Origin of the sequence: Bradyrhizobium sp. A11 (genome assembly GCF_042077125.1) — a bacterium.
Lineage (GTDB): Bacteria > Pseudomonadota > Alphaproteobacteria > Rhizobiales > Xanthobacteraceae > Bradyrhizobium > Bradyrhizobium japonicum_B.
Genome location: NZ_CP149509.1, coordinates 57,672 through 113,882, shown reverse-complemented (window position 1 = coordinate 113,882; position 56,211 = coordinate 57,672). Strand labels below are relative to the sequence as shown.

Annotated in this window: 53 protein-coding genes, 2 tRNA genes and 2 pseudogenes (2 of these 57 running past the window's edge); 30 read left to right on the top strand and 27 right to left on the bottom strand. The window is 65.2% G+C overall.

Annotation, left to right across the window (positions count from 1 at the left end; all coding sequences use genetic code 11):
• The 4 genes from addB to WI560_RS00555 all read left to right on the top strand — a co-directional run.
• Window positions 1-872, top strand: partial view of a double-strand break repair protein AddB gene (gene addB, locus WI560_RS00570; RefSeq protein ID WP_375306473.1) — the end only. It extends 2,275 nt beyond the left edge of the window; the window shows 872 of its 3,147 coding nt (coding positions 2,276-3,147); its start codon lies off the left edge, out of view; it ends in the stop codon at window positions 870-872.
• Window positions 866-4,375: a double-strand break repair helicase AddA gene (gene addA / locus WI560_RS00565; RefSeq protein WP_375306472.1), complete on the top strand. Its 3,510-nt coding sequence runs from the start codon at window positions 866-868 to the stop codon at window positions 4,373-4,375. The genes addB and addA overlap by 7 nt, the downstream gene beginning before the upstream one ends.
• 69 nt (window positions 4,376-4,444) lie before the next feature.
• Entirely contained in the window at window positions 4,445-4,765 is a 321-nt protein-coding gene (gene trxA, locus WI560_RS00560) for a thioredoxin (protein ID WP_007598398.1), read from the top strand.
• Window positions 4,766-4,911: 146 nt separating this feature from the next.
• The gene (locus WI560_RS00555; RefSeq protein ID WP_375308968.1) at window positions 4,912-5,919 is read left to right on the top strand and encodes an ATP-dependent DNA ligase; all 1,008 of its coding nucleotides are present in this window, start codon (window positions 4,912-4,914) and stop codon (window positions 5,917-5,919) included.
• Window positions 5,920-5,947: 28 nt separating this feature from the next.
• On the opposite strand, the gene WI560_RS00550 is transcribed toward WI560_RS00555, so the two are convergent.
• The 12 genes from WI560_RS00550 to aroA all read right to left on the bottom strand — a co-directional run bounded on the left by WI560_RS00550 (window position 5,948) and on the right by aroA (window position 18,299).
• Complete coding sequence (locus WI560_RS00550) at window positions 5,948-6,688, bottom strand: metallophosphoesterase family protein (protein WP_375306471.1); 741 nt, start codon at window positions 6,686-6,688, stop codon at window positions 5,948-5,950.
• A 128-nt stretch (window positions 6,689-6,816) separates the two neighbouring features.
• A complete protein-coding gene (locus tag WI560_RS00545) occupies window positions 6,817-8,160 on the bottom strand; it encodes a bifunctional folylpolyglutamate synthase/dihydrofolate synthase (protein WP_375306470.1) in 1,344 nt (447 codons plus the stop codon).
• Entirely contained in the window at window positions 8,157-9,098 is a 942-nt protein-coding gene (gene accD / locus WI560_RS00540; protein ID WP_375306469.1) for an acetyl-CoA carboxylase, carboxyltransferase subunit beta, read from the bottom strand. The genes WI560_RS00545 and accD overlap by 4 nt, the downstream gene beginning before the upstream one ends.
• A gap of 172 nt (window positions 9,099-9,270) precedes the next feature.
• Complete coding sequence (gene trpA / locus WI560_RS00535) at window positions 9,271-10,107, bottom strand: tryptophan synthase subunit alpha (protein ID WP_375306468.1); 837 nt, start codon at window positions 10,105-10,107, stop codon at window positions 9,271-9,273.
• Entirely contained in the window at window positions 10,104-11,318 is a 1,215-nt protein-coding gene (trpB, locus tag WI560_RS00530; protein WP_375306467.1) for a tryptophan synthase subunit beta, read from the bottom strand. Before trpB ends, trpA begins: the two co-directional genes overlap by 4 nt.
• Entirely contained in the window at window positions 11,315-11,989 is a 675-nt protein-coding gene (locus WI560_RS00525; RefSeq protein ID WP_375306466.1) for a phosphoribosylanthranilate isomerase, read from the bottom strand. The genes trpB and WI560_RS00525 overlap by 4 nt, the downstream gene beginning before the upstream one ends.
• A gap of 67 nt (window positions 11,990-12,056) precedes the next feature.
• Window positions 12,057-12,449 (bottom strand): lipopolysaccharide assembly protein LapA domain-containing protein, encoded by a 393-nt coding sequence (locus WI560_RS00520; protein ID WP_375306465.1) that lies wholly within the window; start codon window positions 12,447-12,449, stop codon window positions 12,057-12,059.
• A 69-nt stretch (window positions 12,450-12,518) separates the two neighbouring features.
• Window positions 12,519-12,824, bottom strand: a complete 306-nt coding sequence (locus WI560_RS00515) for an integration host factor subunit beta (protein WP_008539997.1) — start codon at window positions 12,822-12,824, stop codon at window positions 12,519-12,521.
• A 171-nt stretch (window positions 12,825-12,995) separates the two neighbouring features.
• A complete protein-coding gene (sppA, locus tag WI560_RS00510) occupies window positions 12,996-13,976 on the bottom strand; it encodes a signal peptide peptidase SppA (RefSeq protein ID WP_375306464.1) in 981 nt (326 codons plus the stop codon).
• A 376-nt stretch (window positions 13,977-14,352) separates the two neighbouring features.
• Complete coding sequence (rpsA, locus tag WI560_RS00505; RefSeq protein ID WP_257179029.1) at window positions 14,353-16,059, bottom strand: 30S ribosomal protein S1; 1,707 nt, start codon at window positions 16,057-16,059, stop codon at window positions 14,353-14,355.
• Between the two features lie 267 nt (window positions 16,060-16,326).
• The gene (gene cmk, locus WI560_RS00500; RefSeq protein WP_126256969.1) at window positions 16,327-16,965 is read right to left on the bottom strand and encodes a (d)CMP kinase; all 639 of its coding nucleotides are present in this window, start codon (window positions 16,963-16,965) and stop codon (window positions 16,327-16,329) included.
• Window positions 16,962-18,299 (bottom strand): 3-phosphoshikimate 1-carboxyvinyltransferase, encoded by a 1,338-nt coding sequence (gene aroA, locus WI560_RS00495; RefSeq protein WP_375306463.1) that lies wholly within the window; start codon window positions 18,297-18,299, stop codon window positions 16,962-16,964. The genes cmk and aroA overlap by 4 nt, the downstream gene beginning before the upstream one ends.
• Window positions 18,300-18,459: 160 nt before the next feature.
• Between aroA and WI560_RS00490 the strand changes: the two genes are divergently transcribed.
• The 3 genes from WI560_RS00490 to WI560_RS00480 all read left to right on the top strand — a co-directional run bounded on the left by WI560_RS00490 (window position 18,460) and on the right by WI560_RS00480 (window position 19,715).
• Window positions 18,460-18,867 (top strand): TIGR02300 family protein, encoded by a 408-nt coding sequence (locus WI560_RS00490; protein ID WP_375306462.1) that lies wholly within the window; start codon window positions 18,460-18,462, stop codon window positions 18,865-18,867.
• A gap of 94 nt (window positions 18,868-18,961) precedes the next feature.
• Window positions 18,962-19,037, top strand: a tRNA-Ala gene (locus WI560_RS00485).
• 435 nt (window positions 19,038-19,472) lie between these two features.
• On the top strand, window positions 19,473-19,715 hold the full coding sequence (locus WI560_RS00480) for a GIY-YIG nuclease family protein (RefSeq protein ID WP_375306461.1): 243 nt from the start codon (window positions 19,473-19,475) through the stop codon (window positions 19,713-19,715).
• Between the two features lie 6 nt (window positions 19,716-19,721).
• Here the strand turns inward: WI560_RS00480 and WI560_RS00475 are convergent, their stop codons facing one another.
• Complete coding sequence (locus WI560_RS00475; RefSeq protein ID WP_375306460.1) at window positions 19,722-20,183, bottom strand: MarR family winged helix-turn-helix transcriptional regulator; 462 nt, start codon at window positions 20,181-20,183, stop codon at window positions 19,722-19,724.
• Window positions 20,184-20,333: 150 nt separating this feature from the next.
• Between WI560_RS00475 and WI560_RS00470 the strand changes: the two genes are divergently transcribed.
• The 11 genes and pseudogenes from WI560_RS00470 (at window position 20,334) to WI560_RS00420 (ending at window position 32,468) form a co-directional block, all read left to right on the top strand.
• Window positions 20,334-20,759 carry an organic hydroperoxide resistance protein gene (locus WI560_RS00470; RefSeq protein ID WP_257197312.1) on the top strand — a complete coding sequence of 142 codons (426 nt, stop codon included), beginning with the start codon at window positions 20,334-20,336 and terminating at the stop codon, window positions 20,757-20,759.
• A gap of 185 nt (window positions 20,760-20,944) precedes the next feature.
• Complete coding sequence (locus tag WI560_RS00465) at window positions 20,945-22,150, top strand: CaiB/BaiF CoA transferase family protein (RefSeq protein WP_375306459.1); 1,206 nt, start codon at window positions 20,945-20,947, stop codon at window positions 22,148-22,150.
• Between the two features lie 290 nt (window positions 22,151-22,440).
• Window positions 22,441-23,757, top strand: coding sequence for a sn-glycerol-3-phosphate ABC transporter substrate-binding protein UgpB (gene ugpB, locus WI560_RS00460; protein ID WP_375306458.1), 1,317 nt, complete (start codon window positions 22,441-22,443; stop codon window positions 23,755-23,757).
• A 47-nt stretch (window positions 23,758-23,804) separates the two neighbouring features.
• Window positions 23,805-24,686, top strand: coding sequence for a sn-glycerol-3-phosphate ABC transporter permease UgpA (ugpA, locus tag WI560_RS00455; protein WP_257179037.1), 882 nt, complete (start codon window positions 23,805-23,807; stop codon window positions 24,684-24,686).
• A 1-nt stretch (window position 24,687) separates the two neighbouring features.
• Window positions 24,688-25,535 (top strand): annotated as a pseudogene (gene ugpE, locus WI560_RS00450) (sn-glycerol-3-phosphate ABC transporter permease UgpE).
• A gap of 14 nt (window positions 25,536-25,549) precedes the next feature.
• Entirely contained in the window at window positions 25,550-26,638 is a 1,089-nt protein-coding gene (locus tag WI560_RS00445) for a sn-glycerol-3-phosphate import ATP-binding protein UgpC (RefSeq protein ID WP_375306457.1), read from the top strand.
• A 389-nt stretch (window positions 26,639-27,027) separates the two neighbouring features.
• Window positions 27,028-27,453, top strand: coding sequence for an Hsp20 family protein (locus WI560_RS00440; protein WP_028133593.1), 426 nt, complete (start codon window positions 27,028-27,030; stop codon window positions 27,451-27,453).
• Between the two features lie 50 nt (window positions 27,454-27,503).
• A complete protein-coding gene (locus WI560_RS00435; RefSeq protein WP_011083553.1) occupies window positions 27,504-27,776 on the top strand; it encodes a DUF1150 domain-containing protein in 273 nt (90 codons plus the stop codon).
• 437 nt (window positions 27,777-28,213) lie between these two features.
• Window positions 28,214-28,855 carry a TetR/AcrR family transcriptional regulator gene (locus WI560_RS00430; RefSeq protein WP_375306456.1) on the top strand — a complete coding sequence of 214 codons (642 nt, stop codon included), beginning with the start codon at window positions 28,214-28,216 and terminating at the stop codon, window positions 28,853-28,855.
• Window positions 28,852-31,539, top strand: a complete 2,688-nt coding sequence (locus WI560_RS00425; RefSeq protein WP_375306455.1) for a molybdopterin-dependent oxidoreductase — start codon at window positions 28,852-28,854, stop codon at window positions 31,537-31,539. The genes WI560_RS00430 and WI560_RS00425 overlap by 4 nt, the downstream gene beginning before the upstream one ends.
• A complete protein-coding gene (locus WI560_RS00420; protein WP_375306454.1) occupies window positions 31,536-32,468 on the top strand; it encodes an FAD binding domain-containing protein in 933 nt (310 codons plus the stop codon). Before WI560_RS00425 ends, WI560_RS00420 begins: the two co-directional genes overlap by 4 nt.
• Window positions 32,469-32,720: 252 nt before the next feature.
• Here WI560_RS00420 and ptsN read toward each other — a convergent pair whose 3' ends face one another.
• The 7 genes and pseudogenes from ptsN to WI560_RS00385 all read right to left on the bottom strand — a co-directional run bounded on the left by ptsN (window position 32,721) and on the right by WI560_RS00385 (window position 39,449).
• On the bottom strand, window positions 32,721-33,182 hold the full coding sequence (gene ptsN, locus WI560_RS00415) for a PTS IIA-like nitrogen regulatory protein PtsN (RefSeq protein WP_008141251.1): 462 nt from the start codon (window positions 33,180-33,182) through the stop codon (window positions 32,721-32,723).
• A 217-nt stretch (window positions 33,183-33,399) separates the two neighbouring features.
• Window positions 33,400-34,017, bottom strand: coding sequence for a ribosome hibernation-promoting factor, HPF/YfiA family (gene hpf / locus WI560_RS00410; RefSeq protein ID WP_257179043.1), 618 nt, complete (start codon window positions 34,015-34,017; stop codon window positions 33,400-33,402).
• 195 nt (window positions 34,018-34,212) lie between these two features.
• Window positions 34,213-35,856 (bottom strand): RNA polymerase factor sigma-54, encoded by a 1,644-nt coding sequence (gene rpoN, locus WI560_RS00405; RefSeq protein WP_375306453.1) that lies wholly within the window; start codon window positions 35,854-35,856, stop codon window positions 34,213-34,215.
• A 90-nt stretch (window positions 35,857-35,946) separates the two neighbouring features.
• The gene (lptB, locus tag WI560_RS00400; RefSeq protein WP_375308967.1) at window positions 35,947-36,963 is read right to left on the bottom strand and encodes an LPS export ABC transporter ATP-binding protein; all 1,017 of its coding nucleotides are present in this window, start codon (window positions 36,961-36,963) and stop codon (window positions 35,947-35,949) included.
• Window positions 36,964-37,377: 414 nt separating this feature from the next.
• Window positions 37,378-37,707, bottom strand: a pseudogene (locus tag WI560_RS00395) (LptA/OstA family protein); the annotation flags it as partial.
• Window positions 37,708-37,907: 200 nt separating this feature from the next.
• Window positions 37,908-38,636 (bottom strand): LPS export ABC transporter periplasmic protein LptC, encoded by a 729-nt coding sequence (lptC, locus tag WI560_RS00390; RefSeq protein ID WP_257179047.1) that lies wholly within the window; start codon window positions 38,634-38,636, stop codon window positions 37,908-37,910.
• A 198-nt stretch (window positions 38,637-38,834) separates the two neighbouring features.
• Complete coding sequence (locus tag WI560_RS00385) at window positions 38,835-39,449, bottom strand: ribonuclease D (protein ID WP_375306452.1); 615 nt, start codon at window positions 39,447-39,449, stop codon at window positions 38,835-38,837.
• A 262-nt stretch (window positions 39,450-39,711) separates the two neighbouring features.
• Here WI560_RS00385 and WI560_RS00380 point away from each other — a divergent pair, with 262 nt between their 5' ends.
• Entirely contained in the window at window positions 39,712-40,983 is a 1,272-nt protein-coding gene (locus WI560_RS00380) for an MFS transporter (RefSeq protein ID WP_375306451.1), read from the top strand.
• 172 nt (window positions 40,984-41,155) lie between these two features.
• A complete protein-coding gene (locus WI560_RS00375) occupies window positions 41,156-41,617 on the top strand; it encodes a DUF1311 domain-containing protein (RefSeq protein ID WP_375306450.1) in 462 nt (153 codons plus the stop codon).
• Window positions 41,618-41,905: 288 nt separating this feature from the next.
• On the opposite strand, the gene WI560_RS00370 is transcribed toward WI560_RS00375, so the two are convergent.
• Window positions 41,906-41,992: transfer RNA gene (locus tag WI560_RS00370), tRNA-Leu, on the bottom strand.
• 151 nt (window positions 41,993-42,143) lie between these two features.
• Between WI560_RS00370 and WI560_RS00365 the strand changes: the two genes are divergently transcribed.
• Window positions 42,144-43,109 (top strand): complex I NDUFA9 subunit family protein, encoded by a 966-nt coding sequence (locus WI560_RS00365; RefSeq protein WP_375306449.1) that lies wholly within the window; start codon window positions 42,144-42,146, stop codon window positions 43,107-43,109.
• 75 nt (window positions 43,110-43,184) lie between these two features.
• Here the strand turns inward: WI560_RS00365 and WI560_RS00360 are convergent, their stop codons facing one another.
• Window positions 43,185-43,991, bottom strand: a complete 807-nt coding sequence (locus WI560_RS00360; RefSeq protein WP_375306448.1) for an undecaprenyl-diphosphate phosphatase — start codon at window positions 43,989-43,991, stop codon at window positions 43,185-43,187.
• A 169-nt stretch (window positions 43,992-44,160) separates the two neighbouring features.
• Here WI560_RS00360 and WI560_RS00355 point away from each other — a divergent pair, with 169 nt between their 5' ends.
• The 3 genes from WI560_RS00355 (at window position 44,161) to WI560_RS00345 (ending at window position 46,932) form a co-directional block, all read left to right on the top strand.
• Window positions 44,161-44,853, top strand: a complete 693-nt coding sequence (locus WI560_RS00355) for a glutathione S-transferase family protein (RefSeq protein ID WP_375306447.1) — start codon at window positions 44,161-44,163, stop codon at window positions 44,851-44,853.
• Entirely contained in the window at window positions 44,802-45,989 is a 1,188-nt protein-coding gene (gene queG, locus WI560_RS00350; protein WP_375306446.1) for a tRNA epoxyqueuosine(34) reductase QueG, read from the top strand. The genes WI560_RS00355 and queG overlap by 52 nt, the downstream gene beginning before the upstream one ends.
• 145 nt (window positions 45,990-46,134) lie before the next feature.
• A complete protein-coding gene (locus WI560_RS00345) occupies window positions 46,135-46,932 on the top strand; it encodes an acyl-CoA thioesterase domain-containing protein (protein WP_375306445.1) in 798 nt (265 codons plus the stop codon).
• A gap of 150 nt (window positions 46,933-47,082) precedes the next feature.
• Here the strand turns inward: WI560_RS00345 and WI560_RS00340 are convergent, their stop codons facing one another.
• Window positions 47,083-47,553, bottom strand: a complete 471-nt coding sequence (locus tag WI560_RS00340; RefSeq protein WP_375306444.1) for a nuclear transport factor 2 family protein — start codon at window positions 47,551-47,553, stop codon at window positions 47,083-47,085.
• Between the two features lie 213 nt (window positions 47,554-47,766).
• Complete coding sequence (locus tag WI560_RS00335; protein WP_375306443.1) at window positions 47,767-48,579, bottom strand: alpha/beta hydrolase; 813 nt, start codon at window positions 48,577-48,579, stop codon at window positions 47,767-47,769.
• Window positions 48,580-48,828: 249 nt separating this feature from the next.
• On the opposite strand from WI560_RS00335, the gene infC reads away from it, so the two are divergent.
• Window positions 48,829-49,368: a translation initiation factor IF-3 gene (gene infC, locus WI560_RS00330; protein ID WP_080672213.1), complete on the top strand. Its 540-nt coding sequence runs from the start codon at window positions 48,829-48,831 to the stop codon at window positions 49,366-49,368.
• 155 nt (window positions 49,369-49,523) lie between these two features.
• Here the strand turns inward: infC and WI560_RS00325 are convergent, their stop codons facing one another.
• The gene (locus tag WI560_RS00325) at window positions 49,524-49,928 is read right to left on the bottom strand and encodes a hypothetical protein (RefSeq protein WP_375306442.1); all 405 of its coding nucleotides are present in this window, start codon (window positions 49,926-49,928) and stop codon (window positions 49,524-49,526) included.
• Window positions 49,929-50,199: 271 nt separating this feature from the next.
• Between WI560_RS00325 and rpmI the strand changes: the two genes are divergently transcribed.
• Window positions 50,200-50,400 carry a 50S ribosomal protein L35 gene (rpmI, locus tag WI560_RS00320; protein ID WP_008539890.1) on the top strand — a complete coding sequence of 67 codons (201 nt, stop codon included), beginning with the start codon at window positions 50,200-50,202 and terminating at the stop codon, window positions 50,398-50,400.
• A gap of 81 nt (window positions 50,401-50,481) precedes the next feature.
• Window positions 50,482-50,841, top strand: coding sequence for a 50S ribosomal protein L20 (gene rplT / locus WI560_RS00315; RefSeq protein ID WP_028133567.1), 360 nt, complete (start codon window positions 50,482-50,484; stop codon window positions 50,839-50,841).
• A gap of 8 nt (window positions 50,842-50,849) precedes the next feature.
• Here the strand turns inward: rplT and WI560_RS00310 are convergent, their stop codons facing one another.
• On the bottom strand, window positions 50,850-51,263 hold the full coding sequence (locus WI560_RS00310; RefSeq protein ID WP_375306441.1) for a hypothetical protein: 414 nt from the start codon (window positions 51,261-51,263) through the stop codon (window positions 50,850-50,852).
• Window positions 51,264-51,415: 152 nt separating this feature from the next.
• Between WI560_RS00310 and pheS the strand changes: the two genes are divergently transcribed.
• From pheS to WI560_RS00295, 3 genes are read left to right on the top strand one after another with little or no spacing between them, the layout of a single operon-like run.
• Window positions 51,416-52,498: a phenylalanine--tRNA ligase subunit alpha gene (gene pheS / locus WI560_RS00305; RefSeq protein WP_257179064.1), complete on the top strand. Its 1,083-nt coding sequence runs from the start codon at window positions 51,416-51,418 to the stop codon at window positions 52,496-52,498.
• Entirely contained in the window at window positions 52,495-54,903 is a 2,409-nt protein-coding gene (pheT, locus tag WI560_RS00300; protein ID WP_375306440.1) for a phenylalanine--tRNA ligase subunit beta, read from the top strand. The genes pheS and pheT overlap by 4 nt, the downstream gene beginning before the upstream one ends.
• A 54-nt stretch (window positions 54,904-54,957) precedes the next feature.
• Window positions 54,958-55,728, top strand: a complete 771-nt coding sequence (locus tag WI560_RS00295) for a sulfite exporter TauE/SafE family protein (RefSeq protein WP_375306439.1) — start codon at window positions 54,958-54,960, stop codon at window positions 55,726-55,728.
• A 178-nt stretch (window positions 55,729-55,906) separates the two neighbouring features.
• On the opposite strand, the gene WI560_RS00290 is transcribed toward WI560_RS00295, so the two are convergent.
• Window positions 55,907-56,211, bottom strand: the 3' portion of a protein-coding gene (locus WI560_RS00290) for a flavin monoamine oxidase family protein (RefSeq protein WP_375306438.1). The gene runs 1,084 nt beyond the window's last position; only the last 305 of its 1,389 coding nucleotides appear in the window; the start codon falls outside the window, past its right edge; its stop codon occupies window positions 55,907-55,909.

The following is a 56,211-nucleotide window of genomic DNA, read 5'->3' as shown; positions in this document are numbered from 1 at the left end:
CGCGGCCGCTCAAGATGTCGGTGACCGCGATCGAGGACTGGCTGCGCGATCCCTACACGATCTACGCAAAGCACATTCTGCGGCTGGATGCGCTCGATCCGGTCGACATGCCGCTCTCGGCGGCCGACCGCGGCTCGGCGATCCATGAGGCCATCGGCGAGTTCACGGAACACTACGCGACGCGCCTGCCTGATGATCCCGCCCGCGTGCTGCGGGCGATCGGCGAGAAGCATTTCGCACCGTTGATGGAACGGCCCGAGGCGCGGGCGTTGTGGTGGCCGCGGTTCCAGCGCATCGCACGTTGGTTCGGCGAATGGGAGACGGCGCGGCGGGATGCGATCGACGCGATCCTGGCCGAGACTCGCGGCGAGATCTCGATCCGGCTCGACAATGCGCGCACCTTCTATCTGTCCGCGCGCGCCGATCGCATCGAGCGGCGCCAGGGCGGCGGCTACGCCATCCTCGACTACAAGACCGGACAGCCGCCGACCGGCAAGCAGGTCCGCATGGGCCTGTCGCCGCAGCTGACGCTGGAGGCGGCGATCCTGCGCGAAGGCGGTTTTCCCGAGATTGACGCGGGCTCGTCGGTGGGCCAGCTCGTCTATGTCCGCCTCAGTGGCAACAACCCGCCGGGCGAGGAGCGCATCCTCGAGCTCAAATACAAGCAGGGCGACGAACCGCAGCCGCCGGATACGGCCGCCGCGGAAGCGCGCGCAAAGCTGGAGGCGCTGGTCCGTGCTTTCGAGGACGAGAACCAGCCCTACACATCGCTGAACCTGCCGATGTGGGCGAACCGCTACGGCACCTATGACGATCTCGCCCGGATCAAGGAATGGTCAGCGGCCGGCGGATTGGGGATCGAGGAATGGTGAAGGCGCCCCGCCCCATCCCGGATGAAGTGCGCGCGCGGCAGGCGCGCGCCTCGGATCCGGCCGCCTCGGCTTTCGTGTCGGCCAATGCCGGCTCGGGCAAGACGCATGTGCTGGTGCAGCGCGTGATCCGTCTGCTGCTCTCAGGCGTGCCGCCGGAAAAGATCCTCTGCATCACCTTCACCAAGGCCGCCGCCGCCAACATGGCCGAGCGCGTGTTCACCACGCTCGGGCATTGGGTGACCCTGGATGACATCGCGCTCGACGCGGCGATCCGCGCCGTCGGCATCCCGCATCCCAATGCAAAGCTGCGCCGCGACGCGCGAAAACTGTTCGCCTGCGCGCTGGAGACGCCGGGCGGCTTGAAGGTGCAGACCATCCACGCGCTGTGCACGCGCCTGCTGCAGCAATTTCCGTTCGAGGCCAACGTTCCCGCGCGCTTCGCCGTGATCGACGAGCGCGACCAGACTGACATGATGGAGCGCGCCAATCTGAAGGTCCTGCTGGAGGCCGCGCGCGATCCTGACAGCGTCACCGGACGCGCCCTGTTGACCGCGATGGCGAGCGCCGCGGACGTCACCTTCAAGGAAGTCGTGCGCGAGGCCTGTCTCAGCCGCGATCATTTCATGGCCTGGACCGACGAGGCCGGCAACGCGGAAGCGGCCGCTGCGCAGATGGCGGCTGTGTTGGGCGTTGGTGCGAGCGACCGCATCGAGGATGTCGAGACAGAGATTCTCGATGGGCCCTATTTGCCGCGCTCGCGCTGGGACGACATCGCGCTTGCGCTGGAGGACGGCAGCAAGTCCGACAACGACCAAGCCGGCCGGCTGCGCGAGGCCAAGGTGTTTTCCGGCAGCGCGCAGGTCGATGCCTATCTCTGCGTCTTCCTCACGGATGACAAGCTGCCGCGCAAGGCGGTGCTGACCAAGAAGTTTTGCGATCACAATCCGTCCGTCGCCCGCCTGTTCGAGAACGAGGCGCAGCGCGTCGGCGGATTGGTCGAGAAGCGCCGCGCGGTGACCATGCGCGACCGCACCGCGGCCCTGTTGTATATCGCAACCGCCGCTGCCGCGAATTACCGCCGCGAGAAGCAGGAGCGTGGGCTGCTCGACTACGACGATCTCATCGACAAGACGCTGGCGATGCTCGACCGCGTCGCTTCGGGCTGGGTGCACTACAAGCTCGACCGCGGCGTCGACCACGTCCTGATCGACGAAGCCCAGGACACCAGCCCGCGGCAATGGGACATCGTCGCGCACATCATCTCGGAGTTCACCGCCGGCGAAGGCGCGCGCGAGGGGCTGAACCGCACCATCTTCGCGGTCGGCGACGAGAAGCAGTCGATTTTCTCGTTCCAGGGCGCGGCACCGCACGAATTCGACGCGCGCAGGCGCGAGCTGCACCGCAAGTTCACCGCCGCCGGTCTTAAATTCGATCCCGTCGCCTTCACCTATTCGTTCCGCTCGGGCGCCACCATCCTGCACTCGGTCGACCATGTCTTCCGCGAGCCCACGATCTACAAGAGCATCCATTCGGTCGAGATCGGCCATCCCCTGCATCACGCGCTCGCCGATGCCGGTCCCAGCGTGATCGAGCTGTGGGACCTCGCCGAAGCCGACGACCGCCAGGACATCGAGGGCTGGCGCGCCCCGTTCGACGGCGTCGCAGTCACCAGCCCCGAGGTCAAGCTCGCGCGCCGCATCCAGGCCGAGATCAAGCGGCTGGTCGAAAGCGGCACGCTGACGGGACACGAAGGCGAGCGCCGGCCCTTGCGTTACGGCGACATGCTGATCCTGGTGCGCCGGCGCGGCAACGCGTTCGACGCCGTGATCCAGGCGCTGAAGCATGCCGGCGTCCCGGTCGCCGGCGCCGACCGGCTCAAGCTCACCGAACATATTGGCATCATCGACCTGATGAACTTGGCCGATGCGCTGCTGCTGCCGCAGGATGATCTCGCGCTGGCGGTGGCCCTGAAGAGCCCGCTGTTCGGGCTCGACGACGACGATTTGTTCCAGCTGGCCCATGGCCGCAAGGGATCGCTGCGCCGCGCGCTCGGCGATCACGCGGCCGAAAATGAGAAGTTCGCGACCGTGTTGCGCCGCCTCGAAGCCTGCGAGATGCGCGCGCGCGATGAGACGCCGTTCGCGTTCTACGCCTGGCTGCTCGGGGGTGACGGCGGCCGCGCTCGCATCCTGCGCCGGCTCGGTCACGAGGCCAACGACGCGCTCGACGAATTCCTGGAGCTGGCGCTGAACTACGAGCGCAAGGCGCCGGCCTCACTGCAAGGCTTCATGGCTTGGCTGCGCTCGGCTGACACCGAGGTGAAGCGCGACATGGAGATCTCGCGCGACGAGGTGCGGGTGATGACGGTGCACGGCGCCAAGGGCCTCGAAGCCTCCGTCGTGTTCATGGTGGACACCACGTCGTCGCCCGCGGACTCCCAGCGTCTGCGCCTGATTCAGGTGCCCCGCGGCAATGGCGGCGAGGTGGTGGTCTGGGCCGGACGCAAGGCTGATGATCCCAAGCCGGTCGCCGAGGCGCGCAAGGCGATGATCGAGGAGACCGAGGACGAATATCGCCGCCTGCTCTACGTCGCGATGACGCGCGCGGCCGACCGCCTGATCGTCGGCGGCTGCATGCCCGGCAACATGAAAACGGTCCGCAAGCTGAGCTGGTATGACCTGGTCGACACCGGGCTCGCGGGCGCGGGCCTGGACAAGCAGGTGATCGAGACGCCGCTCGGCAAGGTCACCCGTTTCGCCCGCCCGGAGGATGTCGCGGCCTTGGGCATGCCGGCGGCGTCCGTGCAGCAGACGATCGCGCTGCCCGACTGGCTGCGGACGCCGGCACCCCGCGAGACCGTCGACGATGACCTGGTCCGCCCGTCCGGTCAGCCGGCCGAGGACGGCCGCAGCGTACGCTCCGGCGAATCGGTGCAGTCCCGCGCGCTGGCGCTGCAACGCGGCACGCTGGTGCACCGTCTCCTGCAATCGCTGCCTGATATCGCCACCGAGCGCCGGCGCGAGGCGGCACTCGGCTTCATGGCGCGCAATGCCTCGGACTGGACCGAGGCCGACCGCGCCGCGCTGACCGACAAGGTGCTCGCCTTGATCACCGAGCCGCGCTTTGCGCCGGTCTTTGCCCTTGGCAGCCGGGCGGAGGTCGCCATCGCCGGCAGGCTGGAGCGGCCGGGCCGCCCGCCGGCCCTGGTGTCAGGGCAGATCGACCGGCTGGTCGTTGGCCCGGATGAGGTCTTGATCGTCGATTTCAAGACCAACCAGGCCGCGCCCAGGAGCGCCAGCGAGGCGCCCGCGGCCTATGTCCGGCAGCTGGCGCTGTACCGGGCGGTGCTCTCGCGGCTTTATCCCCAGACCCCGATCCGGGCCGTCCTGCTTTGGACCGAGGCCCTTGAATATATGGAGATTTCTGCCCCCGCGCTGGACGCGGCGCTGGCATCCCTTCATCTCGGCGTGAGCGTCCTTGACCCGGCAAGAGGCCGTTCATAGGTTGACGCCATGATCCCCGGCGCGATTCCAGGTCGCGCCGATTCTCTTTCAACCGAACGAGGTATTCCCATGGCCGTTGGCAAGGTTTCCGACACTGATTTCGAAGCCGAAGTGCTCAAGGCGAACGGCCCTGTCGTCGTCGATTTCTGGGCCGAGTGGTGCGGCCCGTGCCGCATGATCGCGCCCGCCCTCGACGAGATCGCCGGCGCGATGGGCGACAAGGTCAAGATCGTCAAGCTCAACGTCGACGAGAGCCCGAAGACCGCCTCGAAGTACGGCGTGATGTCGATTCCCACGCTGATGATCTTCAAGGGCGGCGAGATGGCCTCCCGCCAGGTCGGCGCAGCGCCGAAGGCGAAGCTGCAGCAGTGGATCACCTCGGCGGTCTGATCCACCTGCGATTAAGAATATTTTCGACAACGGCCGGCGAAATGCCGGCCGTTCTGCGTTGATGGGACGTGTTCAGCGTATGACGAGTCCCGCCCTTGCCTGCTCCTCCCGCAAAGCGCGCCCGACGATCGACCTCTCTTGTCGCGATGGAGGCGCGGTCGGTCGACGAAATCCCGCGCGGCAAGGAGTGGCAGTACGAGCCGAAATGGGATGGCTTTCGCTGCCTGCTCTCGCGCAACGGCGGTGATGTCGATCTGCGCTCGAAATCCGGCGAGGACCTCGCGCGCTATTTTCCGGAAGTCGTTTCCGCTGCGCTGCAGCTGAAAGCGGATCGTTTCACGCTCGACGGTGAGCTCGTCGTGCCGCACGGCAAGGGCTTTTCCTTCGACGCGCTGCTGCAACGGATTCATCCCGCGGCAAGCCGCGTGAAAAAACTCTCGCAGGAAACGCCGGCCCTGTACCTCGCGTTCGATCTGCTTGCGACGGCTCGGGAGAAAGGCTTGTCGGAGAAGACGCTGAACAAGCGCCGGCCGGCGCTGGAGGCCTTTGCGAAAGCCAATCTCAAGGGCAGCCCCTTCCGTCTTTCGCCGGCGACGACGAGTTACGCCACGGCCAAGAAATGGCTGGCGCAATCCGGCGGTGGCTCGGACGGCGTCATCGCCAAGCGCATCGACCTGTCCTACCAGGCCGGAAATCGTGACGGCATGCAGAAGATCAAGAAATTCCGCAGCGCCGATTGCGTGGTCGGCGGCTTCCGCTATGCCACCAACAACATCGCGGGCCGCAAGGTGGTGGGATCGCTGCTGCTCGGGCTGTACGACGCTAAGGGCCTGCTGCACCATGTCGGCTTCACCTCGGCGATCAAGGCGGAGGCAAAGCCTGATCTGACCGACCGGCTGGAGGCGCTGATCGGCGAGCCTGGCTTCACCGGCAATGCGCCGGGCGGGCCGAGCCGCTGGTCGACCGAGCGCTCGGCGAAATGGTGTCCGCTGAAGCCGAAGCTCGTGATCGAAATCTGCTACGACCATTTCAGCGGCGAGCGCTTCCGCCACGGCACCTCGATTCTGCGCTGGCGTCCCGACAAGGCGCCGCGACAATGCACATTCGAGCAGCTGAAGCAGAAAGCGGCGGATCCGATGAAGCTGCTGAAGTGAATTGGTCTCGTGTGCGGGACACGAGGAGCTAGCCGATCCACCCCGTCGCGAGCGCATTGGCGAGTTCTGGCTGCCCATTGCGGCGCGCCAGCGCCGCCATCGTCTCGTGATCATACGCGACATGGCGGAACGTCACCTGCCAGGCACCATCCACCAGCTCGAGGATGGCATAACGCGCGTGCGGCGTGCCGGCTTCGACGACATGTGGATACGGATGCTTGTCGCGAAAGCCGGGACAGCCGACGCTGCCGGGATTGACGATCAGCCGGCCGTCGCGCAGGCGCACGGCGCGGGCGAGATGGGTGTGGGCGCAGAGGATCAGCGATTGCGTGAGTCCCAGCGCGAATGGCTCGATCCGGTCCAGCGGCGACAGCGCCACTGCGCCATCGGGATGCACAATGTCGAGCCAGTACACCTCGTCATTGCCGGGGGTCGCGTGACAGAGAAACACCTGGTCGCGGAACACATGCGTCGTCGGCTGCGCGCGCAGCCAGTCGAGCTGCGCGGCGTCGAGCGCTTCAAAGGCGGGACGATCCCACGAGCCCATCTTCTCCGGCGGACGATCGAGCAGATAGCGGTCGTGGTTGCCGAGCACATGCACGGCATCGAGATTCATCAGGATCTCGATGGTGCGGCGCGCATCGAGCGGGCCGCTCAGCATGTCGCCGAGATTGACGATGGCGGTGATGTCAAGCGCGCGGATGTCGGCGAGCACGGCCTCCAGCGCGAGGGAGTTTCCGTGAACGTCGGCGATGGCGGCAAAACGCATTTTTGTTATCCCTGCTCTCGTGCCCCGGACGCAGCGCAGCGCGTCTTCCGCGATGCGCTGCAGAGCCGGGGCCCATGTCGCGGCATTCTAGGTCCCGGCTCGCGCTTCGCGCGCCCGGGACACGACACCTATGCAGGCGGCGTGCCGTTGATGGCGAGCACATGGCCGGCCAGATATAGCGAGCCGGTGATCAGGATACGCGGCGGCACCTCGTAGGCGAGCTTCGCCAATGCACGCAGCGCCGCCTCGATTCCGGGCGCGATCTCGACGCGCATGCCCAGGCTGCGCGCGGCATCCGCGAGGCGGTCCACCGGCATCGCGTTCTCGGTGTCGGGGATCGGCACCGCGATGATGTGACGGGTGAGGCCGGCGAAATTGGTTAAAAACCCTTGCGCGTCCTTGTTCGCCATCATGCCGACGATCACGACTAGCGGCCGCGACACCCGCTCTTCGAGATCGCCGAGCGCGGCGGCCGCGACACGGCCGCCTTCGGCGTTGTGGCCGCCGTCGAGCCAGATTTCCGAGCCCTGCGGACCCCAGGACAGCAGCTCGCCCGAGGTGATGCGCTGCATCCGCGCCGGCCATTCGGCGCCGACAATGCCGGCCTCGAACGCGGCGTGGCTCACCTTAAGATCAGGGATCGCCCGCAGCGTCGCGATGGCGAGGCCGGCATTGGCGAATTGGTGGCGGCCGAACAGACGCGGCGCCGGGAGATCCATCAGGCCGCGGTCGTCGGAATAGACCAGACGGCCGCGCTCAACATTGACGTGCCAGCTCTCGCTGGCGGCAAACAGCGGCGCACGCATGCGCTTGGCTTGCGCCTCGATCACGGCCATCGCGTCCGGCGCCTGCTCCGCAGAGATCACCGGCACGCCGCGCTTGATGATCGCCGCCTTCTCGCCGGCGATCGAGGTCAACGTATCGCCGAGAAAGTCCATGTGATCCATGCTGACGGGCGTGATCACGCAGGCGGCCGGAGCGTCGATGACGTTGGTCGAGTCGAGCCGGCCGCCAAGGCCGACTTCGAGCAGCACCACGTCGGCCGGGTTCTGCGCGAACAAACGAAAGGCGGCTGCCGTCTTCAGCTCGAACAAGGTCGCGGCTTCGCCGGCATTGACGCGTTCGACCTCTTCCAGCGCCGCGCGCAACTCGTCGTCGCCGACCAGAACGCCGCCACCGAGGCGGCCGAGCCGAAAACACTCGTTGATGCGGACGAGATAGGGCGAGGTATAGGCGTGGACGCGCAAGCCCGCGGCCTCCAGCGTCGCGCGCAGATAGGCCAGCGTCGAGCCCTTGCCATTGGTGCCGGCGATGTGGATCACCGGCGCAAGCTTGCGTTCGGGATGCCCGAGCCGTTCGAGCAGCCGGTGCATCCGCTCAAGGCCCAGATCAATGCGTTTCTGATGCAGGACCGACAGCCGCCCGATCAACTCGCCGAGCGGCGTCTTCGTGCTGTCCGGAGACGCGTTCACGCGTGGGGCGCAGCCGGCGCCGGCTCAGCGGCCGATACGATCTGTGCCGGGCCGGTAGCGGCCTGCGCTGGCTTCGATGCGCCATCCTGCGCCGGCGCCTTGGTCAGCAGGCGGCAGAGCCGCGCCAGGGTCGGGCGCAGCTCATGGCGATGCACGACCATGTCGACCATGCCGTGCTCCTTGAGGTATTCAGCGCGTTGGAAGCCCTCGGGCAGCTTTTCACGAATGGTCTGCTCGATCACGCGCGCGCCGGCAAAGCCGATCAGCGCGCCGGGCTCGGCGATCTGCACGTCGCCCAGCATCGCGTAGGACGCGGTGACGCCGCCGGTGGTCGGATTGGTCAGCACGACGATGTAGGGCAGCTTGGCCTCACGCAGCATCTGCACCGCGACAGTCGTACGCGGCATCTGCATCAGCGACAGGATGCCCTCCTGCATGCGCGCACCGCCGGATGCGGCGAACACGATGAAGGGCGAGTTCTTCTCGACCGCAAGCTCCATCCCGCGCACGATGGCCTCGCCGGCTGCCATGCCGAGCGAGCCGCCCATGAAGTCGAAATCCTGCACGGCGACGACGACGGCCGAGCCTTCGAGCTTGCCGTAGCCGACCTTGATCGCGTCGTTGAGATTGGTCCGGGCCCGCGCATCCTTGATGCGGTCGACATATTTCTTCTCGTCGCGGAACTTGAGCGGGTCGGGCGTCACCTCGGGCAACGCGACGTCGAACCAGGTCTCGTTGTCGAAGATCGACTTCAAGCGCGCCACCGCGCCCATGCGCATGTGGTAGTTCGAGCCGGGGATGACGAACTGGTTGGCCTCGACGTCCTTGTAGAACACGAGCTGTCCGGAATCCGGGCACTTGATCCACAGATTCTCCGGCGTCTCCCGCCGCAGCATGTTGCGGATCTTCGGCCGGACCACATTGGTAAGCCAGTTCATGGTTTGCTCCGATGTGCGACCCCGCGGAGGGCCGCCTGAAAGGATATATGGCGGCCGGACCTCCGCCCGGCAAGCCGCCGTGTCGCCCGCGTTAGAGCACGATCCGGAAAAGTGTGAAGCGGTTTTCCGACAAGATCATGCTCAAACTAAAGGGCTAAAGCGGAATTATGGCCTATTCCGCCGCCTGTTGCGCGCCCTTGACGCCCTGGGCCAGGGCCGCCGTCAACTCGGCGACGGCGTTAACGGTTTTGGCGGTCGCCCGTCCCTCGGCATCGAGGCTGTTCTTGAGCGCATCGACCAGCGCGGTGCCGACCACGGCGCCGTTGGCATGGGAAGCAATGGCACGCGCGGTCTCGGGCGTGCGGATGCCGAAGCCGACGCAGACCGGCAGCTTGGTGTGCCGCTTGATGCGGGCAACGGCCTCGCTGACTGCCGAAGAGTCCGCGGCCGCAGCACCGGTGATGCCGGTGATGGAGACGTAGTAGACGAAGCCGGACGTGTTGGCGAGCACCGCCGGCAGGCGCTTGTCGTCGGTGGTCGGCGTCGCCAGGCGGATGAAGTTGAGACCCGCCTTCATCGCGGGCAGGCAGAGTTCCTCGTCTTCCTCCGGCGGCAGATCGACGATGATGAGGCCGTCGACGCCGGCGGCCTTGGCATCGACGAGAAATTTGTCGACGCCGTAAATGTAGATCGGGTTGTAATAGCCCATCAGCACGATCGGCGTCGCATTGTCGTCCTTGCGGAAGCCGCGCACCAGCTCCAGCGTCTTCTTCAGCGTCATGCCGGCCTTCAGCGCACGCAGGCCTGCGGCCTGGATCGACGGACCGTCGGCCATCGGATCGGTGAAGGGCATGCCGATCTCGATCACGTCGGCGCCTGATTTCGGCAACGCCTTGATGACCTCGAGCGAGGTCGCGGGATCGGGATCGCCGGCCATCAGGAAGGTCACGAAGGCCGCGCGGCCCTGCTTTTTCAGCTCGGCAAAGCGAGTGTCGATACGCGTGGTCACTTCTTGCCCCTCAGGATGTCGCCGACTTGCGGGACGTCCTTGTCGCCGCGGCCGGAGAGGTTGACGACCATCAGGTGGTCTTGCGGTCGCTTCGGCGCGAGCTCCATCACCTTGGCGATGGCATGCGCGGGTTCGAGCGCGGGGATGATGCCTTCGAGCTTCGAGAGCAGCTGGAACGCGGCGAGCGCCTCGTCGTCGGTCGCGGACAGGTAATTCACGCGCCCGACCTCGTGCAGCCAGGAATGCTCGGGCCCGATGCCGGGATAATCGAGGCCAGCCGAGATCGAATGCGCGTCCTGGATCTGGCCGTCGGCGTCCATCAAGAGATAAGTGCGGTTGCCGTGCAGCACGCCGGGACGGCCGCCCGCGATCGACGCGGCATGCAGCTGCGTCAGCCCATGACCGGCGGCCTCGACGCCGAAAATTTCGACCGAGGGATCGTCGAGGAACGGATGGAACAGGCCCATCGCGTTGGAGCCGCCGCCGATGCAGGCGACCAGCGAGTCCGGCAGGCGGCCCTCGACCTCCTGCATCTGCGCCTTGGTCTCGTTGCCGATGATCGACTGGAAATCGCGCACCAAGGTCGGATAGGGATGCGGGCCCGCCACCGTGCCGATGCAGTAGAACGTGTTGTGCACGTTGGTGACCCAGTCGCGCAGCGCCTCGTTCATGGCGTCCTTCAGCGTGCGCGTGCCCGACTGCACCGGCATCACCTTGGCGCCCAGCATCTCCATGCGGATGACGTTGGGCTGCTGCCGCTCGACGTCGACGGCGCCCATATAGACCACGCATTCCAGGCCGAAGCGCGCGCACAGCGTCGCGGTGGCGACGCCATGCTGGCCCGCGCCGGTCTCGGCGATGATGCGCTTCTTGCCCATGCGCCGCGCCAGCATGATCTGGCCGAGCACGTTGTTCACCTTGTGCGAGCCGGTGTGGTTGAGCTCTTCGCGCTTGAGGTAGATCTTGGCGCCGCCGAGATGCTCCGTCAGGCGCTCGGCGAAATAGAGCGGCGAGGGCCGGCCGACATAGTTCTTGAGATAGCCGTTCATCTCGGCCTGGAACGCCGGATCGGCCTTGGCCTCGGTATAGGCCTTCTCCAGATCGAGGATCAGCGGCATCAGCGTTTCGGCGACGAAGCGTCCGCCGAAAATGCCGAAATGGCCGCGCTCGTCTGGGCCGCTGCGGTAGGAATTTGGCTTGGCGATGTTCATCGGACGCTCAACTCTTTGACGTTCAGCTCTTGAATGGCGCGCGCGGCGCGGATGAAGGCTTTGATCATCTCCGGATCCTTCACACCGGGAGCGCTCTCCACCCCGGAGGACACATCGACGCCGCCGGCGCCGGTCAGGCGCACGGCCTCGGCGATGTTCCCGGCATGCAGGCCGCCTGAAACCATATACGGCAGCGCGAGCTCGAGGTTTTGCAGCAGGTGCCAATCGAACGGCGCGCCGAGCCCGCCCGGCCGCGTCGCGTCCTTCGGAGGCCTCGCATCGAACAGGATGCGGTCGGAAACAGCGGCATAGCCCGGCAACACGGCGAGATCGGCCGCCGTCTCGACCGGCAGCGCCTTCATCACCGGGCGGCCGTACTTCTGCTTGATGTCGCGCAGCCGCGCGACGCTTTCCTTGCCGTGGAGCTGGAAAATGTCCGGCGACAGCGCGTCCATGATGTTGTCGAGCGTGGCATCATCGGCATCGACGGTGAGCGCCACCTTGAGCGCGCGCCCCTCGACCTGGCGGCCGAGCTCGCGGCCGAGCTCAAGGGACAGGTGCCGCGGCGACGGCGGGAAGAACACGAAGCCCACCATATCCGCACCCGCGGCGAGCGCCGTTTGAAGCGTCTCGCGCGTGGACAGGCCGCAGATCTTGACGAGCAGGGACATGATCTCAAGGCAAATGGAGACCGCGGGCTCGCGGCCGGAAAAAAGGGGTTTTGCGTTGCGGCCGCTTCTACAACGTCGCGCGCTGCTTGTCTCGCCCGATGGGCCCGTAGAGCCCCACCCCGATCGGGGCGGGAAGGCGCTGGGATTCGGGCCTCGCCGCGGCCGCCTGGGCCCGCAGATCGGCCAGTTCGCCCCTGGCGGCCCGGGCCTCAGCCTCGTGCCGGCGCGCGGAGCGCCGCCAGTGCCGTTGGCCGAACCAAACGGCACAGCCGCCCGCGAAGACCCCGATGGCCGCCACCAGGATCAGCAGCAGGAACAGCGGCAAGGTGATCGACGATGACGGATCGTCCGCAATGAAGGGATCGAACGAGACCGTGACGAAATGCCGGTTGGCAACGGCAAACGCCACCAGGATCAGGCCCAGCGGAATGACGATCAGCGCGGTCAGGAACTTTCGCATCTCGCTTCGCTCGCCTTGAATCAAGCTCGGGGCCGCGTCATGCGCGACCGCAGACAAACCCCGGCCGGCTCAGTCCGCCGCGCCGGGATCCGGATGGTCGCGGTTCAGCCGCTCGCGCATTTCCTTGCCGGTCTTGAAGAACGGAACGCTCTTCTGATCGACGGGCACATGGGCGCCGGTACGCGGATTACGCCCGGCGCGTGCGGGGCGATGCTTGACCGAGAAGGCACCGAAGCCGCGCAGCTCGACGCGATCGCCGCGCGCGAGGGCCGCTACGATCTCCTCGAGAATCGCATTCACAATGTTCTCGACATCCCGCTGGTACAGATGCGGGTTGTGCTCGGCGATACGCTGAACAAGTTCGGATTTGATCATCGAGAGATAGGACCCGGGAGCGTGCGGATGACCATTTCCGTGAAAATACCTTGATCTGTCAAGACGCTAAATCAAGGTTGAGCGTCGTGAAAATGCGTGACAAATGCCGAAAAAGCGGGCTGTCCCGATGCCCGTCAGACGGGAAAACCTTGGGAAGCTCGCCTAGACACCTCAGTTCGAGGTGGCCGGTTGCCACAGGGCCAGCATTCCGTCCATTCCGAACCGATCGACCGCCTGCGCCACGCCGGTTTGCCCGATTTGATGCGCAATCGAGCTCAAACCAAGCGCTTCCAGCGTAACGGCAGCCGCCGTCTTGAGGAACGTCAGATCGCCAAAACGCGGCTGGAGCTTGTAGTCGCGTACCGGCAGACCCTTCTTGACGCTCTTGTGCTCGACGAGCCAGGACACCGCCGTCTTCTCGTCGCCGATCTGGTCGATCAGCTTGAGGGCGATCGCCTGGCGTCCGGTGAAGACGCGGCCGTCGGCCACTTTCTCGAGCTGCGTGTCATCCATGCCACGCCGATCCTTCACCAATCCCCTGAACCAGGCGTAGGAATCCTTCACCAGCGCATCGAGGGCGGCCCGCGCTTCGGGGCTGGTCGGCTCGTAACCGTTCGGCGCGGCCTTCAGCGGCGACGACTTCACCTCCTCGACCTTGACGCCGATCGTCTTCAGCAGCTCGCTGACGTTGGGATATTGGAACAGCACGCCGATCGATCCGACCAGCGAGCTCTGCTGGGCGATGATGTGATCGCTTGCAATAGCCGTGATGTAGCCGCCGGAGGCAGCCAGGCCCTCGACCACCACGACGAGCGGCTTCTTCGCCTTCAGCCGGACCAGCGAATCGTAGAGCTGCTCGGAGCCGGCGGTGGTGCCGCCCGGCGAGTTGATGTGAACGATGACGGCGGCGGCCTGCGAATTCTCCAGCCGTTCCAGCGCCTGCGTGCGATCGGAATCGCTGCGGATCAGGCCCTCGATGTGAACCCGCGCGATCGAGCCGGCGGATGCGAAGCTACCCCGCGCGCCGGGTGTCGCGATCAGCGCGGCGCTTGCGATCGCCGCGATCGCGATCAGCGCGGCCACGACGCGCCAGAACGTCAGCTTGCGACGGATCCGGCGGCGATCGACGATGATGTCCGAATCGAGCGACATCGGAATATCTCCAAATGAAAGACTGGACGCGTTGTGCCGTCACGGCGTGACCAACGGCTTATCTGGATACATCAATTGCGGCGCAATTTGAAGAAAACAAGGCCTCGTGAGGCCGAGCAAGTCGCCACAAACTCAGCCGTCATCCCGCGAAGGCGGGGATCCATAACCACAGGGAGACGTGTGACACGGGACGCCCATTCCGAAGTCTTCGCCAAACCACTTCCTGTGGGTATGGGTCCCTGATCTGCGCTCTGCTCCCAACGCGACGCGTTGACGGGAGCTGCGCTTGTCATGGACGACAGCGGAGAATGTCGCTCCAACAGAAAAAGCCCCGGCTCGCGCCGGGGCTTCGATGTCAGCGAAAAGAACGTTCCGCTTACTTGCTGTCGCGGTTCTTGAGCGCGGTGCCCAGGATGTCGCCGAGCGTCGCACCCGAATCGGAGGAGCCGTATTGCGCGATGGCTTCCTTCTCTTCGGCAACTTCGAGCGCCTTGATCGACACCTGGACCTTGCGGGCCTTCTTGTCGAACTGGATCACGCGGGCGTCGACCTTCTCGCCGACGGCGAAGCGTTCGGCGCGCTGGTCGTTGCGGTCACGGGCAAGCTCGGAGCGCTTGATGAAGGTCGAGAAGTCGGTACCGGCGATCTTCACCTCGATACCGCTTTCCTTCACTTCGAGCACTTCGCAGGTCACGACCGCGCCCTTCTTGACATCGCCCGGCTCGGCGAAGGGGTCGCCTTCGAGCTGCTTGATGCCGAGCGAGATGCGCTCCTTCTCGACGTCCACATCGAGCACCACGGCCTTCACCATGTCGCCCTTCTTGTAGTTGTCGATCACCTGCTCGCCCGGAAGCTTCCAGTCGAGGTCGGAGAGATGGACCATGCCGTCGACGTCGCCCTCGAGGCCAAGGAACAGACCGAACTCGGTCTTGTTCTTGACCTCGCCCTCGACCACCGAACCGGTCGGGTGACCTTCGACGAAGACCTCCCAGGGGTTGCGCATGGTCTGCTTGAGGCCGAGCGAGATGCGGCGCTTGACGGAATCAACTTCCAGCACCTGCACTTCGACTTCCTGCGAGGTCGAAACGATCTTGCCGGGGTGCATGTTCTTCTTGGTCCACGACATTTCGGAGACGTGGATCAGGCCTTCGATGCCCGGCTCGAGCTCGACGAACGCACCGTAGTCGGTGATGTTGGTGACGCGGCCGGTGAAGCGGGCACCCAGCGGGTACTTGGCTTCGATGCCCTGCCACGGATCGTCCAGCAGCTGCTTCATGCCCAACGAGATGCGGTGCGTCTCGTGGTTGATCTTGATGATCTTGACCTTCACGGTCTGGCCGATCGAGAGCACCTCGGTCGGATGGTTGACGCGGCGCCACGCGATGTCGGTGACGTGCAGCAGGCCGTCGATGCCGCCGAGATCGACGAACGCACCGTAATCGGTGATGTTCTTGACCACGCCGTCGATGACCTGACCCTCTTCGAGGTTCTGCACCAGCTCCTGGCGCTGCTCGGCGCGGGTCTCTTCGAGAACCGTGCGGCGCGACACCACGATGTTGCCGCGGCGGCGATCCATCTTGAGGATCTGGAACGGCTGCGAGTTGTTCATCAGCGGTGCAACGTCGCGGATCGGACGGATGTCGACCTGCGAGCGCGGCAGGAAGGCCACGGCACCGTCGAGGTCGACGGTGAAGCCGCCCTTGACCTGGTTGAAGATGACGCCGTTGACCTTCTCGTTGTTCTGGAACGCCTTCTCGAGCTTGCCCCAGCTCTCTTCGCGGCGCGCCTTGTCGCGCGACAGCACGGCTTCGCCGAGGGCGTTCTCGATGCGATCGAGGAACACTTCCACCTCGTCGCCGACCTTCAGTTCACTGTCACGGCCGGGGCCGGAAAATTCGCGCAGGGCGACGCGGCCCTCGGTCTTCAGGCCGACGTCGATGACGGCCATGTCCTTTTCAATTGCAACCACCTTGCCCTTGATGACGGAGCTTTCCTGCAGGTTGCCGCCTGCAAAGGACTCGTCGAGCATCGCAGCGAAATCGTCGCGCGACGGGCTATAGGTATCAGCAGAAGTCGAAGCCATTTGTTCTCCAATTGCGGAAGCATGCCGGCCGTTGGGTTCATGGGCATATCGCACGCGCAGTGTCGGAAGGTCCGCAGAACCTTCGAGCGACCGCTCGCTGCCCCGGCTCGACGCCGAAACAGCGGAAGCGGGCCGGCTGAGGCCCGCGCGTTCGATACGTGGAAATCTTGTGTCCGGAGCCTGGATCGTGCCGGTCCCGAAACGAGGGGCCTGACGTATCGACCTCAAAGAGCGGGAGCGGGCGCTTCCTCCAATGACGGCTGCGGCTTAACCCCGCGACCGGCCCGCTCGGACGGCCTCGATAATGTCGATGGCGGCCCGGACGCCGCCTTCTATATCCAGTTGGGAGTTATCTAGCAAGTAAGCATCCGGGGCTGGTTTCAAGGGTGCGATCGGCCGGTTCTTGTCGCGTTCGTCGCGCTGGATGATGTCGGCGAGCACGGCGGCCTCGTCGGCCTCCTCGCCCCTCGCCCTGGCCTCCATGGTGCGGCGACGGGCGCGGACCCGGGGGTCGGCGACGACGAAGATCTTCACGTCGGCGTCCGGGCAGATCACGGTTCCAATGTCGCGGCCGTCCAGGACGGCGCCGGGCGGATCGGCGGCGAATTGCCGCTGGAAATTGACCAGGACCTCGCGAACCCTGGGGATCGCCGAGACGATGGAGGCCCCCTCGCCGGCCTTCTGGGTCTTCAGCGCGGGATTGCCGAACTTTTCGGGATCGAGCTCCAGCGCGGCCTGCACCGCGGCCGCCTCGTCACGGAGATCATGACCGGATTGCATCAGGGCGTAGGCCACCGCACGGTAGATTACGCCGGTATCGAGATGACGATAGCCGTAATGATGGGCGAGGCGCTTGCCGAGCGTCCCCTTCCCCGAGGCGGCGGGCCCGTCGATGGCGATGATCATGAAAACTCGGCCCCTAGCGAACGCATCATCGGAATGAAATCCGGAAAGCTGGTGGCGATGAAGGCGGTGTCGTCGACCGTCACGGGCTGGTCGGCGGCACAGCCCATCACCAGCGCGGACATCGCGATGCGATGGTCCATATGGGTGGCGACCATGCCGCCGCCAGGAACGTGACCGCGGCCTTCGACGATCAGATCGTCGCCGGAGATCTCGACCTTCACGCCGTTGACGCGCAGCATGGCGGCGGTGGCCTCCAGCCGATCGGATTCCTTGACGCGCAGCTCGTGCAGGCCGCGCATGATGGTGGTGCCTTCGGCGAAGGAGGCCGCCACCGCCAGCACCAGATATTCGTCGATCATCGAGGGCGCACGCTCGGGCGGCACCTCGACCCCGCGCAGTTTCGAGGCCCGCACCCGCAGTTTCGCCATCGGCTCGCCGGCATCGCCGCGTGTCTCGCTTTCCTCGATGGAGGCGCCCATCTCGCGCAGCGTGGTGAACAGGCCGGTGCGCAGCGGATTGGTCATGACGTCGGACAGGACGATATCGGAGCCCTCGACGATCAGCGCCGCGACCATCGGGAAGGCCGCCGAGGAGGGATCGGCAGGCACCACCACCGTGGCGCCGTGCAGCTCGGGCTGGCCCTTGAGCGTGATCCGGCGGCCATGCACGCCCTCCGGCGCCGAGGCGATGTCGGCGCCGAAATGCTTCAGCATCAGCTCGGTGTGGTCGCGGCTGGCTTCAGTCTCGATGACAGTGGTGGTGCCGGGGGCGGCAAGGCCCGCCAGCAGCACCGCCGACTTGATCTGGGCCGAGGCGACCGGCGTCGTGTAGGTGATCGGCAGCGGATCGCGCGCGCCCTGCAGGGTCATGGGCAGACGACCGCCCTCACCCCCGGAGATGACCTTCGCGCCCATCTTTTCCAGCGGATCGAGGATCCGGCGCATCGGGCGGCTGCGCAGCGAGGCGTCGCCGTCGAAGATCGCCGAGATCGGGCAGCCGGCGACGGCGCCCATCACCAGCCGGCAGCCGGTGCCGGAATTGCCGAAATCCAGAGCCGCCTTGGGCGCGGCGAAGCCCGCGACGCCTACCCCGTTCACCTTCCAGGCGAAATCGCCGGTGCGCTCGACCCTGGCGCCCAGCGCCTGCATGGATTTGGCGGTGTTGAGGACGTCCTCGCCCTCCAGCAGGCCTGAAATCCTGGTCTCGCCGACCGCCAGCGCGCCCAGGATCAGCGCACGGTGAGAGATCGACTTGTCGCCGGGCACCCGTACTTTCCCGGTCAGGGGTCCGCTAGCGCGAGACTGGAGCGGCCTCGGATGGTCGGAATGAGTCAAGATTGTGTCCTTGGATGAGCCCTGAGGGGACTGCGGCGCAGGTACCACATGGTCCGCGCGCCGTCACGGGCATGTCGTTCTCCTGTAATGCGCTATTGACAGCGGGCCGCCAACTAGCCAAGTGAAACACCGCTTTTCAGACATTCCCAGGATTCCTGCCGTGGCCAAGTCCGAACTCGGAACCAAACGTATTTGCCCGACTACGGGCAAAAAGTTCTATGACCTCAACAAGAATCCGGTGGTCTCGCCCTATACCGGCGAAGTTGTGCCGATCGCCCCGGTGGCGCCGGCGCGCATGCCCCGCGGCGCGGAAGCTCGGCACGCGGCGACAGCGGATGCTGCGCCCGAGCCGGCAGAGGTCGAAGAGGTTTCGCTCGAGGAAGCCGACGCCGAGGAGAACACCGGCAAGGTCAAGGCCGTGGTGCCCGAGTCGGAGGACGATATCGAGGTCGACGAGACCCTCGATGACGACGATGACGATGATTCGACCTTCATTGCCGACGAGGAAGAGGGCGATGAGGACGTGACCGACATCATTGGTGATGTCGGAGGTGATGAAGAGACTTGAGATCAGTCCTGATCTGTGAAAAAGGGTGCACCGCGCGAGTCGCCAGGACTCGCCGGTTGGGGTGATCCACCAGATTCACCCCGTCAAGGACTAAGGGGCCATAGCTCAGCTGGGAGAGCGCTTGCATGGCATGCAAGAGGTCGGCGGTTCGATCCCGCCTGGCTCCACCACGCTTCGCCCTTCGGGCTCCGCGTGGCGCAGCCACGTCGGAGCCAGAAGGGCGAAGCGTGGTGTCCGGCGTAGCCCGAAGGGCGAAGACGGACTGGTGACAATTCCGATCAATTCTATCGACGATCCATGTGGAAGCCGCCAATATAGGGCAACCCTCTGTCGGCGCTACGCGTGGCGCAGCCACGTCGGAGCCAGAAGGGCGAAGCGTGGTGTCCGGCGTAGCCCGAAGGGCGAAGACGGACTGGTGACAATTCCGATCAATTCTATCGACGATCCATGTGGAAGCCGCCAATATAGGGCAACCCTCTGTCGGCGCTACGCGTGGCGCAGCCACGTCGGAGCCAGAAGGGCGAAGCGTGGTGTCCGGCGTAGCCCGAAGGGCGAAGACGGACTGGTGAGGCCCCACCGAACGACTACCCGGGCGATAGCCGTCAATGTGGTACGTCTACATCCTTCGCAGCATCGAATTTCCTGAGCAGGAATACGTCGGCGCCACAGAGGATTTGAAGCGGCGGATTCCGGAGCACAATGCCGGCAAGTCCAGTCACACCGCCAAATTCAGGCCATGGAAGCTGATCTGGTACTGCGCCTTCCCTGATAAGCATAAGGCGCTCGCGTTCGAGGCTTACTTGAAGTCTCACTCTGGCCGGGCCTTCACGAAGAAGCGGCTTTCCTAGAACCCCCTACTCCCCGATCACCGCATTGAGCCGATCCCGCAACGCCACGATCTCGTCCTTCATCGCGACCAGTTCCGGCACCGAGCAGTGCGAGGCCGCCAGGATCGACTGTGGCACGCTGCGGGCTTTGTCCTTCAAGCCATGGCCCTGCGGCGTCAGGGCGATCAACACTTGGCGCTCGTCCTCGCTGGAGCGGGTGCGCTTGACGAGATGCGCCGCTTCCAGCCGCTTCAGCAGCGGCGTCAGCGTGCCCGAATCCAGGAACAGGCGCTCGCCGATGTCCTTGACCGGCACGTCGTCGCGCTCCCACAACACCAGCATCACCAGATATTGCGGATAGGTCAGGCCGAGCCGGTCCAGCAGCGGCTTGTAGATGCGGTTAAAGGCATGCGCGGCCGAATAGATCGCGAAGCAGATCTGGTTGTCGAGCCGCAGCGGCGCGTCCGCTGCCGATGATTTTCGGGGCATGGAGAATCTCCCGGGGTTTGCGGCATTGTGGCGCTCGGCGGCGGCACGTTCAATTGCGAACAATTAAATGTGAGGCTCTGCAATTTCAATTGCGCACAATACAATTGCCTGCAATATACATTGTACCCATCGAAATCCAGGGAGACGACAATGTCCGTGAACGTGCTCTACAAGACCAGCGCCAAGGCCACCGGCGGCCGCGACGGCCATGCTGCAACCCTCGACGGCGCGCTCGACGTCAAGCTGGCCACGCCGAAGGAGCTCGGCGGTGGCGGCGGCGCCGGCAACAATCCCGAGCAGCTGTTCGCGGCCGGCTATGCCGCCTGCTTCATCGGCGCGATGAAGTTCGTGGCCTCGCAGGGCGGCCCGAAGGTTCCGAATGACGCCTCCGTCACCTCGACCGTCGGCATCGGCCCGCGCTCCGCAGGCGGCTTCGGCCTCGATATCGACCTCGCGGTCTCGCTGCCGGGCCTTGCCCGCGCCGAGGCCGAGGCGCTGGTCGCAAAGGCCCACCAGGTGTGCCCCTATTCCAACGCCACCCGCGGCAATGTCGACGTTCGCCTGACGGTCGTCTGATCGAACGGCGGATTGGCTGGCCCGGGATCCCCCTCGGGCTGGCCGCTTCCGCCAGAATCCGCATTTGCCACGCCGCGGGATTGCCGCAACGGCGGCCGCATGCGGCCCTACGCCGGGAGCCATTGCTGCTCCCTGCAAACCTCGCTAGGCCTGTGATCAAACGTCGACACAGGGGAAGCGAAGGCATGAGTTCTGAAGCCGCCACAGGTGCCATGAGCGGACTGCGCGTCATCGATCTCACGCGCGTGCTCGGCGGCCCGTATTGCACCCAGATCCTCGCCGACCATGGCGCCGACGTGATCAAGGTCGAGCCGCCCGCCGGCGACGAGGTGCGTGAGTGGGGTCCCCCCTTCCATGAGGAGGACGCGGCCTATTTCGTCGGCATCAACCGCAACAAGCGCTCGATCGGCCTCGACCTCGCCTCGGAGGGCGGTCGCGTCGTGCTGCTGAAGATGCTGGAGACCGCCGACGTCCTGATCGAGAATTTCAAGCCGGGCACGCTGGAGAAATGGGGCATCGGCAACGACGTCCTCAGCAGGAAATTCCCGCGCCTCGTGCATTGCCGGATCTGCGGCTTCGGCGCCGACGGCCCGCGCGGCGGCAATCCCGGCTACGACGCCATCATCCAGGCCATGACCGGCATGATCGCCGCGACCGGCTCGCCCGAGAGCGGCCCGATGCGGATCGGCGTGCCCCTGGTCGACATCGGCACCGGGCTCTATGCCGCGATCGGCATCCTGATGGCGCTGTCGGAGCGGCAGCGCTCGGGCAAAGGCCAATTCCTGGAGACGACGCTGTACGAGACCGGCCTTGCCATCATGCATCCGCACACCGCGAACTATTTCATGCATGGCAAGCCGCCGTCGCTCACCGGCAACGAGCATCCGAACCTCGTGCCTTACGCGATCTTCCCGACCAAAACCGACAACATCTTCATCGGCGTCGGCAATGACGGTACCTTCCGCAAGCTCTGTAAGGAGATCGGCAAGCCGGAGCTCGGCACCGACCCGCGTTTCGCCCGCAACAAGGACCGCATCGCCAACCGCGGGGCGCTGCGCGCCGAGCTCGCCGCGGTGTTCAGCCAGCACGAGGCCGAGCCGCTCTGCAACCGCCTGCTCGCTGCGGGCCTGCCGGCAGGGCCGGTGCAGAAGATCGACCAGGCGCTGACCAACCCGCACACGATCGCGCGCGGCGATATCATCGAGAAGGACTGGTACAAGGGCGTGGCCTCGCCGATCCGGCTCGACCGCAGCAAGCCGAGCCTGCGCCTTCTGCCGCCGAAATTCAGCCAGCACGCAGCCGAGGTGCTGGGCGAGTTCGGCTACTCCAAGGCCGAGATCGACGCGATGGTCGAAAACGGCACGGTCTGCGGCCCTGAGCGCAAGCGCTGAGGTAGGCCAAACGTCGCTCGTCAAGGTGGTGCGCACCCTCTCCCGCTTGCGGGAGAGGTTTTCGAACTCGCGGCCCATCGTCCCGCAACTGCCCAATACCGCACTGCGGCGCGATCCACGCGGGTGCACCGCGAACGGAGGAGGCTGTCCGCATCGCCTTCGCCTATTTTCCGGCTTCCCTTTTCCAGCGCTTGCCGCTTTCGTTTCGGCCGCTTACACAGTCATGTGAACGTCATACGGCGCTGGTAGCGCAAGCGCTTCTTTAGTGACGGGCAAGGGAGGTTTTCTTGATGGCTCTTCGACATTTTGGTGCGGCGGCGGCTGTTGCACTCACGGTTGGTCTCGGCGCCTCGCCGGCGCTGGCCGTGACCGAAATCCAGTGGTGGCACGCGATGACGGGCGCCAACAACGACGTCATCGTCAAGCTCGCGAGCGACTTCAACGGTGCCCAGAGCGACTACAAGGTGATTCCGACCTACAAGGGCAACTACGCCGATACGATGAACGCCGGCATCGCCGCGTTCCGCGCCGGCAACGCGCCGCACATCATGCAGGTGTTCGAGGTCGGCACCGCCACCATGATGGCGGCGACCGGCGCCGTGAAGCCGGTCTACAAGCTGATGGCCGAGACCGGCGAGAAGTTCGATCCCAAGGCCTATCTGCCCGCGATCACCGGCTACTACTCGACCTCGAAGGGCGAGATGCTGTCCTTCCCCTTCAACTCGTCGTCGACGGTGATGTGGGTCAATCTCGACGCGCTGAAGAAGGCCAATGTCGAGATCCCGAAGACCTGGCCCGAGGTGTTCGACGCCGCCAAGAAGCTGAAGGCGGCCGGCCACGCCACCTGCGGCTTCTCCAACTCCTGGGTCACCTGGGTCAATCTGGAGCAGCTGTCGGCCTGGCACAACGTGCCCCTGTCGACCAAAGCCAACGGTCTCGACGGCTTCGACACCGTGCTGTCGTTCAACGGCCCGCTCCAGGTCAAGCACCTCGAAAACCTGGTCGAGCTCCAGAAGGACAAGACCTACGACTATGCCGGCCGCACCAACACCGGCGAAGGCCGCTTCACGTCGGGCGAATGCCCGCTCTACCTGACCTCGTCGGCGTTCTTCGGCAACGTCAAGGCGCAGGCCAAGTTCGCCTTCACCGCGGTGCCGATGCCTTATTATCCGGACGTCAAGGGCGCGCCGCAAAACTCGATCATTGGCGGCGCCTCGCTCTGGATCATGGGCGGCAAGTCGGCCGACGAGTACAAGGGCGTGGCGAAGTTCCTGACGTTCCTCTCCGATACGGATCGGCAGGTCTACATCCACAAATCGTCGGGCTATCTGCCGATCACCAAGGCGGCCTATGACAAGGCCAAGGCAGAGGGCTTCTACAAGGACCAGCCCTATCTCGAGACCCCGCTGCTCGAGCTGACCAACAAGGAGCCGACCGAGAATTCGCGCGGCCTGCGCCTCGGCAACATGGTGCAGCTCCGCGACGTCTGGGCGGAAGAAATCGAGCAGGCGCTGGCCGGCAAGAAGACTGCCAAGCAGGCGCTGGACGCGGCCGTCGAGCGCGGCAACACCATGCTGCGGCAGTTCGAAAAGACCGCCGTGAAGTAAGGCGACAAGCGGCAGGCCGGTCGCCCGGCCTGCCGCGCTGGGGCATCATGCAGAAGCAAGCCATTTTCCAGTCGAAGCTGTTGCCCTATGCGCTGGTTGCGCCGCAGCTCGCGATCGTCCTGATATTCTTCTATTGGCCCGCCTTGCAGGCGATGATCCAGTCGTTCCTGCTGCAGGACGCCTTCGGCCTGTCGACCACGTTCGTCTGGTTCGAGAACTATATCGACCTATTCAAGGACCCCGCCTATTTCGAGGCGATCCTGCGCACCTTCTTCTTTTCGTTCGCGATCGCGGTGTCGTCGCTGTCGTTTGCGCTGCTGCTTGCCGTGATGGCGGACAAGCCGCTGCGCGGCTCGATGCTCTACCGCACGCTGCTGATCTGGCCCTATGCGGTGGCGCCGCCGGTCGTCGGCGTGCTCTGGATCTTCATGCTGCATCCCTCGCTCGGCGTGCTCTCGCGCTACCTGCGCGCCCTCGGCGTCGACTGGAATCCGCTGCTCGACGGCAACCAGGCCGCGACCCTGATCATCCTCGCCGCCGCCTGGAAGCAGATCTCCTACAATTTCCTGTTCTTCCTCGCCGGCCTGCAGAGCATCCCTAAGAGCGTGATCGAGGCCGCCGCGATCGACGGCGCCCGCCCGATGCGGCGGTTCTGGACCGTGATTTTCCCGCTGCTGTCGCCGACCATCTTCTTCCTCCTGGTCGTCAACATCGTCTACGCCTTCTTCGACACGTTCGGCATCATCGACACCATGACCCGCGGCGGTCCGGGCAAGTCGACGGAGACGCTGGTCTACAAGGTCTATACCGACGGCCTGCTCGGGGGGAACCTCGGCAGCTCCGCGGCGCAATCGGTGATCCTGATGATCATGGTGATCGTGCTGACGGGCATCCAGTTCCGCTTCGTCGAACGCAAGGTGACCTACTGATATGGTCGAGGAAGAAGGCTTTCGGCGCTACATCGCCCACATCATCCTCTGGATCGGGATCGCGATCGTCGCCTTCCCGGTCTACCTCGCCTTCGTCGCGTCGACGCAGGATAACGCGGTGATCGCCAACGGCCAGATGTCGCTGCTGCCCGGCGGCCATTTCCTCCAGACTTATTACCAGACATCTTCGTCGGCACGAGCGGCTCGACCCGCGAGCCGGTCGGCAACATGATGCTGAACTCGCTGGTGATGGCGCTCCTGATCGCGGTCGGCAAGATCGCGATCTCGATCATCTCGGCCTATGCGATCGTGTATTTCCGCTTTCCGTTCCGGATGGCGCTGTTCTGGCTGATCTTCATCACGCTGATGTTGCCGGTCGAGGTGCGCATCTATCCGACCTACAAGATCGTCGCCGACCTGCACATGCTCGACAGCTATGCGGGCTTGTCGCTGCCATTGATCGCCTCGGCCACCGCGACGCTGCTGTTCCGCCAGTTCTTCATGACCGTGCCGGACGAACTGCTGGAAGCCTCCCGCATCGACGGCGCCGGCCCCTTCCGTTTCTTCTGGGATACGCTGCTGCCGCTGTCGCGCACCAACATGGCGGCGCTGTTCGTGATCCTGTTCATCCTCGGCTGGAATCAATATCTCTGGCCGCTCTTGATCACGACGCGCGACGATATGCAGACCATCCAGATCGGCATCCGCAAGATGATCACCACCACCGACGCGCTGACCGAATGGCCGATCGTGATGGCAACCGCCGTACTGGCCATGCTGCCGCCGGTGCTCGTCGTCGTCGTCATGCAGAAGCTGTTCGTGCGTGGACTGGTCGAGACGGAAAAGTAACAAGTGAGTTTTTGATGGCTAACGTCACCCTGCGCAACGTCCGCAAGACCTATCCCGGCGGCTTCGAAGCCATCAAGGGCGTCGACGTCGATGTCGGCGACGGACAGTTCTGCGTGCTGGTCGGGCCGAGCGGCTGCGGCAAGTCCACGCTGCTGCGCATGGTCGCGGGCCTCGAGACTGTCACCGGCGGCGAGATCGACATCGGCGGCCGCATCGTCAACGGGATCGAGCCCGCCGATCGCGACATCGCCATGGTGTTCCAGAACTACGCGCTCTATCCGCATATGAGCGTGTACAACAACATGGCCTACGGCCTGCGCAACCGCGGCATGGCGGAGGCCGAGATCAGGACCCGCGTCGAGCAAGCCGCGCGCGTGCTCGAGCTCACATCGATGCTGGAGCGCAAGCCGCGCCAGCTCTCCGGCGGCCAGCGCCAGCGCGTCGCCATGGGCCGCGCCATCGTGCGCCAGCCGAAGGTGTTTTTGTTCGACGAGCCGCTCTCCAACCTCGATGCCAAGCTGCGCATCGCCATGCGCGTCGAGATCCGCAAGTTGCAGCGCCGGCTCAACACGACGTCGATCTACGTCACCCACGACCAGCTCGAGGCGATGACGCTCGCCGACATTCTCGTCGTGATGAACGGCGGCCAGGTCGAGCAGGTCGGCAATCCCCTGGCGATCTACGAGAAGCCGGCGACCACCTTCGTCGCCTCCTTCATCGGCGCACCGCCGATGAACCTGATGTCGACGCGGCCCGAGGAGATCCGCTCGCAGCTCGCCGGCAGCGCGGCGGCCGACGCCGGCATTCTCGGCATCCGCCCGGAAGATTTCGTCATCACCGACCAGACCCCGGCCGGCGGCGTCGCCTTGCCGCTGACCGTGGAAGCGATCGAGCATGTCGGCGCCGAAACCTTCGTCTACGGCCGCCGCGAGCAGGAAGAGCAGCACGTCGCCGCCACCCCCGGCGAGCTGCCGCCCGGCGAGATCATCGTCCGCATCCCCGGAACCGACGCCCCCGCCATCGGCGCGAAAATCCGGGTCGCGGCGGTGCGCAACAAGCTGCACCTGTTCAGTGGCGACGGGCGCAAGCGGCTCGAAGCCTGAGGGGTTCCGAGGCCCTCCAAACCAAAAACTACGAAAACAACCCCATGCACAGTAGAAGGGGCCTTGTTTTCGTTCGAGAAATTCATTCGAAAATTCGTCATGCCCGGGCTTGTCCCGCCTGCGCGGCCGAAGCCGCTTCGGCGCGGCGAAGGCCCGCATCCACGTTCTTGGCGCAACGAGCAAGGTCGTGAATGGCCGGGACAAGCCCGGCCATGACGATCCGGAAGCACTTCACTGATATCGGCCGGAGCCACGGGCTGAATCGCTCATCCACAGCGTCCCGGCTACCTGCTTGAACCCACACGGGAACATGCCCATATTGCTGATCAAGGGGTGCCACTTGCGGGCCCCGACACACCAAAGTCGCTTCTGCGAGGACTTTGTAAACTATGTCTCGTGTTCCCACGTTATCCAGTCCGTTCCTTCTGGGCTTCGACGAGATCGAGCGCGTGCTCGACCGCGTCGTCAAAGGCGCCGACGGCTACCCTCCCTACAATATCGAGAGGTGCGACCGATCGGACGGCCAGCCCGAGCGCTTGCGCATCACGCTGGCGGTCGCCGGATTTACGCGCGACCAACTCGATGTAACCATTGAGGAAAACCAGCTCGTGATCCGCGGGCGTCAGCAGGACGACAAGTCCCGGCAATACATCCATCGCGGCATCGCCGCGCGCCACTTCCAGCGCACCTTCGTGCTGGCGGAGGGGATGCTGGTGCTGGGTGCGGATCTGAAGAACGGGCTGTTGTCGATCGATCTGGCCCGGCCTGAACCGGAGAGGATCGTTAAGACAATCGCTATCAATGAGCACGAATAATGGAACGAGTAGCGGACTCGACCGCTTAGTGTTCCAGAGGAGTCGAGACCATGAGTGAAGGTCACGTTGCGTTCGAATACGAAGCCAAGAACGTCTCGCCGGAGACGCTGGCAACCCTCGGCGAAGGCCATATCGCCTATGTGAAGCAGATCCGCTCGGAAGACGTGCCGGGCCTGTTTCCCGAAGCGCCGAAAATCGCGCCGGGCCTCAAGCTCTTCGCGCTCCACGCCGCCGACGGCACGCCGATCATGCTGACCGACAGCCGCGAAGCCGCGGTCGCCAACGCCTGGAGCAACGAACTGCAAGCGGTGAGCGTGCACTAAAGCGCGCGCACGTCGCACGATTAGGGTTTCAAGCGGGCATGCCTTCGCAAGAAGGCATGCCCGTTTTCGTTTGAGACGTGATGTTTTCGCGTCGCCACCGCCAGCCAACGGGAATTCGGCGATGTCCCGCCCGCGTGCGGAGCTATCGCATATGACTTGTGGCGGCGGTCTGCGCGCACGCCTCGTCCTTCGAGACGGCGCTGACGCGCCTCCTCAGGATGAGGCTAATCAGCATCAGTGCCCGTCGAGACTGCTGCCGCACACTCCGACCTCATCCTGAGGAGCCCGCCTCAAGCGGGCGTCTCGAAGGATGGACGCGGGAAAAAGCTCTCAAATGCGATTCCTCTGCGCGTCGGGCGGCTCTTGGCTCATGCGCGCAGGAGACCCTCATCAATCCGTGATTTGACAGTTCATTCGAACTTGTCAAATCTGACAAAATGCAGGCCAAGGCCCCTCCCCAGGACCGGATCCTCGACGCCGCCTTGCGCGTGTTCCGGCGCCACGGCTTCCGCCGCTCTTCGATCGAGCTGGCGGCGGAGGAAGCCGGACTGACGCGGCAGGCGCTCTATCATCACTTCGCCTCCAAGGAGGCGCTGTTTCGCGCCGTGCTCGAGCGGATCTACGCGCAGGGGCTCGCCGCCGAAATCGCGGCGGCGAAGGCGGCGGAAGAAGCGGGCCTCGATCTTGCCGACATCCTGGTCGCCGAGATCGGCGCGCGAATGCAGTCGCTGCTCGCTTCGCTCAAGGACTCGCCCCACACCGAGGAGCTGTTTTCCGAGCACCTCGCGCAGGCGCGCGACCTCTACCAGAGCTATTCCAACCGTTTCGCCGACGAGATCGCAACCACGATCGCGCGGGTGTGCCGCAAGCGAAAGCTCAAGCTTGAAAGCGGCGTCAGCGTGCGCGAGCTCGCGCGCTGCGTCGAGATGGCGATCCACGGCACCAAATCCGCTTTCCCTTCCATGCAGCCGGTCGACGCGTTCCTGAAGCAGCTCGAGACCATGTTGCGCATGCTGATCGCCGGCGCGATGGCGCCGTCCGCAAAGAAGTCCCTTCGCAAAACGGGAGTTCGAACATGACCACCACGACCATCAATGGACGGCCTCTGGCGCTGCCCGACGATCCGGATGCGCTCTTGATCGACGTGATCCGCGATGGCGGCCTTACCGGCACCAAATTCGTCTGCGGCTCCGGCGTCTGCGGCGCCTGCACCGTGCTGCTCGACGGCACGCCGGTCGTGAGCTGCCTGTTGCCGGCGCAGGCGGCTGCCGACAAATCGCTGACGACCATCGAGGGCGTCGGAGCGGCCGGATTGCATCCGGTGCAGAAGGCGTTCATGGCGCACGATGCCCTGCAATGCGGTTTCTGCACGCCCGGCTTCGTCGTCGAAGCCACCGCCTTCCATGACAGCTGGCGCGCGACCAAGGGCGCGGCGACTCCCTCGCGCGAGGAGATCGCCGCCGCGCTATCGGGACATCTCTGCCGCTGCGGCGCCTATGAAGGCATCTATCGCGCCGTCGCCGAAGCATGCGTGGGCCGCTTCGACGGCAACGAGCCCATCGCGCCGCGGCTGGAAGCCCGCGACAAGGTGACGGGACTGGCCCGCTACACGGTCGACATCCACCATGACGGCCAGCTCGAAGGCGTCATCCTGCGCGCGCACGTCGCGCATGCGAGGATCACCGGGCTCGATCTGGCACCGGCGCGCGCCATTGCCGGTGTTGCCGCGGTCGTTCCGCTGCTCGGCGATGACAACATGGTCCGCTTCGTCGGCGCGCCGATTGCAGCCGTCGCGGCCAAGGATCGCCGCACCGCACTGAAGGCAATCGCCGCGATCAGCTTCAAGCCCGAGCCTTTGCCCGCGGTGATCGGGCTCGATGCAGCGCGACGCGACGATGCGCCCGTCGTGTTCGAAAAGAAGGACCGCAAGCGTGCCGGCAACGTGTCGGAGGGCGCCGGCGGCGCTCCGGTGTCGTGGAAGGGCAATGTGCGCGGGCCTTCGGCGCCGTTCTCGCAAAAGGCCAAGCAGGCCAAGAGCTGGCTCGACGAGGCGCGGGCGCAACGCAATCCGCTGCTGGTCGAGGAGACCTTCCGCGTCTCGACGCAACAGCACGCCAGCCTCGAACCACATGCCGCCGTGGCCAGGTTCGATGGCGATCAGCTCATTGTGCACATCTCGACCCAGGCCATTCACGAGAGCATGGAGAAGATCGCCAAGCGTTACGGCCTTTCGCACGACAAGGTACGTGTGATCGCTGATCATGTCGGCGGCGGGTTCGGCTCCAAGGGCAGCGTTGGGCTGGAGACCATCGCCGCGATCGAGCTTGCGCGCGCCGCGAAGGCGCCGGTGCGCGTCGCGTTCGATCGTGAAGAGGAGCTTTCCGTCACAGGCTATCGTCCGGCCGCCGAGCTGAAGCTGTCCTTGCTGCCTTCGGCGGAAGGCCGTCTCAAGGCGCTGTCGCTCACTGCCCATGCCGACACCGGCGCGGCCGTGAACTCGCTGATCGCGGGCCTGGCGCGGCTGATCTATCCAGCCGAAGCCAAGGAGCTCGTCGATTTCGACGTGCTCAGCAATCTGCCGCCCGGCGCGCCATTCCGCGGCCCCGGCGGTCCGCCGATGTCGTTTGCGCTGGAGCAGGCGGTCGACGAAGCGGCGCTGCGCATGAAGATCGATCCGATTGACCTGCGCAAGCTCTGGGACCCCGATCCCAACCGCCAGCGATTGTACGACTGGGCGGCCGGCCTCGAGGTCTGGAAGAACCGCAAGCCGGCCGCCGCGCAGACCGGCCGCTACCGGCGCGGCGTCGGCGTCGCCACCGGCTACTGGCTCTATCTCTGGCAGACCGGCTCCTCGGTCGAACTCGCGATCAAGGGCGGCCGCATCGTCGCAAGCTGCGCGGTGCAGGATATCGGCACGGGCACCCGCAGCGTGATCGCCAACACCGTCGCGAAGGCGTTCGATCTCGAGCCGCAGGATGTGGACGTTCGCATCGGCCGCTCCAACCTGCCCCCCGGGCCGGGCTCCGGCGGCAGCCGCGTCACCGCCTCGGTGGTGCCGCCAACCTTGCTCGCCATCGACAAGCTGAAAGCGGAAATCAAGCGCTCCGCGTCTCGCACACCTGCTCCCGGCTCGAACGCGCCGTGGCGCGAGATGATCGCGGCTTCCCCTGATATCACCGTGTCGGCGAAACGCCAGGAGGACGGCAAACCGCCGCCCGGGGTCAGGCCCGCGCTGCACGAGGCGGGCATCATGGGCCGGGTGTTCGGTTGGGTGCTGCGCCTGATGAACCACATGGTGGTCGGCGCCGGCGTGCCGAGCTCGGTGCAGGTGATGGAGGTCGAGGTCGATACCTGGCTCGGCCATGTGCGCGTGCTCAAGGCCTATACGGGCCTCGCGATCGGCAAGCTCGCCGCGCCGATGCTGGCGCGAAGCCAGGCCGCGGGCGCGGTGATCCAGGGCATCGGCTACGCACTCTATGAGTCGCGGGAGACCGATCCCTTGAGCGGCCACATCCTGAGCGGCAGCATGGAGGACTACCGCATTCCGGGAATTGCCGACATGCCGAAACTGGACGTGCATTTCGACGAGGCCGGTTTCGAGCATGTGCCGGGCGGCAGCGTCGGCATCGGCGAAGTCGCCACCGTGCCGACCTCGCCCGCGATCGCCAACGCCATCCGCGATGCGATCGGCGTCAGACTGACCGAAATTCCATTCCGGCCCGATCGGCTGGTGGCCGCGCTGAAAGGGAGGGATGCAGCATGAGTGTCGCCGTCATGACCGCCAACCCTACTGCAAAGCCCGCGCCTGAATTCCGCGCCGGAGGTACCGACTTCAGCGAACGCCGCCGCAGCGGGGTGTCGCAGGGAATGCCGATCGATATCACGGCCACCGGCGACAAGACGATCACCTGGGACGCCAACGGAGCCGCCCGGATCGGCGCGCTGACCACCATCGCCATGGTCGCGACGGATGCGCGCATCGCCGCTGCCTATCCCGGTGTTGTGGCGAGCGCGCAAGGCCTTGCCACGCCACAGGTGCGCCACGTTGCAACGCTCGGCGGCAATCTCGCGCAGCGTTCACGCTGCTGGTATTTCCGCCGGGCCGACATCGATTGCCTGAAGAAAGGCGGCAGCACCTGCCCTGCCCGGTCCGGCAATCATCTCTATGGTGTTGCCTTCGATCTCGGCGACTGCGTCGCGCCGCATCCCTCCACCATGGCGGCGGCTCTGCTCGCCTATGATGCGACCATCACCACGGACCGGCGTAGCGGATTGACGATTGCCGGCCTGCTCGGCGACGGCTCGGTCGCGCACGCCGATCATACACTCGCAGCCGGCGAGATGATCAAGAGCGTTGCGCTTCCTGCTCCGCTCGAGGGCGAGCGCGCGTCCTACAGGCGGGCGATCAGCCGGACCTATGCGGAATGGCCGCTGGTGGAGCTCTGCGCCCGCGTCGTGATCGCAGGCGGCAGGTTCCAGCTCGTGCGTCTCGCTGCTGGCGGCGTCGCACCCGTGCCGCTTCGCCTCACCGCGGTGGAAGCCCAGCTCAGCGGCAGGATAGTCGATGCGGCATCGATTGCAGAAGCGGCGAAAGCGGCGAGCGCGGGTGCCAAACCATTGCCGATGACGGCCTACAAGCTCGATCTTCTGCAAGGGCTGGTGCGCGACTTGCTGGAGCGGCTTTCGGATTAGCCGGTCGCGCACGCCGCGAAGCCGCTGCAGCCAAGGCCTGTAGCAATGAGCGATAAGCGTGCGCTGAGCACGCGCTTCGCAGGAAGCAATTCGATCGGGCATGACTTCGCAGGAAGGCGTGCCCGTTTTCGTTGTGAGCGGCTTCGAAAAGTTCGTCGTCATGCCCGGGCTTGCCCGTGCATGACGACGCTGAGAGTTCAACGCCTCAACAGAGAGTCTCGATCGTCACGGTGTGAGGCGGTGGAGTCGACTTTACGCCGCGGTCGCCGGCGGCAACGCCAGCACCGAATAGATCGCCTGGGCATCGCGCGAGGCGCGGAGCTTCTTGGCGATGTCCTGGTCGCGGAGCAGGCGGGCGATGCGCGCGAGCGCCTTGAGGTGATCGGCGCCGGCGCCTTCGGGCGCGAGCAGCAGGAAGACCAGATCGACCGGCTGGCCGTCCATGGCCTCGAAATCGATCGGGCGGTCGAGCCGCGCGAACAGGCCAAAGATCTTTTCGAGCTTGGGCAGCTTGCCGTGCGGGATGGCGACGCCATAGCCGACCGCGGTGGTGCCGAGCTTCTCACGCTGCAGCAGCACCTCGAACACCGAGCGCTCGTTCTGCCCGGTCAGCTCGGCGGCCTTGGCCGCGAGCTCCTGCAAGGCCTGCTTCTTGCTGTTGACCTTCAATGCCGGGAGAATCGCCTCGGGTGCGACCAGATCGGTAATCGGCATGGAGGCTTTCCGAGGTGAATTAAACCGTCAGGTTCCGATTTGGCCCCGCTTGATAGACCAAGCCGGGCCGGCGTCAATAACATGAAGCAGGAGGCGGACTTAGCCCGATCCAGATGTGGGGGGCTTCTACTCCAACGCAATCCCGGTGCCAACTCCCGCGTGCGGCTTTGCCGCGGTCATTGTTAAGGCCCGGAATCGTACGGACGTCCGCCCTGGCCTAACCGCCCGGCTTGCCGTCGACCTTGCCGTCCACCTTGGCCCCCGGTGGATCAATCCAGCCGACATTGCCGTCCGCCCGGCGGTAAATGATGTTCACCCGGCCCGAGGAGCCATGCTGGAATACCAGGCAAGGTGCGCCGCTGAGGTCGAGTTCCATGACCGCCTCGCTGACCGAGAGCTGCTTCAACGACGTGGTTTGCTCCGCAATGATCACGGGGCTGTAGCCGGTGACTTCTTCTTCGTCCTCTCCGGGCGCCTCGAGCACGTAAGCCGTCGCGTCGAGCGCAGCCATGGCCTCGGAGGCGACATGGGCCTTGCGGGCGGAGCGGTCCTTGAGCCGGTTCTTGTAGCGGCGCAGCCGCTTCTCGATCATCAGCAGCGCCTGGTCGGCGCTGGCATAGGCATCCGGCGCGTTCGAATCGGCCTCCAGTGTGATCCCGGAATCGAGATGCAGGGCGCAATCGGTGCGGAAGCCGAAGCCGTCCTTGCTGAGCGTGATGTGGCCGGAATAATTACCGTCAAAATATTTGCGCAGCACCTCGTCGGTGCGATCGGCAACGCGGCCGCGCAGGGCCTCCCCGACGCTGATGCTCTTGCCCGAAATCCGAAGGGTCATGGATGCCTCGCTTGGTTTGCTCCTCGGCTGCGACGACGTCATCGCAGCCGAAGTCGTTCCCTGCGCATGATCTCCCCACGAACACTTTCCGCGTTGGTCGGGAGAGGAAGCCGCCGTGCACTTTTCCGGATCATGCGCGTGCCTGGATCGGTTGCAAAGGGGAGCCGAGAGTAGCGCGATTTCGCGCCGGCGCAATCAGGCCGGTTCGGGGTTGCGCGAGCGATCGGACAAGGCGGTGGAGAGGACGTTACCAAGGGCGCTCTGCTTGTCGCGGCGGCGTTGCACCGAGGAAGGAATGCGCATGGCTTCGCGGTACTTCGCGACCGTGCGGCGGGCAATATCAATGCCCGAGGCGCGCAAGCGTTCCACGATGGTGTCGTCGGACAGGATCGCGCTGGGCTCTTCCGAATCAATCAGCTGCTTGATGTGATGGCGCACCGCTTCGGCGGAATGCGCCTCGCCGCCGTCGGCCGAGGCGATCGAGGCCGTGAAGAAATACTTCAGCTCGAACGTGCCGCGATTGGTCGCCATGTACTTGTTGGCGGTAACGCGCGACACCGTGGATTCATGCATCTGGATGGCGTCGGCGACGGCCTTCAGATTGAGCGGGCGCAGATGCGCCACGCCGTGGGTGAAGAAGCCGTCCTGCTGGCGCACGATCTCGGTTGCAACCTTCAGGATGGTGCGGGCGCGCTGGTCGAGCGCGCGCACCAGCCAGGTCGCGTTCTGCAGCGCGTCGGTGAAATAGGACTTGTCGCCGTCCTTGCCGATCTTCTTCGACAGCTCGGAATAATAGGTCTGGTTGACCAGCACGCGCGGCAAGGTGTCGCTGTTGAGCTCGACATGCCAGCCGCCGTCGGGACCCGGGCGGACATAGACGTCGGGCACCATGGTCTGCATGCGCGCCGAGCCGAACTTCATGCCGGGCTTGGGATTGAGGCGGCGGATCTCGCCGATCATGTCGGCGATGTCCTCGTCGTCGACGCCGCAGATCTTGCGCAAGGCCACGATGTCGCGCTTGGCGAGCAGATCGAGATGCTCGACGAGAGCCTGCATCGCGGGGTCGTAGCGGTCGAGCTCGCGGAGCTGGATCGCGAGGCATTCGCTTAAGCTCCGCGCGCAGATGCCGGGCGGATCGAATTTCTGCAGCACGGCGAGGACGGCCTCGACGTCGGCTTGCGATGCGCCAAGACGCTCGGCGGCCTGGCCGAGATCGGGCGGCAGATATCCGGCCTCATCGACGAGGTCGATCAGGTACTGGCCGATCATGCGCTGCGCCGGCGCGGTGAAGGCCACCGAGAGCTGCTCGGCGAGATGGTCCGAGAGCGTCATCTCCGCGGCCACGAAGGCTTCGAGATTGTAATCCTCGTCGCCGGAGGCGCCGCCGCCCCATTCCGTATAGGTGGTCGGCGCGGCGTCCTGGGCGTTGCGCGCCGCAGCCTCGGCGGGCTCCTCGGAGAAAACGTTGTCCAGGCCCGTATCCAGGGTCTGCTCGATCTCGGCGCGGGTGCCGAGATCCTTGCTCATCCATTCTTCCTGGCCCGCCTCGAAACCGTCCGCGCTGCCGCCAAAGCCGTCGTCAGCAAGACCGTCGCCGTGGCCTTCTCCCTGGCCGCCGGCCTCCTCGCCCGCGCCGTACTGGCTGGCCTCGCCGGGGGTCTCGCCCGCGGGGGCCTCGTCATTGGCCCGTTCCAGCAGCGGGTTCCGCTCCAGCTCCTCTTCCACGAAGGTGGTGAGATCGAGATTGGACAATTGCAGCAGCTTGATCGCCTGCATCAGCTGCGGCGTCATCACCAGTGACTGCGATTGCCGGAACTCTAATCTCTGCGTGAGGGCCATGAAGCAAGAACCGTTCCCAAAAATTGGTCCGATTTTTGCTTATCTTAGTCCAGGCCCGATGTACATGTCTTGACGAAACGCAAAAACGGGCTAGAGGCGGAATTCCTCGCCAAGGTAAAGGCGGCGCACGTCCGGATCGGCGACGATCTCATCCGGGCTCCCCTCCGTCAGGATTTCCCCGGCATAGACGATATAGGCGCGATCGGTGAGGCCGAGCGTCTCGCGCACATTGTGGTCGGTGATGAGCACGCCGATGCCGCGATTGGTGAGATGGCGGACGAGGTCCTGGATGTCGCCGACCGCGATCGGGTCGATGCCGGCGAAGGGCTCGTCGAGCAGCATGTAGTTCGGCCGCGTCGCCAGCGCCCGCGCGATCTCGACGCGGCGGCGCTCGCCGCCCGACAGCGCGATCGACGGCGATTTGCGCAGCCGCGTGATGTTGAATTCGTCGAGCAGGGAATCCAGCTGCTGCTCGCGCTTCTTGCGCGAGGGCTCGACCACTTCGAGCACGGCGCGGATGTTCTGCTCGACGGTGAGGCCGCGGAAGATCGAGGCTTCCTGCGGCAGATAGCCGATGCCGAGCCGCGCACGCTGATACATCGGCAGTTTCGTGACGTCGTGGCCGTCGAGCTCGATCGCGCCGCGATCGGCCTTGATCAGGCCGGTGATCATGTAGAACACGGTGGTCTTGCCGGCGCCGTTCGGGCCGAGCAGGCCGACCGCTTCGCCGCGGCGCACATAGATGCTGACGCCGCGCACCACCTGGCGGCTGCCGAAGGCCTTTTCCACGCTATGCACCGCCAGGAAACCCGGCCGCTTCAGCAGCTGCGGCGCGCCGGCGCCATTGGACCTGCCGGCAGCCCTGACGGGGTGGACAGGCTGCGGACGCGGCTCGGGTTGATAGTCGGCTTCGTAGCCGCCCTGATAGTCAGCCTGGAACTGATCGGGCGCACGCGTCTGGCCGCGGGCGAGCGGCGGCGCGTCGCGGATCGGGCTGGTCACGAGCCCGCCGACACTGTCGCCGAGCGCGGTGATGTCCTGCCGCGCAAATCCTGGCCGGCCGCGCTTGGCGGGGCGCCGACGGAACATGCTGAAGAGATCGACCATCCCCGCCTTCCAGCCTTTCGCGACGATCCTGCGCGGAACTCGCGCGATCTGCCGCAGCGGCCTTCGATTCGCCGATGCAGCATGAGTGAAGGGATGTCTCATGCCCAGTGAAACACGCCCGAAAAGCGGTGGACCCCGCCTCGAAGCCTTGTGCGCTAGATACAGTCTCAGCGGCCAAGCTTCAACCTCGGTTCGGCCGCCCCCGAACCAAGCCGTTGAATTATTTCGGTTTACTTGCACCGGGCAATTGCAGAGGCGGCGCCCCGCCGGGCTTGCTCCCCTGGCCGCAATCGCTGCGCCGCCCTGCGGCAGCAGGGCCTGAACCCGGCCATTGTCGGATTCCACCCGCGACACGCCTGTCGTCATGTCGACCATCAAGCGGTCGCCGCGCAGCACATTCTTGCACTGCGTCAGGACTACCTGACCGGAGCCGCCGAGCATGGTGATGAGATTGGTCCTGGTGTCGAACACGGCGGTATCGCCTGTCACCACCTGGTCCTTCTGGGTGACCACGACATTGCCGCGCGCCTCCAGCCGCTTGATCGAGGAGCTGCCGCCCGGACCCGGCTGCGCCGACTGCATCGGCGCGGACTTGGCGCCTTTTGCGGGTGCGGGCTGCGGCGTGGCGGGCTTGTCGCCGCCGGATTCGTAGAACACCACCAGCGTCTTCGAGGTCATGGTGGTGTCGCCCTGGACGACCTTGACGTTGCCGGCGAAGGTTGCCTCCTTCTTCTTGTCGCGCATCTCGAGCGAGGCGGCCTCGATCTGGATCGGCTGGTCGCGGTTCTGCGTAAAGCCCTGCATCGCATTGGGCACGCCCTGCATCGTGCTCTGCGCGATGGCGGCGCTGCCCGCGACCAGCGCGATCCCGGCTGCAAGTGCAGCCGCGCCGATGATGGCGCACCGCTTGTGGTCGCTGCGCGAGAAGATCCTGGTCATGAAAATCATCTTGAGTTGGCAGACTTGTTCTGAGGCGTACGTGTCTTTGCCGACGGCGCAGGCTCGACCGGCGCAGGCTGTGCGGCGGCAGGCTCGTCCAGCTTGTCCAGATGCATCACCACATTGCCTTCGAAACGGATGACGTCGCCGCCTTCCGTAATTCGCAAGCGATCGGCGCTCAGCGTGCCGTTGGTCAGCTTGACGTCGACACGCTCGTCCGAGGAGACCGTGCCCTTGTTCATGTCGACGAAGGCCGAGTTCAGCCGCGCCTCATAGCCGGTGGAGGTGCGCAGGAAGATATCCTTGTGCAGGTCGAGCTGCTGCTGCTTGTTATCGAAGCGGCCGGTGCGGGCATCGAGCAACAGGGTGGATTGATCTTCCATCAGCACTTTCGCGCGCAGGTCGTTGAGATCGACATGGTCGGGATCGGTGATGTCCTGCGTCGCGGTCTTGGCCCAGAGCTCGTAGGGCCGCCGATCCGGCGTGAAGCCGGACAGATGCGGCGATTCCATCGTGATCTTGGTGCCCGACACCACCATGTTTTCGACCGTGAGCGGCAGCTCCGGAATCCTGAACTTGTTGAAGAACGCGATGTAGATGATCACGGCCATGGCCACGACCACCGTCGCGGGGACCCCAACCCGCAGAATCCGCACCAGACGGCTGTGGCGCGCCGCGCTGGCAAACTTCGCCGCGAGCGCGGCGTCGTAGGTGGGATTGTGGGCCGAATTCACCTGAACTCCTGAGGTGTCGCACGCCAAGCCGGGTCGAGGGCGCCCCCATTGTACCCGTCGCCGCCGCAAGATGCAGCCGCGGACGTAAACCTTGGACGTAAGCCTTGGCACATAAGCCTTGACGTATCAGGCTTGGACAGGCCGCAGGAAAGTGTCCGAAACGGGGCGCAGACCGGAGTCTACCCGGCGTTCGAGGGCTCAGGAATGCGCGAAAATGTCCTCTTCCGCCCAGCCCTGGAGGTCGAGCAGGGCCCGGGTCGGCAGGAAGTCGAAACAGGACCTGGCGAGCTGAGCGCGGCCTTCCCGGACCAGCATGGCATCCAGCCGCTCGCGCAAAGCGTGCAGGTGCAGCACGTCGGAGGCGGCGTAGGCGAGCTGCGGCTCGGTCAGGCTGTCAAAACCCCAGTCGCTGGATTGCTGCTGTTTGGACAGATCGACATTGAGCACCTCGCGGACGAGGTCTTTCAGGCCGTGGCGGTCAGTGTAGGTCCGGGTCAGGCGCGAGGCAATCTTGGTGCAATAAATCGGCCCGGTCATGACGCCGAAGGTCTGGTACAGCACCGCGACGTCGAACCGCGCGAAGTGGAAGATTTTTGTGATGGCGGGATTGGCCAGAAGGGCCTTCAGATTCGGCGCGTCGGTATGGCCCTTGGGGATCTGCACCACGTCGGCGCTGCCGTCGCCGGGCGAGAGCTGCACCACGCAGAGCCGGTCACGGTGCGGATTCAGCCCCATGGTCTCGGTGTCGATCGCCACCGCATTGGTGTAGCGCGTGAGGTCGGGCAGGTCGCCGCGGTGCAGGCGTACGGTCATGGCGTTTCAGAACCTCGGGTCGAATCGGTTGTGTCGGCACAATAGCTAATTCGGATTGCCGGCGGTGTAGCCATTGCCGGCGGGCCGCGCAAGCAAGCTTGCGCGGGGATGGGCCGCGCCTTGGCCGGCGGGCTGTTGCCTGAATCCCACAACCCGGCCTGAGCTTCATATTCCCATGCAATCTAGGCCATGCGCACGTAGACATCGTCCCGGCCGACCCCATCTGCCAGTTTTGCGCTCCCTCCCCATCAATCAGGTGAACATGACCGAACAGACGCTCGCTGCGCCTATCGACACCCCATCGGAACGCCCGCGCGGCTTCTCGCGCTATCAGGCGCTTCTCATCGCGCTGCTCGCGTTCACGCAGTTCACCATCATCCTCGACTTCATCATCATGTCGCCGCTCGGCGCCATCCTGATGCCCGCGCTCGACATCACCGCCGCCCAGTTCGGCGTCGCGGTGTCGGCCTACGCGTTCAGTGCCGGCATCTCCGGCGTGCTGGCCGCCGGTTTTGCCGATCGCTTTGATCGCAAGCGCCTGCTGTTGTTCTTCTATGTCGGCTTCACGCTCGGCACCGCGCTCTGCGCGGCTGCGCCGAACTTCCATGTGCTGCTGCTCGGCCGGATCGTGACCGGATTGTTCGGCGGCGTGATCGGCGCGGTCGTGCTCGCCATCATCACCGATCTGTTCCCGCTGCATATCCGCGGCCGCGCGATGGGAATCATCCAGACCGCGTTTGCGGCGAGCCAGGTGCTCGGCATTCCCGCCGGGCTGTTTCTCGCCAATCGCTGGAGCTGGCATGTCTGCTTCATCGCGATCGTCGTGGTGTCGATTGCGGCCATCGCCGTCATCGCCTTCGCCATGAGGCCGGTCGATGCGCATCTGAAGCTGAAGCAGGACAGAAGCCCCTTCCACCATCTGGTCGCGACACTCGCGCAGCCGCGCTATTCGCTGGCGTTCGCGGTCACGACGCTGCTGGCGACCGGCGGATACATGCTGATGCCGTTCTCCAGCGCCTTCACCGTGAACAATCTCGGCATCGACATCACGCATCTGCCCACGATCTATCTCGTCTCCGGCCTGTTCAGCATCGTCACGGGGCCGCTGGTCGGCCGCGCCAGCGACACGTTCGGCAAGTATCCGACCTTCGTGTTCGGCAGCGCGGTGTCGGTGATCATGGTGCTGATCTACACCCATCTCGGCCACGTCACGCTCGCGACCGCGATCCTCGTCAACGTGCTGATGTTCGTCGGCATCTTCTCGCGCATGATCCCGTCGCAGGCGCTGATGTCGGCGATCCCCGATCCCGACCAGCGCGGCTCGTTCAGCGCCATCAGCGCCTCGCTGCAGCAGCTCTCCGGCGGCCTCGGCTCGGTGCTCGCCGGCGCGATCATCGCGCAGGCGCCCGACGGCGCGCTGCTCCATTTCGACCGGATCGGCTACGTCGTCGTCGCCACGACGCTCATCGCGCTGGTGGCGATGTATTTCGTCCAGAAAGCGGTGGCGGAAAGGGTGGGGAAGACGGTGGTGTGAGGGGACGGTCCACTGATACCTGTCCCGCGCGCAGCGTGAGCTGCCACCTCTCTCGATCTAAGGCAGATCTCATCCTATGCCACACCCAGGTGAACCAACGCTGGGCCTTCGATGACCAAAGCTTCGATGCGCCGAACGGAGATCTCCAATGAAGCTCAAACTTGCCGCCGCGATGCTCGCCGCAAGCCTCCCGCTCGCATCGATGGCTTTGGCCCAAGGCACCGCGCCGGCCGACCTTGCAGTGATCGATGCCTGCCTGAAGACCGCGGAGAAAACCGGCGGTTTTGGCGGCGCATGCGTCGGGCTCGTCGCCGACCCCTGCATCAAGGCGGCAGATGGCGCAAATGACGACGTCGCCAAATGGAAAGCCTGCGCGGCGCGCGAACTCGCGGTTTGGACGCAGAAAACCAGTGAGGCGCTCAAGAAAGTGAAGGCCGGCGGGTTCACCGATGTGATCAAGGCCGCCGAGGAATCTCAGAAAACTTTCGCCGCCTCGCGTGATCGCTTCTGCGCGGCCTTCGACAAAGTCGATCCCGGCATGTACAAGGGCGGCGCGAGCTACTGCCGCCTGCGCGAGACCGCGAACCACGCGCTGAGCCTGATCAAGCTCGGCGCTGCGGTGAGCGAGCACTGAGACCTCTTAGCCGCTGGTCGTCATCAGCTTTGCCGGCCTTTTGCCCCATCGCGACGAGGGCTTCGGCCGCGAGCGCGGTGGACGTCGTTCATGGATGACCGGGCAACGGCTGTCGGCGCGTTGCCGAGCGATCGGCCAAGCCAGCCGCCCCAGCTCGCCTGCGATCTGAGTCGGGCCGACGAGCGGTGGAGGCCATTCGGTACACATCAGCGCTGTGTCCCGGTTTTGGGACCGATCAGCGGCTCAAATCCCATGCAAATGAGCGATTTCAAGCGCTTGAACAGGATGTGGTGCCCAGGAAAGGACTCGAACCTTCACGGCCGTTAAGCCACTGGCACCTGAAGCCAGCGCGTCTACCAATTCCACCACCTGGGCATGCCGTTTGGGGCACGGAGGCGGTTACTACGGTTCGGTGACGCCGTTGTCAATTCATGCTTGAAGCCCGGTTCGGGATGCCGATTGCGCATCGCAAACCGGCCCGATACAAGCCTGACAAGACGCACTCTTTTCCGCAGGAATGGCTCCCATGGCATCGAATCTGGACACGCTGGTCACGGTTTTCGGCGGTTCGGGATTTTTGGGCCGGAATGTCGTCCGTGCCCTGTGCAAGCGCGATTATCGGGTCCGGGTCGCGGTGCGGCGACCGGAACTGGCCGGATACCTCCAGCCCTCCGGCCGGGTGGGGCAGGTCCACACCGTGCAGGCGAATCTGCGCTATCCGGCCTCGGTCGAGGCGGCGCTGCGGGATTCGCACGTCGTGATCAATCTGGTCGGCATCCTCGCCGAGGGCGGCGAGCAGACCTTCGAGGCGGTCCAGGCCAGGGGCGCCGAAACGGTCGCCAAGGCGGCGGCCGCGGCCGGCGCCGGCCTGGTCCATGTCTCCGCCATCGGAGCCGATGCCGAATCCCCCTCGCACTATGCCAGGGCCAAGGCGGCCGGCGAGGCGGCGGTCCTGGCCGCGGTGCCCTCGGCGACGATCTTCCGCCCCTCCGTGATGTTCGGCCCCGAGGACCAGTTCACCAACCGCTTCGCGGCGCTGGCCCGGATGTCGCCGGTGCTGCCGCTGATCGGCGGCGAGACCAGGATGCAGCCGGTCTATGTCGGCGACGTCGCCACCGCGGTCGCCGACGCCGTCGACGGCAAGGCCAAGGCCGGCGCGACTTACGAGCTCGGCGGGCCCGAGGTGCTGACCATGCGCCAGATCATCGAAATCATCCTCGAGATCACCGACCGCGAGCGGATGCTGGTGCCGCTGCCGTTCGGCCTTGCCCGCTTCCAGGCAGCCTTCCTGCAATTCGCGCCGGGCGCGTTCAAGCTGACACCGGACCAGGTCACGCTGCTCGAGCGCGACAACGTCGTGTCGGAGGCGGCAAAGGCCGCCGGCCTGACGCTGGAAGGGCTCGGCATCGCCGCCGATTCGCTGGAAGCGATCGCCCCGCAATATCTCTGGCGGTTCCGCGCAGCCGGGCAATTCCAGCGCAAGAGCGCGTGAGGGGTCGTCTCTCCGTCGTCATGGCGGGGCCTGACGAGCTTCAGCGTTGAGACTGCTGTAACCTGAACTTCGAGGCTACTGCCCGAGCGCCAGCGCGATCAGGCCGAGCGTGCCGACGATGACACGCCACCAGGCGAACAGCACGAAGCCGTGGCGGGTGACGTAGGTCAAGAACGTCTTCACCACGATGATGGCGGTGATGAAGGACACCACGAAGCCGATCGCGACGATGCCCATATGGTCCGTCGTCATCTCGGCGCGGCTCTTGTAGAAGTCGTAGGCGAACGCGCCGATCATGGTGGGGATGGCTAGGAAGAACGAGAACTCCGCCGCCGCGCGCTTGTCGGCCCCGAGCAGCATCGCAGCAACGATGCTGGCGCCGGAGCGCGATACGCCGGGAATCATCGCCACGCACTGCGCGATGCCGATATAGAGATACATCAGAAGCGGAAACCTGGTGGCGTCATGCTCGCGCGGCTTCAGCTCGAGCTTGTCGATCCAGAGCAGGATGGCACCGCCGACGATCAGCGTGAAGCAGATGACCCAGGGATTGAACAGCAAGGCCTTGATGTACTTGCCGGCGACAAGGCCGACGATCACGGCCGGCAGGAACGCCACCAGCACGCCGATCACGAAGCGGCGCGCATCGGCATCGCCCGTGAACATGCCGATCACGACGTCCCAGAGCTTCCTGAAGTAGAGCCCGACGATGGCGAGGATCGCGCCGAGCTGGATCAGAACCGTGAACGAATCCCAGAACGCGCCTTCGCCGAGATGGAAGAAGCGCTCAGCGAGCAGCAAATGGCCGGTCGAGGATACGGGAAGGAACTCGGTCACACCCTCGATGATGCCGAGGATCACTGCCCGTAGTGCGTCTGACATATTTACGGTCCATTTCGGCTTGAAAAGCGGGGCTCTTCTCGCCTATTCGCCCCCATGCCGCAATCGCAAAATGCGAAATCACGCCCTTGCCTCGCGGTTATGAAGGACTAGTGTGGCGGCGCACAAACATTGATGGATTCTTAAGCACCATCAAATAGTCAAAGGCTTCATGTTTACGCTGTTTCATCATCCGTTCTGTCCGCATTCGCGCTTCATCCGCCTGATCGCGGGCGAATACGGGCTTGACCTCAAGCTGGTCGAAGAACGCAGCTGGGAACGGCGCGAGGCATTTCTGCTGCTCAACGCCGCCGGCACGACGCCCGTCATGGTGGACGACGACCAGCCGCCCGTGCCGGGCGCGGCGATCATCGCCGAATATGTCGACGAGGCCTACGGCGCCGAGATGGGCGTGAAGCGCCTGATGCCGGAGGCGCTTGCCGAGCGCGTCGAGGTGCGCCGGCTGATGGCCTGGTTCAACGAAAAATTCTTCGAAGAGGTCTCGCATCCCCTCGTCACCGAGCGCATCTACAAGCGCTTCATGAGCGAGGAGAACGGCGGCGGGCCGCCGTCTGCCGACGTGATGCGCGCCGCCAAGGCCAATGTGCGCTATCATCTGGCCTATATCGGCTGGCTGGCGCAGACCCGCAATTTCCTCGCCGGCGACCGGCTCACTTACGCGGATCTCGCCGCCGCGGCGCATCTCTCGGCGATCGACTATCTGGGCGACGTGCCATGGAGCGAGGACGACGCAGCAAAGGCGTGGTACGCGCGGGTGAAATCCCGCCCCTCGTTCCGTCCGCTGCTGAGCGAATGGCTGGCCGGCGTGCCGGCATCGCGGACCTACGTGGACCTGGATTTCTGAACTCCGATCCGACTGAACTGAAGACGGCGCTCAAGCGCGAAGCCCTCGCGCTCGGCTTCGACTGCATCGGCATCACCGCACCGGGCACGATCGAAGCGGCCGGAAAATACTTTCTCGAATTCATCGCCTCCGGCGGCCATGGCGACATGGACTGGCTCGCGGCGCAGCCGGAGCGCCGCGTCGATCCGCGCGGACTGTGGAACGACGTGCGCAGCGTCATCATGCTCGGCGTCAATTACGGTCCCGATTCCAATCCGCTCGCGATCCTGAAGCAGCGCACGCGCGCGGCGATCTCGATCTATGCGCAGGGCGACGATTATCACGACCTCATCAAGAAGCGGCTGAAGGCGCTGGCGCGCTGGTTGGTCGCGACCGCGCCGTCGGACGTGAAGGTGTTCGTCGACACCGCGGCGGTGATGGAGAAGCCGTTGGCGCAGGCCGCGCATCTCGGCTGGCAAGGCAAGCACACCAATCTCGTCTCGCGTGAATTCGGCTCCTGGCTGTTCCTCGGCGCGATCTACACCACGCTGGAGCTGCCGCGCGACGCCGCCGAGATCGATCATTGCGGCTCGTGCCGGGCATGCCTCGAGATCTGCCCGACCGCGGCCTTCCCGGCGCCGTACAAGCTCGATGCGCGACGCTGCATCTCCTATCTCACGATCGAGAACAAGGGACAGATCCCGCGCGAATTCCGCAAAGCCATCGGCAATCGCATCTACGGCTGCGACGATTGTCTCGCCGCCTGCCCCTGGAACAAGTTCGCGCAGGAGGGACGCGAAGCCAAGCTCGCCGCGCGCGACGAATTGCGCGCGCCGTCGCTTGCCGAACTGGCACGGCTCGACGATGCCACCTTTCGTGCGCTGTTCACGAAGTCACCGGTGAAGCGCATCGGTCGCGACCGCTTCTTGCGCAACGTGCTGATCGCGATCGGCAACTCCGGCGAAGCCGCGCTGGCGGCCGAGGCGCGGCGATTGCTGGACGATGAGAGTCCGCTGGTGCGTGGGGCGGCGGTGTGGGCGCTGGGGCAGTTGCTGGAGCGAGAAGAGTTTGAGGCGACGAAGTCCGCTGCTGCGAGCAGCGAGCACGACGAGAGCGTGCGTGAGGAGTGGCAGGCAGCTATTGACCCCTCATCCTGAGGAGCGCGCCCGAAGCGCGCGTCTCGAAGGATAGAGGCCGAGATGCACCGGCGGGGCCTGCATCCTTCGAGACGGCGCTTCGCGCCTCCTCAGGATGAGGATCGTGGACCTTGATTTCCCTCTCCATTCCCGCAATCTCGCGCGCATGACAAACATGCCTTTCTTCACCCGCGACGGCGATACATTCCATCCGACGGAAGTGGCCAATGGTCCCTGGGATCCGAAATCGCTGCACGGTCGCGTCATCGTCGGCCTGCTCGGCTTTGCCATCGAGGAGCGCCATTCCGGTCCCGACTTGGTGCCGGCGCGGCTCACCGTCGACATGTTTCGGCTGCCGACCATCGACAAGCCGATCGATGTGACGACGCGCCTCGTGCGCGACGGTCTGCGCATCCGCGTGGTCGAAGCGGAATTCGTCTCCGGCGGGGTCAGCATGGCGCGCGCCTCCTGCCAGCTGCTGCGCAAGACGCAAAATCCCGAAGGCAACGTCTGGTCGCCGCCGAACTGGGAGGTGCCGAAGCCGGACGAGATTCCGAAGCCGACCGATCCGAGGCTCGGCATGAACGGCAAATGGACGACGCGTCCGATCGTCGGGCACATGGGCTCGCTCGGGCCGCGCCGGCTCTGGATGAGCGAGGTGCGCGAACTCGTTGCCGGCGTGGCGATGACGCCGTTCGTCCATGTCGCCGTTGGCGCCGATTTCGCCAGCCCGTTCGCCAATGCCGGCGACAAGGGCCTCGGCTACATCAACAGCGACGTCACGATCTATCTGCACCGACTTCCGGTGACGAAGTGGATCGGCTTCGAGGTGGTGAACCATCACGCCACCGATGGCGTCGCGATCGGCGAATGCTGGCTCTATGACGAGCAGGGCCCGATCGGCACCGCGACAGTCGCCGCGCTGGCGCAGCGCAAGCCGATGGCAAATCCGTCGAAGCGGTAGGAGCGCGCGCCGCCCTCTGTCCGTCATTCCGGGGCGTGCGAAGCACGAGCCCGGAATCCATTCCTCCTCCTAGTCTGACGCCCGATGGATTCCGGGTTCGCGCTACGCGCGCCCCGGAATGACGAGAAGAGAGAACGGCGCCCGAAGAGGCTACGTCAGATGCCGCTGCATCTCCGGTCGCGCCTTGAGCTCGGCGCCCTGCTTGGCGACGATCTTGGCGATGCGTTCCGGCGCGAAGTTCAGATCGACGAACGCCGGCGCGGTGTTGGCGACCTCGTGATAGCTCGCGATCTTTCCTGCCTTCAGCGTCATGATCGCGACGCCTTCGAACATCGCCCGCGCGCCGTTCGCTTCCGGCAGCGTCGAGCGATAGCTGAAGGTGTAGCGCGCATAGAGCGTGGTGCCGTCCGAGACGGGATCATGCATGTCCCAGCGGAAATCGGTCGCGGTGCGGTAGAACCAGTCGTCGATCATCGCGGCGATTTTCGCGCGGCCTGCGAAGGCGCCGTAGAAGACGTCGTGATAGACGCCGTCCTCCGTAAACAACTCGGCGAAGGCGCGGCCGTTGCGCTGCTCGACGGCGGCGCAGAACGCGCGCAGCATGGCGGTGGTGTCTGTCATTGGCGCTTCTCCCTCACCGATCCCGGTCATGCCCCGGCTTGCCGCCTTCGCTAAAGCTTCGGCGGCCGAGCACCCCTGCTGACCCCGGCGTAGCCTTGGCGGAGACGGGACCGGGGCATCCAGTACGCCGCGGCTTCTCAGTTCATCACAATGGCCGCGGCGTACTGGATCGTCCGCCTTCGCGGACGATGACACCGCCTGTTTGGAGATATTTCACCCGATCTCCGCGACCGCTGCAAGAATGCGGGCGATGTCCTGCGGGCGGGAGAGGCGGTGGTCGCCGTCCTGGATCATGGTCAGCACGACATCGTCGGCCGGCAGACGGTGCGTCAGCGCGAAGGCGTGCTGCCAGGGCACGTCGGGATCTTTCGCACCTTGCAGGATGCGGACCGGGCAGCCGAGATCGATGGCGCTGCCGAGCACGAGATGGTTGCGGCCTTCCACGATCAGGTTCCGCGTGATCGGATAGGGCGAGCCGTCGCCATAGTCCGACGGCCTCATCCAGACGCCCTTGGTCTCGATCTCCTGCTTCACCGCCGGCGAAAAATTCTTCCACATCAGTTCTTCGGTGAAATCAGGTGCCGGCGCGATCAGCACGAGCCCGGCAAGCGAGGCCTTGGCTTGTTGCTTCTCCTCCTGTTGCTGTTGCCGCTTCTTGATCTCGCGCGCGAGCAGCAGCGCCATCCAGCCGCCCATGGACGAGCCGATCAGAACCTGCGGGCCCTCGCAGAAGCGTTCGAATACCGCAACGCTGTCCTCGAGCCAGCGGCCGATGGTTCCATCGGCGAAATCGCCGCCGGATTCGCCGTGACCGGAATAGTCGAACCGGACCATGGCGCGGCCATGATCCCGGGCCCAGCCGTCCAGCGCCACGGCCTTGCCGCCCTGCATGTCCGACTTGAATCCGCCCAGCCAGACCAGGCCAGGGCCGCTGCCTGCACGGTGGCGGACCGCGATCCTGCGTGCGGACGGCCCCTCGCCCACATCGATGAAGTCGGGCACGGCATCGGGAATTGGATCGGTCATGGAACGTTTACTCTGACTGTGCGGTTTGAGCTGTCGGGGGCGCCTTCTGCGGCGCAATCGGATGCGGCATTGGCCCTTTGGGACGCTTGCGGAACAGAAGCAAGGTGTCTATGTCGATCAGCGTGCCCGGGCGTGGCCAAAATGCCTCGCATTTGAGGGTTTTTCGCTTCCCGCACGAGCGACTTGCTTGCCGGCAACCGCATCTTCCTTCAAGATAGCCGCTTCTTTCACAACTTTGGAGAACCACCCATTCGCCGTCCTAATAAAGCTCCGCCCGCTGCCAGCAAAGACGGGCCGCGCATCAATGATGATATCCGCAATGCGCAGATCCAGCTGATCGACGCGGCCGGTGACAACAAAGGCACCGTCGAGACAGTTATGGCAATCCGCATGGCTCAGGAAGCCGGCATGGATCTGGTCGAGATCTCGCCGAATGTCAGCCCTCCCGTCTGCAAAATTATGGACTACGGGAAGTACAAGTATTCGGCACAGAAGAAAGCCGCCGAAGCCCGCAAGCGGCAGAAGACCGTCGAAATCAAGGAGATCAAGCTCCGCCCGATGATCGACGATCACGATTACGATGTGAAGATGCGCGCGATGCAGCGGTTCTTCGAAGAAGGCGACAAGGTCAAGATTACGCTGCGCTATCGCGGCCGCGAAATGGCGCACCAGGAGATCGGCACCAAGCTTCTGGACAAGATCAAGACCGACGTGGCCGAGCTCGCCAAGGTCGAGCAGGACGCGCGCTTCGAAGGCCGCCAGGTCGTCATGGTGCTGGCGCCGCGCTGATCGCGACTGGTTGGGACCATAGCAAGTTTGACGGCCCGTCCGGATCTCCGGCGGGCCGTTTTGTTGTGGTCGAGGTGCAGGCCACGAGCGCTGCTACACCCTCGCCCGCTTGCGGGAGTGGGAGCGCACCGGGGCTGTGGCGATCGATCGGACCTTCAGGTCCGCGTCGCCTGCCAGGTGCCGCTGCAGGGGTCGCCGGAAATAACGCCCTTCCACGAGCCGGCGCCGTTCACGCCGGCGAGCCGGCCGCCGCCGCTGGCATGGGACGCGCCGACCGAGACCTGGACCGCGACGGCGCCGCCGCGCTTGACCGTGCCGGAGACCCGGCCCCCGCCGGCGGACGAGACCCGGCGGCCGATGACGGTGAAGGGCACGCTGTAGCCGGAGCTGCAATTGCCCCGGGTGGTGGCGAAGGTGACATTCCAGATGCCGTCATAGCTGCCGACGCGGGCGTCGGCAGTCGAGGGCAGCACGGCCGTGGCGAGCACGGCGAACAGCGCCAGACGGCGCGGGCGGGCGAAACCGGTCAAAAGCGAAAGCGATCGGGAATGACGAGCCATTTTGGTCCTGCTCCGGGCGACACGGCTGGGACATGGGGGTGGCAACATCGGATAGTCGCCGACCAAGTTCCGTCGGTTCATCGTTGCCAATTGGCTTGTCCTCTGCCATAAGCCCAGCCTTCATCGCCCGGCTGATTAAGGGCTGCCGTGGCGGTGTCCGTGCGGGTTTCGCGCTAGTTCGTAAAACCTGAGCACAATCAACGCTCTAACGAGCATTTTTGACGGCCAGCCGCCTTCGCGGGCGGATCTCTGTGGCCATTAGGAGAGCCAAATGCCCAAGCTGAAGACCAAATCGGGCGCTAAAAAGCGCTTCAAGGTGACTGCCACCGGCAAAGTGATGCACGCCCAGCGCGGCAAGCGTCACGGCATGATCAAGCGGACGAAGAAGCAGATCCGTCAGCTCCGCGGCACCCGCGTGCTGTTCAAGACCGACGGCGACAACGTCAAGAAGTACTTCTTGCCGAACGCCTGATCGCGTCCACGATCACTGCCGAACGTGCCGCGCCTTTGCGCGGCAATCCGATAACCAAAGTCATCTCTGAAGGATTTCGTCATGTCTCGCGTCAAACGCGGTGTGACCGCCCACGCCAAGCACAAGAAAGTCTACAAGGCCGCCAAGGGCTTCTACGGTCGCCGCAAGAACACCATCCGCGCAGCCAAGCCGGCGGTCGAGAAGGCGATGCAGTACGCCTTCCGCGACCGTAAGCGTAAGAAGCGGACGTTCCGCGCGCTCTGGATCCAGCGCATCAACGCTGCCGTCCGTCCGTTCGGCCTGACCTACAGCCGATTTATCGACGGCATGGCCAAGTCCGGGATCACCGTGGACCGCAAGGTGCTGTCGGATCTCGCGATCAACGAGCCCGCCGCGTTCCAGGCCATCGCCGAGAAGGCCAAGGCTGCGCTGGCGGCGTAAGGCTTGCGCTAGCGGGCCTTCCGGCCCGCAGCCTGCAGCGCGCGTTGCGAGTAACGCTGGGCGACCTCCGCCCGGCAGAATGCCGTAAACGACTGATAGATGGTGCCGGACTTGTTCCGGTACTTGACGTCGCATGCGTGCATCTCGCGCTTGTAGGCCTGCGCCTGCGCGGCACTGAGGCCGGGCTTGAAGTCCGCCTCGCACTTCTGCTCGACGGCGGCGCCGAGCTCGACATCGCCGCTCGCGGTCAGCTGGCAATCCCTGAAGACCTTCATCGCGCTTGCGCAGCTCTTTTGGCTGCTGATGGCGGCCGCGACCTCGTCCAGCGTCATGGATTGGTCCATGCAGACCATGGCGCGCGCCGGGGTACCGGCGATGGAGAGAACAGCGGCCAGCACGGCCCAACGGCATTTCGAAAGCATCGCGAAGGTCTCCTCGTATCCTCCCTTGGTGGCCCGCCCCCGCGCGAGGTTCAACCCAGCCGGGCGGGAGCCCGAAAACGCCGGCTTTTCGCTTGACGTTACGCCCTTCCGGCGGCGACAACCCTGCCGAATTTGGAGCCAAGGATTTGACTGTGTCCGACCTCGCAACGCTCGAAACATCCATCCTCGACCAGATCGCCGCCGCCGGCGATGAAGCCGCGCTCGAAGCGGTGCGCGTCGCAGCCCTCGGCAAGAAGGGCTCGATCTCGGCGCTGCTCGCCACGCTCGGCAAGATGTCGCCCGACGAGCGCAAGACGCAAGGCGCGGCGATCAACCAGGCCAAGGACAAGGTCGGCGAGGCGCTCGCCGCACGACGCGATGTACTGAAGTCCGCGGCACTCGATGCGCGACTGGCGTCCGAGACCGTCGACGTCACGCTGCCGCTGCGCGAGGCTCAGGCCGAGGCCGGCCGCATCCATCCGCTGAGCCAGGTCTGGGACGAGCTGACCACGATCTTCGCCGACATGGGCTTCTCGGTCGCCGAAGGCCCCGACATCGAGACCGACGACTACAATTTCACCAAGCTGAACTTCCCGGAAGGCCATCCCGCGCGCGAGATGCACGACACGTTCTTCTTCAACCCGAAGGAGGACGGCTCGCGCATGCTGCTGCGAACCCACACCTCGCCGGTGCAGGTGCGCACCATGCTGAGCCAGAAGCCGCCGATCCGCGTGATCTGCCCGGGCCGTACCTACCGCATCGATTCGGACGCGACGCACACGCCGCAATTCCACCAGGTCGAAGGCCTCGTCATCGACAAGACCTCGCATCTCGGCCATCTCAAATGGATCCTGCACGAGTTCTGCAAGGCGTTCTTCGAGGTCGACCACATCAACATGCGCTTCCGTCCCTCGTTCTTCCCGTTCACCGAGCCGTCGCTGGAAGTCGACATCCAGTGCCGCCGCGACAAGGGCGAGATCCGCTTCGGCGAAGGCGAGGACTGGCTCGAGATTCTCGGCTGCGGCATGGTGCATCCGAACGTGCTGCGCGCCTGCGGCATCGATCCCGACGAGTACCAGGGCTTCGCCTGGGGCATGGGCATCGACCGCATCGCCATGCTGAAATACGGCATCGCCGACCTGCGCCAGCTGTTCGACAGCGACGTGCGCTGGCTGAGCCACTATGGCTTCAAGCCGCTGGAAGTGCCGACGCTGGCGGGAGGGCTGAGCTCGTGAAATTCACCCTCTCCTGGCTGAAGGATCATCTCGACACCGACGAGCCGCTCGAAAAGCTCGCCGACAAGCTCACCATGATCGGGCTCGAGGTCGAGAACATCGAAGACAAGGCGAAGGCGCTCAAGCCTTTCACCATCGCGAAGGTGATCTCGGCCGAACAGCATCCGAATGCGGACCGCCTGCGCGTCTGCATGGTCGACACCGGTGACGGTGGCGCGCCGGTGCAGGTGGTGTGCGGCGCGCCGAATGCGCGTGCGGGCCTCGTCAGCGTGTTCTCGCCGCCCGGCACCTACATTCCCGGCAAGGACATCACGCTCGGTGTCGGCACCATCCGCGGCGTCGAGAGCCGCGGCATGTTGTGCTCGGCGGCCGAGCTGCAGATCTCCAACGACCATGACGGCATCATGGAATTGCCGGCGGATGCACCGATCGGTGCCGGATACGCCGAATGGGCCGCACTCGGCGATCCCGTGATCGAGATCAATCTGACCCCGAACCGGCAGGACTGCACCGGCGTGCACGGCATCGCGCGCGACCTCGCCGCAGCTGACATGGGCAAGTTCAAAGACCCGACCATCAAGCCCATCAAGGGCGAATTCCCCTGCCCGGTAAAGGTCACGGTGGAGGACCCCGCGCTGTGCCCGGGCTTCGCGCTTCGTCTCGTGCGCGGCGTCAAGAACGGGCCGTCGCCGGAATGGCTGCAGAAGCGGCTGACCGCGATCGGCCTGCGTCCGATCAACGCGCTGGTCGACATCACCAACTTCATGACCTACGACCGCGCGCGGCCGCTGCACGTGTTCGACGCCAAGAAGGTAAAGGGCAATCTCGTCGTTCGCCGTGCCCGCGACGGCGAGAGCCTGCTCGCGCTCGACGGCCGCACCTACAATCTCGATCCCGCGATCTGCGTGATCGCGGACGAGCACGGCGTCGAATCGCTGGCCGGCATCATGGGCGGCGAAGCCTCGGGCTGCGACGAGACTACCACCGACGTGCTGATCGAATCGGCGTTGTGGAACGAGATCAACATCGCCCAGACCGGCCGCAAGCTCGGCATCAATTCCGACGCGCGCTACCGCTTCGAGCGCGGCGTCGATCCCGCCTTCATGGTGCCCGGGCTGGAGCTCGCGACCAAGCTGGTGATGGAAATGTGCGGCGGCACGCCGTCCGAGAGCGTCGTGGTCGGCAAGGCCTTTGGCGACGATCGCCTGATCGAGTTCCCGATCACCGAGGTCAAGCGCCTGTCGGGCATCGAGGTGCCCCAAGCCGAGATGAAGCGCATCCTGACCCATCTCGGTTTCATGATGGCGGGCCCGGGCCCGGTGGTGAAGGTCGCGGTGCCCTCGTGGCGCTCGGATGTCCACGGCAAGGCCGACATCGTCGAGGAGATCGTCCGCATCTTCGGCGTCGACAAGGTGCCGATGACGCCGTTCGAGCGCGGCGAGGACGCCCGCAAACCGGTGCTGACGCCGCTTCAGCTGCGCACCCGTCGCGCCAGGCGGGCGCTGGCAAGCCGCGGCATCATCGAAGCCGTGACCTGGTCGTTCATCACGAAGGCCGCGGCAGAATTGTTCGGCGGCGGCCAGCGCGAGCTCGAAGTCGCCAACCCGATCGCGTCGGACCTCTCCGACATGCGCCCGACGCTGCTCGCGGGCCTGATCGCGGCGGCACAAGCGAACGCCAATCGCGGCATGAGCGATGTCGCGCTGTTCGAGGTCGGCCAGATCTTCAGGGGCGATCGCCCGCAGGACCAGTCCATGGCCGCAAGCGGCGTGCGCCGCGGCTTTGCCTCGTCCGAAGGTCTGGGGCGGCACTGGTCGGGCTCGGCGCAGGCCGACGTGTTTGACGTCAAGGCCGACGCGCTGGCGGTTCTGGCCGCGGCCGGTGCGCCGATGCAGGCGCTGCAGATCGTCGCGGGTGGACCGTCGTGGCTGCATCCGGGCCGCTCCGGAACGATCCAGATCGGGCCGCAGAACGTGCTTGGATATTTCGGCGAGGTGCATCCCCGCGCGCTGGAGGCGCTCGGCGCCGACGGCCCGCTTGTCGTGTTCGAGGTGATCCTCGACCGCATTCCCGAGGCGAAGAAGAAGCCGACCCGCGCCAAGCCCTTGATCGAGCTGTCGGCGTTCCAGCCGGTATCGCGCGACTTCGCCTTCATCGTCGATCGCACCGTGAGGACGGCCGACATCGTGCGCGCCGCGCAAGGCGTCGACAAGAAGCTGATCACCGGCGTCAACGTCTTCGACGTCTATGAGGGCAAGGGCATCGACGACGGCAAGAAGTCGATCGCGATCGCGGTCACGCTCCAACCGCGCGAGAAGACGTTGACCGATCAGGAGATCGACGCCGTCGCCGCCAAGATCGTGGCCGAGGTGACGAAGAAGACGGGCGGCACTCTGCGAGCATGATGCCGAAAGGCGTGAAGCGGTTTTCGGACGACATCATGCTCCGGAATGGACAACATGACCCTTGCTGACTTTCTCCCGAAGGACGTCAGCCTCAGCATCGCGATGGCGCTTTGCGCCGTCGCTTTCGTTTCGGGCACCGCGCGCGGCTTCTCCGGCTTCGGCGCGGCGCTGATCTTCATGCCGCTGGCGAGCAGCATTGCCGCGCCGCGGCTGGTCGCGGCACTCCTGCTCGTCATCGATTTCGTCTCGGCCGCGCCGCTCCTGCCCGACGCATGGCGCCGGGCCGACCGCAAGGCCACCGCGGTGATCGTGCTGGGCGCGCTGGTCGGCGTACCCGCCGGCACCTATTTCCTCAGCGTGCTCGAGCCCGTCACCACGCGCTGGATCATCTCCTGCTTCGTCGCTGCGCTGCTGCTTCTGCTGCTGTCGGGCTGGCGCTATCGCGGCAAGGACCACGCCTGGCTCTCGGTTGGCATCGGCGGGCTCTCCGGCTTCTGTAGCGGTCTCGCTCAGACCGGCGGCCCGCCGATCGTCGGCTACTGGCTCGGCCGTCCGATCGCACCGATGGTCGCGCGCGCCAACATCGTGCTGTTCTTCGGCGCCTCCGATTTGTTCTCGATGATCAGCTACGCGACCACCGGCCTGATCAGCCGCGAATCGCTGGCGCTGGCGCTGATCGTCGGCCCGGTCTATGCGGCCGGCGTCGCGTTCGGAGCCTCGCTGTTCGGACGCGCCAGCGAAAAAGTGTTTCGCGGCATCTGCTACGCGCTGATTGCGATGGCGGTGATCGCGGGGCTGCCGGTGCTGGACGGGGTTTTGCGGTAAACCACCGTGTCGTCCCCGCGCACGCGGGACCCACAATCCCGGTGAGCGTCTATTGCGCGAAGCTGACAACTCCGAGTCTTCGTAAAACCACTTCCTGGGTTATGGATCCCGGATCTGCGCGCGCCTTGGAGCGCGCTTGTCCGGGACGACAGCGGAATGTGTTGCCGCCTTAATTGTCCTACTGCCTCGGCACGCGCCGCTTCTTCGTCGACTGCGTCGGCACGTCGGCAGGGTCGTCCTTGAGCGCGCCGATCTTGCGCAAGGCCGCGTCCGCGGCGCGCTCGCCGCTTTCCCAGGCGCCGTCGACAGTGCCCCACAGCGTGTCATGGGTGGCTTCGCCGGCAAGGAACACATTGCCGATCGGCTCCGCCAAAACCTTTCGCGAGAGCTGACCGCCGGGAGCGGCCGCCGACATTGCGCCCATCACGTAAGGCGAGGCGTTCCAGCGCGTGGCGCTGGTCTTCTGCACCGCGGCAGCAGCTT

Bases quoted from the DNA above. Each gene is read 5' to 3' on its own strand.
- WI560_RS00425 (WP_375306455.1), top strand. From the start codon at position 28,852: ATGACCACCACGACCATCAATGGACGGCCTCTGGCGCTGCCCGACGAT.
- ugpA (WP_257179037.1), top strand. From the start codon at position 23,805: ATGCAGAAGCAAGCCATTTTCCAGTCGAAGCTGTTGCCCTATGCGCTG.
- WI560_RS00525 (WP_375306466.1), bottom strand. From the start codon at position 11,989: ATGTCCCTGCTCGTCAAGATCTGCGGCCTGTCCACGCGCGAGACGCTT.
- rpmI (WP_008539890.1), top strand. From the start codon at position 50,200: ATGCCCAAGCTGAAGACCAAATCGGGCGCTAAAAAGCGCTTCAAGGTG.
- WI560_RS00340 (WP_375306444.1), bottom strand. From the start codon at position 47,553: ATGACAGACACCACCGCCATGCTGCGCGCGTTCTGCGCCGCCGTCGAG.
- cmk (WP_126256969.1), bottom strand. From the start codon at position 16,965: ATGATCATCGCCATCGACGGGCCCGCCGCCTCGGGGAAGGGGACGCTC.
- WI560_RS00555 (WP_375308968.1), top strand. From the start codon at position 4,912: ATGGAGGCGCGGTCGGTCGACGAAATCCCGCGCGGCAAGGAGTGGCAG.
- WI560_RS00435 (WP_011083553.1), top strand. From the start codon at position 27,504: ATGAGTGAAGGTCACGTTGCGTTCGAATACGAAGCCAAGAACGTCTCG.
- WI560_RS00335 (WP_375306443.1), bottom strand. From the start codon at position 48,579: ATGACCGATCCAATTCCCGATGCCGTGCCCGACTTCATCGATGTGGGC.
- WI560_RS00430 (WP_375306456.1), top strand. From the start codon at position 28,214: ATGCAGGCCAAGGCCCCTCCCCAGGACCGGATCCTCGACGCCGCCTTG.
- WI560_RS00360 (WP_375306448.1), bottom strand. From the start codon at position 43,991: ATGTCAGACGCACTACGGGCAGTGATCCTCGGCATCATCGAGGGTGTG.
- queG (WP_375306446.1), top strand. From the start codon at position 44,802: ATGGCTGGCCGGCGTGCCGGCATCGCGGACCTACGTGGACCTGGATTT.
- WI560_RS00445 (WP_375306457.1), top strand. From the start codon at position 25,550: ATGGCTAACGTCACCCTGCGCAACGTCCGCAAGACCTATCCCGGCGGC.
- WI560_RS00470 (WP_257197312.1), top strand. From the start codon at position 20,334: ATGTCCGTGAACGTGCTCTACAAGACCAGCGCCAAGGCCACCGGCGGC.
- addA (WP_375306472.1), top strand. From the start codon at position 866: ATGGTGAAGGCGCCCCGCCCCATCCCGGATGAAGTGCGCGCGCGGCAG.
- WI560_RS00325 (WP_375306442.1), bottom strand. From the start codon at position 49,928: ATGGCTCGTCATTCCCGATCGCTTTCGCTTTTGACCGGTTTCGCCCGC.
- WI560_RS00295 (WP_375306439.1), top strand. From the start codon at position 54,958: ATGACCCTTGCTGACTTTCTCCCGAAGGACGTCAGCCTCAGCATCGCG.
- rpsA (WP_257179029.1), bottom strand. From the start codon at position 16,059: ATGGCTTCGACTTCTGCTGATACCTATAGCCCGTCGCGCGACGATTTC.
- WI560_RS00550 (WP_375306471.1), bottom strand. From the start codon at position 6,688: ATGCGTTTTGCCGCCATCGCCGACGTTCACGGAAACTCCCTCGCGCTG.
- WI560_RS00475 (WP_375306460.1), bottom strand. From the start codon at position 20,183: ATGCCCCGAAAATCATCGGCAGCGGACGCGCCGCTGCGGCTCGACAAC.
- trpB (WP_375306467.1), bottom strand. From the start codon at position 11,318: ATGAACATCGCCAAGCCAAATTCCTACCGCAGCGGCCCAGACGAGCGC.
- rpoN (WP_375306453.1), bottom strand. From the start codon at position 35,856: ATGGCCCTCACGCAGAGATTAGAGTTCCGGCAATCGCAGTCACTGGTG.
- WI560_RS00345 (WP_375306445.1), top strand. From the start codon at position 46,135: ATGACAAACATGCCTTTCTTCACCCGCGACGGCGATACATTCCATCCG.
- ptsN (WP_008141251.1), bottom strand. From the start codon at position 33,182: ATGCCGATTACCGATCTGGTCGCACCCGAGGCGATTCTCCCGGCATTG.
- WI560_RS00375 (WP_375306450.1), top strand. From the start codon at position 41,156: ATGCTCGCCGCAAGCCTCCCGCTCGCATCGATGGCTTTGGCCCAAGGC.
- WI560_RS00440 (WP_028133593.1), top strand. From the start codon at position 27,028: ATGTCTCGTGTTCCCACGTTATCCAGTCCGTTCCTTCTGGGCTTCGAC.
- WI560_RS00515 (WP_008539997.1), bottom strand. From the start codon at position 12,824: ATGATCAAATCCGAACTTGTTCAGCGTATCGCCGAGCACAACCCGCAT.
- WI560_RS00365 (WP_375306449.1), top strand. From the start codon at position 42,144: ATGGCATCGAATCTGGACACGCTGGTCACGGTTTTCGGCGGTTCGGGA.
- trxA (WP_007598398.1), top strand. From the start codon at position 4,445: ATGGCCGTTGGCAAGGTTTCCGACACTGATTTCGAAGCCGAAGTGCTC.
- WI560_RS00380 (WP_375306451.1), top strand. From the start codon at position 39,712: ATGACCGAACAGACGCTCGCTGCGCCTATCGACACCCCATCGGAACGC.
- rplT (WP_028133567.1), top strand. From the start codon at position 50,482: ATGTCTCGCGTCAAACGCGGTGTGACCGCCCACGCCAAGCACAAGAAA.
- WI560_RS00465 (WP_375306459.1), top strand. From the start codon at position 20,945: ATGAGTTCTGAAGCCGCCACAGGTGCCATGAGCGGACTGCGCGTCATC.
- WI560_RS00355 (WP_375306447.1), top strand. From the start codon at position 44,161: ATGTTTACGCTGTTTCATCATCCGTTCTGTCCGCATTCGCGCTTCATC.
- accD (WP_375306469.1), bottom strand. From the start codon at position 9,098: ATGAACTGGCTTACCAATGTGGTCCGGCCGAAGATCCGCAACATGCTG.
- ugpB (WP_375306458.1), top strand. From the start codon at position 22,441: ATGGCTCTTCGACATTTTGGTGCGGCGGCGGCTGTTGCACTCACGGTT.
- WI560_RS00520 (WP_375306465.1), bottom strand. From the start codon at position 12,449: ATGCGAAAGTTCCTGACCGCGCTGATCGTCATTCCGCTGGGCCTGATC.
- WI560_RS00310 (WP_375306441.1), bottom strand. From the start codon at position 51,263: ATGCTTTCGAAATGCCGTTGGGCCGTGCTGGCCGCTGTTCTCTCCATC.
- sppA (WP_375306464.1), bottom strand. From the start codon at position 13,976: ATGTCGCTCGATTCGGACATCATCGTCGATCGCCGCCGGATCCGTCGC.
- hpf (WP_257179043.1), bottom strand. From the start codon at position 34,017: ATGACCCTTCGGATTTCGGGCAAGAGCATCAGCGTCGGGGAGGCCCTG.
- WI560_RS00385 (WP_375306452.1), bottom strand. From the start codon at position 39,449: ATGACCGTACGCCTGCACCGCGGCGACCTGCCCGACCTCACGCGCTAC.
- lptB (WP_375308967.1), bottom strand. From the start codon at position 36,963: ATGGTCGATCTCTTCAGCATGTTCCGTCGGCGCCCCGCCAAGCGCGGC.
- WI560_RS00480 (WP_375306461.1), top strand. From the start codon at position 19,473: ATGTGGTACGTCTACATCCTTCGCAGCATCGAATTTCCTGAGCAGGAA.
- WI560_RS00420 (WP_375306454.1), top strand. From the start codon at position 31,536: ATGAGTGTCGCCGTCATGACCGCCAACCCTACTGCAAAGCCCGCGCCT.